Raw genomic sequence first — 57671 nt, 5'->3', positions numbered from 1 at the left:
GATATTCATTTGCTTTCTCGGCCCAAAGTTTTCTCCAATTTTCAAATGTCTTTTTTTCGTTCCAATCGGTTGTAGGAACTTTCACAAATGCCTTTTTTCCATTCTTATCTAATACATGATTTCCGTTTTCGTCAAACTTATATTGTCTCTTTGCTTTATGCCCCCATGTTCCATCTTCGTTAAAAGGTCTCATTGTTAGCATTACATGAAAGTGAGGATTGGATTCATCATCTCTATGAATTGCAATATCAGCGACCATTCCTTTTTCAACAAATGCAGTTTGGCAAAAATCCAATGTTAATTTTTCTTGTTCTTCTCGTGATAATTCAATTGGTAAAGCAACATTAAATTCTCTAGCAAATTGAGAATTTATGTTTTTTTCGATTCTATTTACTTCATTCCAAAGCTTTTCACGATCATAAACCCATGAAGGTGCATGATTAGGTGCTAAAATATGAGTTACAGGTTTTACTTTTCGCATGTAGTAAAAATCAATATCCTCTTTTTCATCATGCAATTTATCACCGGAACGATAAGCAGCACAAGCTAAAGGACTTTTATATTTACCTTGTTTTGATATTTTATTCATTATTTGTCCGCTAAAGTGATAAATAGCCATAACGAAAATCCTTTCTTAAAACATGAGCAAAGCGAATTTTCCAAACACGCTTGACGGAAACAAGATTTGAACGGAGTTCGAATCTGTTTTAGCACGACACTCGATAGAGTGTATAAGTGCGCCATTTGCACTTCGTATGGATAATTATAGCACTTACTTTAGTACTCTTCAATTATATTACTATCAGAATTCTTAATAGTTTCTTGAACAGTTATAAACCCAAGCATTGAACTCTAGTTATAAGTTTGCTAATATTGTAGGTAAATATAACCAAAAGAAAGGAAGTTTAATATGTCTGAGACAAGTACACAATCAAAGATTCTAACATTGGATGAACAAATCAAGGCATTAAAGGAAAAGAAGAAACGAGAAATTGCAAAGTTAGAAAGAAATGTTGGAAAGAAATTCATTGAAATGTTTGATTGTCAAAATATGCATATAGATGCTATTTACGAAATCATAGAAGAGGCAAATATATACTACAAAGAAAATAAACTAAAGAATGAATATCATTTCGAAAATAATGAAGTGAAATAAATGAAATCACCACTTGAAAGAATAGATAATAAAATATCTCAACTTGAAAGAGAGAAAAAAATATTAGAACGTTCTTTAAAAATGTCAGTGAGAAAAGAAAGGACAAGAAGGTTAATACAGATCGGGGCTTTATCAGAAAAGTACTTTGATTTGTATCACTTGGATCTTAAAGAGATTGAAGAAGTTTATTTTCAATTTGCGGATTTTGTTAAATCAAATAGACTAGAAAAACACAAAAAATAGCAAGTTAGTAAATACTAACTTGCTATTTTTATATTATAACTTATCATATAATATTTCACAGTAAAGAACAGGAAACCTTTTATTAGGATAATTTAAATCTTTTTTTCCAAATAGTTTAAGTATAATGCAAAAAATTTTAAGTAACGATAAAGTAAAATAAAAAATTCCCTTTTGTATTAAATTAGGTTTTTTTATTATGATTTTTCCACGCAAACTCTTTAATAATCTTTCTTCAGAAAAATGATTAGTGTAGAAAATGATGTTCCTTTTTATATTCTTGCTTAATCTGATTGATTTTCTTACTTCTTTGGTAAATGAACCCGTAATTCCAATATGTAATTCTATCACTTTTGATATAGGATTATAAAAAGGAAGTTTTGGATATCTATATTTGTAATAAAGACAAATAAATAATATCAAGGCAACTGTAATAATAAACCATGTCTTTAATATGAGAAATAGATTGATCGTTAATAAATTAAGTACGATCAATCCTATAAATAAAATACAAGGTATTAACAGCAAAATTAATATCATTTCTATGAATTGCAATTTAATAATAATCACTTCCCATCACATAGAATACCCATACTATTATTTTCTTGAAATCTTTATTATTATTTGAAGTTCATTGTTTGTTCGCCTGGTATTTTTATAAAAGTCTTTTCTCATGATTATTTTTACTAATTTCTCGATATTGTTGAATTAAGGTTTTATCTGGTTGTTTATTAACTATTGCTTTTTCAAATATACCTACAAAAGCATTCGAATCATTTACAGAATGAACGGATGCTTGTAGCAATTCTTCACGTTCAATTTTATTCCAATCAAGCTTAAAACCATTTTTAAAAGCTATCAATCTTAAAAATTCTCTTTGAGTTCTTCCGTTTCCCTCTCTAAACGGATGCAGCATGTTTATTTCAGACAAATAATATGACATTCTTTCAATAAATTTAGGGAATTCAATGCCACTTAAATATTTTTCATTTTTTAGTTGTTTAAAAAGTTCTTTTGAATAACTTTCTAAATGTAAAGGATGCGCAAATAGAGTAGTTCCTTTTCCAATCTGCTCTTCCCTTAATTCACCTGCAAAAGGATAAATATCTTGAAAGATATACTTATGAATGTTTTGTAAATGCTTAAGGCCAAAAGAACCATACAAAGGATTCTGATGAAGCATAGCTATTCTTTTAAAGGTTAATGTAGTTTCAAGTTTTTCTAATTTCTCATGATCTTTAATATCAAATTTATTTATTAATACATCTGTACCTGGATAAGTATATTTTGATTCGTAGTTATATTTACTCATTCGCTAATTCTAACGCCTTTTTTATAAATTCTTCATGAGAAATTTTACCTTCCAAACTTTCCTTCACCAGTTTTGATTGTTCTTTTGTGACATGCATATTTTCTAATTCAAGTGATTTTTTTGCATAATTCATAGCTTCCTCTATTTTTTTTTGGCTCATATTCTGCACTCCTTTAAAAGTCAAAATCCGGAATATCCTCTTCAATACCGCCAACAATCTTTTCAGACACTTCAATTTTACCTTGAGCAATTTTTTCAGGTTCATTATCATTAATAAGTGGCCTATGCTCAATTTCAATTTTTGATAGAGATAGTTGTTCTTGAACTTGATCCACTTTATGTTCAATTGTATCTATTTTTGATACAAGAATGGATAAACCCTCAATGAGTTTATCCATCATATTCTCTTTTTCAACTAGATTCACTATATATGGAGTGAGTTTTCTTTCTTTAGCTAATTGATCTAGCTTCGAATATGTTTCTTCAGGCATTTTATTACCTGTTAAGGTAATCCTCTTTTTCTCTTTCTTATCAGACATAATTCGTCCCCTACTTTAGTTAGACTTTTTTTCATTTAAACTAAGTATCTCAAGTGCTGCTAAGTTAATTGTTCTCGCTGCAGGTTTAAAGATTTCAGTCTTATCATCATCGAATATTTCTGAAAGGAAAAAATGATTGTTCTCCATTATCTCTTCGTTTGTTTTAGCCTTTACAGCTTCTTTAATATATGGAGCAAGGATAGGAGCCTCACCGCCAATATAAATATACTTTAAGACACCTTTTGCATCACTACTGAACGGTTCCATAACTTTATATACTAGTAATTCTGCATACTCTTTTAACATCTCAACTATAGGTTCTGTTAAGTCGAATTTGTTTCCGGTATTTGGGTTCTTTAAGATATATTTTTGATTCTTATAATTAGCTACAATAAACTTTTCTAGACTTCTCACATCTGGAAAATGCTCAATCAATTTTTCCTTAAGTAGTTTTTCTAGATTTCCTAAAAACGGAACGATTTGAATTACCTGAAAACTATCTTTAGATACAGGTGTATTTAATCCCTTTGCTAGTAAAACAGCATCTGTAGAACCACCACCTATATCTACTAGTACAGTTTCATTATCGTCAAATTTCTTGGATTCAATCCTTTTTTCAATGATAGTGGTATTATTCTCTTTATCATTGATCATTTTATACTTTAAAGCCCATCTTCCGACTTCGCTTTCTATATAGCATTTTGAATTCTTAACTGATATAGTCAAATCTGTTTCCATACCACTGGTCAATAATTTTACGGAGTGTTCTCCAATAAACCTATTTGCCATTTTATTTTGTCCTATAGAAAATTTATCTTCTTTTTTTAACAACCATATTGGCAACATCATTTTCATGTTGTCCACTTCTATTTCGGCAACATTTTCACCATCAGGATTTTTAACTTTATAGTAATAAGCCATTGCTGCTAAAAACACTGCATAAGGGATCGGGCTGTTTATTTTATCATGCATCTTTCCTACATGGCTATTTGAATAAGGGTTATCTTCAGCGAGCTTCCCAACCATAAAATATCTTTCTACATCATCAATAACAGTAGAAATCAACAAACGGTCCAGGAGATCTTCTACATCATCAACAGTATTTGTAAAATGACTTTCTGCTTTTTCTTTAGAAACTTCAGCAACACATGTTGGAATTTCAAAATAGTAACTGTCTACCAAAAAGTTGTTAGTTGAATTACCGAAATCTCCATTTAATCTTTCAATTTTCATTTTCCCCACTCCAAATCATTTATTAGTCTACATTGTTGTGTACTTGTAACTCTATTATCTCATAATTAGAAAATAAATCAATAGTTTTTTTAAAATAAGTACACAACGTTGTAGACAAATTTAAATTACTATTTTTCGGCTAAGTTTCCTATTTAACTAATTATTTCTCTAATTTTCTTCAGATACCTTTTATATTTTTAAAAGTAAAGTTATACTGTTGTATACAGATATACTTGTATTCTTATATACAAATAGATTTTTATACTGATATGCATGTAAATAGATATATTCGTATACATGTAATTATTAAGGGGAGTTTATATGACTGCTAAAAAAATAACTTTCGGTAACTTTAAAGGAGGGACCGGAAAAACAACTAATTGTACAATGATTGGATATACACTTGCTAAGAAGGGATATAAAGTCCTTGTATTAGATCAAGACCCACAAGCTAATGCAACGGCTTTATATATGAAAACACGATCTAGGATGGGTTCCGAAGCTGTTATAGAAAAGACCTTAATGACAGCTATGTCAGAGGGTGACTTATCCGGGATTATAATAGAGGTTATGGAAAATCTCTACTTATTACCAAGCTATGCTGATTACACTTCACTCCCATTATTTTTAGAGAAAAAGTTTCCTAATGACCTCTTAGCAAGATCTTCTTATCTATCTAAATTATTGGATCCATTAAAGGATAAATTTGATTTCATTTTAATTGATGTACCTCCAACATTATCTGTATATACAGATTCTGCATTATTGGCCAGTGATTATACTGTCATTGTTCTTCAAACACAAGAAAGGTCGTTAGTTGGTGCTGAAGCATATGTAAGTTATCTTCAAGAATTAATTGATAATTATCAAGCTGATTTCGATATTCTCGGAGTACTTCCAGTACTATTAAAAAACAATGCAGCTGTAGATTTAAATACGATAGAGAATGCTAAAGAAAAGTTTGGAGAAGAAAATTTATTTAGTACTATTGTAAAAAACATGGAAAGATTAAAACGATATGACATGATAGGAATCGTTGATCCTGAAACGGATCCCCAGGCAGATATGCATGATAAGAGAGTAATGGAACTATATCAAGAAGTTACAAATGAATTATTAGAACGTTTAAATAGAGAAGATGGAGAGAATGCTTATGAGTAATTTATTAAATAAAAATAAATCCAAGAATATTGAACGAGTAGAAACTACTCCCCCAGCTGGTACATATAATCCTTCAGATGTTTTTACAGTTAAACCCGAAGTACAAAAAACAAAAGAAGAAATAAAAGAAAAGTCTTCCACAGTTAGATGTTCACTTAAAAATAAGGATCGGTTAAACGCTTTAGTAATTCATCACGGAAAAGATTCAGTCGATGAGGTTCTAAATATGATATTAAATGAACATGAAGCTAATATGTCTTCTGATAAGAAAAAAGAATTTCAAACCCTGCTTAAGATATATTCTAAAAAAAGATAAAAAAATAAAAAAAAAATTTTCCATATACAAATATACAGGTATACAAATGTACTTGTATATTTGTATTTTTATATACAATAAAAAACCCTTGCGGTTAATGGGTTTGTGTAGTTTGTATATTTGTATACAAGTATATGTGTAAATTTGTATATGTTCTTAAAGCCTTGATAATACTAGATTTATAGAGCCTTACACCATTGATACTGTCTAATAGATATTGCTTTTTTAAATTTTAGTATGCTATACTTAGTTCAATAAATTGAGCGAAAACAAAAAGACTTCCAGCCATCTAAGTAGTGCGCCAACACTCTTAGACGGTTTACCCTAAACCAACTAGGGAAAACACTGACTAGAAATCTTATTTGCTTCTCATATTATATGTATATTTTACATGAATATGATAGAGAAGTCAAAGGAATTTCTTGTCATATTAAGTCGATTATTGCTATCTTTACAGCGTTTAAAAGACGGTGTTTTCCTGTATTAATATGGGGGAGCATTGTCTTTTTTGTTGCGCAAAAAAGGAGCATTTAAAATGAGTCATTTAAAACTAAACAGTACGGTCAAACAAAATTTCGTTATTAAAGGTGTTAAGTTTTTTAAAAAGAATCTAGACAAAATAAGATATGATTCCATGATAACTGATCACCCAATCACTACATCAGAAATTGTGGTTTATATGATTCTTCATTTACATACAGATGAAATGGGACAAATTCGTTCTTTAACTAAGGACAAAAACATAAGTGAAAGAAAGCAGTTATGTATATCTAATTTGGCTAAAGACCATGACCTTACATATGAAACAGTAAAAAAAGCCTTTGATAGTTTAATTGAAAGAAACTATATTGCTGAGGTATATGATGCCAAAGGTATGCACTATGAAATCGTTGACTACGCAAAATACAATCAACAAACTAATAATCCATTGGATCAAGAAAACCTAAACTATTTTAATATTCCTCTTCACTTATTCGAAGAAAAAATCTTTGGTCCTTTAATTAAACACCGTTTTCATAAAGGGGCATTATTAATCCTGGAACTCTGTCAATTTTTTGCTCGTCAAATAGGTACAAACAAAAAATCAATCGATGATGTTGCAAAAGTACAGGCAACTAGGCGCATGGAATATTTAAAAAAGGCTTTAAACACAACAGCTAAACGTGTTCGATTGTTTCTAAATATTATTCATAATGTCTTTTTATTTAAGCCTAATGACGAAATTGTTAAAAACCCTTCATCTTCTAGAATAAATAGAGTTAGAGAATTTGTACAAGTATGTGTAAAAACATATACATTGTCTTTACACCCAGCTTGCTATTTAGAAAATGATAAGACTGTTCAAAAGAGAGAATTAGCTGCGGCCAAAAAAGAAATGGCTGCAAGAATTAAACATGCAAAGATTCCAGTTAAATGGAGAGATACACTGGATATTAATAATTCAATCAGTCGTATCGTAAAGATTGCATCTAATCTGGACATAATTAAAAAGTCTAGAGATATGATTACATATGCTGTGTCAACAGTTGCAGACACATTAGAAGATATGCACTTAAAAGGTTCCATTAAAGAGATTAAATCGATCGGAGCCTTTGTAAACAAACTCTTTACAAAAGCCTGGGAGGAATATCAAGTTCAAAGAATAACATTCGAAGAACGTCATGAAATTATTACAGACTATATGATTAAATATGGAGAACCTCCTATTTTCTTAAAAAGATAATAAGAGTATGTTTACATAAAAAAATAAAATAGTTGTATTATGTTGAGCCTTTTCAAAAAATAATATATGAAAAGGCTATTTGTCATGAACTTCTTTAGTCTTTCAATAAAAACCTACGATAACTTATATATTAATACACTTATTCCCTCTACATCTATCCAATTTATCGAATAAAAAAACTGTATTTCTATTTATCTCATTCCAATGAATCGAAATCTTGCAATTTAGTCTTATTATAAAAATGTATTTCAGTAAATCTCAAAAATATTAAACTGTATTTCTATTTATCTGTAATTCTTAATATTGTATTTTGAAATATGTGAGTTATGAGTTATGTATTTTAATAAATGTGTAATTGTTTATAGTGTATTTAGGCATTTTAAAAAAAGTCGTAGATCCCTTTAGTATCAAGGAGTCTAACGACTTTTAAATTTATCCTTATATATATTTGTTTTCTTATTTATTCTTGTTTTTTTTATTTATATTGATGTTTTATATGTATTTGATGTTTTATACCGGTATTCTCTTTAAAAAAATATTATATTTCATTTCTATTTTGGAAAATAAGAAAAAAAAGGTTAAATTAAATTGCATTTATATATATGTATTTCTCAATAGATAAAAACCCTACAAAAAGATTACAATCATACAACTTTTGGTATAATTGTAGTACTATTTGTCGAATTTTTTCGTTTCTTCATCGAAAAAATCTTAAAACCGTCCCAAGAAAAAGAACTAGTAAGAGGTTGATAAGATGTTAACACTTACGGATTTAAAAAAGAAAATATATGATGAGAAAATACTTTTAAACCACACTTTAAAGGATATTGCGAAAGCAGTTGGGATCTCTAATTCAAGCCTAACAAATTTTATTAACTTCATTGATGACGGGACATATAAAGAAAGTAATTTTGATACTGTTTTGAAATTAACACTTCGATATTTTAGTAAAAAAGAAGACATCATTGAAATTATGAAAAGCTACTCGATACGTGTTAACAGACCAGCTAATCTCAAGATGTTACTAGAGTATTCAGATGAATTACAAGCATATAGTTTCATGTATGATTTAATAAGATATTGCGAAAACAATAAAAATCAAACTTTAAAAAGTATTGCAGCTGTTTATGAATTAATTTATAAAAGAAATACAAAATCAGTTAAAATTGAGGAATTACGTGATCAGGTCTCTATTTTAAAAAATAATGATAAAAACGAAGCGACATATCTTTTATTAATTTTAGAATCCTATATTTTTTATGATTTACGTGATTATCAACTTTTAAAACATAATTTAGAAATTTTGGATAAAGTTTTACCTCAAGACAATGATGATTATTTGAGTAAATCTTATAATCTAAGAAAAAACGAGCTGAAAATGAGATATTTATTAAGTAATAACAAGCTTAAGGAGTGCAGAGAAGTTGCTAATCACATAAAAAATACATCTGATAATATTCGGTTAATTGCACATTCATTATATACGATTGGGCTTTCTTATATTTTTGAGTCTTATATGCAATGTATGGACTATTTTAAAAGAGCTAGGGAACTATATTCAATGATAGGGCATGAATCGTCAGTAAAAGTAATTGATCTAAATAGTTCATTATGCAAATGTATTCATAATATAAAAATTGACGAAACAGTTGAAATTATTTCCGAATTAGATAAAATCTATTTATATATAAAACAAAATAAAGATGAAAAAGCACAAATTCTTTTATCAAAGTACGTTGAGTGTAATTCTATTACAGATAATGAACTTCCATTTTTATTATTTTTAAAAGGAACGTTAGAAAAAAATAAAGATGTATTATGGCAATCTTACGTTCATTATTTACAAAAAGGGGACTTATTTTTTATAAATTTTCCGATTCAAGAATTACAAAAAATGGGAGTGGATAATCTCAATTTAATAAGGGGGACTAAAAAGTGAAAAAACTCATTATGGTAGTATTTGCAGCTGTAACAATATTTACTGTTAGTACAAACTTTATCAACACTACTGATCAATCAAAGAGTACTTATACTACCTATGCATTAAGTGGCCATAACGGAGACGTTGGTATGGGAAATTAAAATACCGAATAAAAAATGGACAGTCTTTAATTAGACTGTCCATCTGTTATTTAACGAGAAGTTTCCTATTTTGTAAAAATCATATATGGTGAAAAAATTGTAAAAAATACCAATTATATGCAGCGTTTTAATCGCTAAAATTAATTCGCAATCGATTGTAATCTTAGATAGAGTGTATTCTATAAATTTTCCTTATATCGCTCTAGAAAGATTGCATATAATCTTAGATGCTTTAAATATTGTTCTCGTTGATTCTCATTCATTTTCATCGTATTTTGTTGAATTTGGACTATTAATTGTTCCAGTAAACTTATTTCCGTTCCCATATTATTAATATTTAATAATACATCTGATGTAACTTTAAAAAACTTACAGTAACTGATAATCACATCTATGCCTGGTTGAACTTGATCCATTTCATATGTACTTATTTGATTTCTTGTAAGATGCAATTTTTCAGCTAAATCGGTTTGTGTTAATTTTCGGCTTTTTCTTAAGTATTTTAAACGTTCACCTAGTGTCTCCATATGGATAGTATAATATTTTCTACTATTCGTTGAGGATAAGTGATTGTAATTTAGGAATTTTTTATATAGAATTCTTATAATATAGGAATTTTTTCAAAAAACAAGAACATGCATTCTTTGTTTTGTGTGATATAATACAAATGCACTAGGGAAAAATTTACTATTTCGTGAAAGTCCTTAATATATTCAGAACTAATTCTTTTTGTTCATCATTGAGTTTATCGTAGATTAATTTGATTTCTGATATCTCTTTATTAATTTGTGGGTCGCCAGAAAAACTATCACTTTTACCCATTAAATAATCTACCGAAACATTAAAGAAATCGGCTAATTTCCAAAGCATTTCGTATGAGGGACTAGCACCGCCTTTTTCATATTTGTTTATTGTTGCTTTTGTAACATCCATTATTGCAGCTAATTCGGTTTGTGTTAATTTCCTCTCTTTTCGAAGCAAAATTAGTCTTTCTTTAAATAAGTCTCTAGAATCCAAAGTTTTTTCACCTCATTTTCTTATTAATTTTATATGAATATTGAATTTAAGTAAACAAGTTCAAAGTAATGGAATATTTGTGTTTTCTGGAATTAATGATATAAATTACAAAAATAGTTGAATTTAATTTTATTATATAGTATTTTTAATGTAATAATAGAATTAAAAGATACTTTTTTAGTCGGGGAGGCTTTTAATTTGGAAAAATCTTCATTAAAAAAAGAACAAGAGTTTGTACATTTATTGAATATAATTCAACAAGATGAAAACAAAGATAATGTTTTTTCAAAACTAAACGATTTATTTTGCCAATTACATAAAGCCAATTAATATCTAAAAATTTAATAAGACTTCAACTTTGTGAAGTCTTAGAAAAAGTATTTATTGGTCAGACCTTCCTACTAGATAGTCTAGTGTAACGTTAAAATAATCTGCTAGAATAAGTAATTTTGATAGTGGCATGTCACTCTCATCCTTTTCGTACCTTTGAACTTGACGGAGGGTGACTGATATCAAATCAGCAATATCCGATTGCTTAAGATTATGTTGAGTTCTAAGAGTTTTAATTCTTTTTCCAAGAGAGCTCATAATGATCAAATCCCTAAAAATATTATTATAAAAAATCATTGACACGACATTTAACGTCATATACTATATGAACTAAAGATGACATCAAATGTCATGTGGTAAGAAAGAGGCGGTGATATTGTTACTAAAAGAAATAAGAAAGAAAAACAATTTAACACAGTATGAAGTCTCACAAATGCTCAATTTAACTTTAAGGCAATACCAACGAATAGAAAAAGGTGAAAGTTTTCTTGCACAAGACAAATTAAATACTCTGGAAGATATATTTAAAACACCTCAGCGAGTACTTTTGGCGAAGTCTTATGAGGAAGTTCCAGAGTTTCTAAAAAACTTTTTACCTTGAATATGAGATTGAATGGTGGTGTTTCGAATGCCGAAAACTAAATGTAAACTCCCTAAAATGTCCCGATTTCATTTTATTGATCTGATGAATCGTGCAAGTGTGAGGACATTTAATAAGCAGGTATATCAACTTAAACAAGGACTCCTTGTTCAAAATACTACTACATCCGAAGTTAAACGATTAACAGATATATATTATGAAATTCGAACAGTAAGAGATAAAAAAGGAAATGTTCTAGCTAAAAGAAAGAATCCTAATTCAGAATTATATAAGATTATTTAAGGATAAGTATACCTAATACGTTATGATGTGTACAATTAAATAATTTGTATTGATAAACTAAATTGTACAGTTTGTTCCTTGAAAACTAAATATGGGTGGTTACTTGAAGAAAGGTCACTATTCAAGTAGAACTATACCAATTTCTCTAGTTAGTGGACTAAAGCTTAAAATCCACTTGTGATCCCAGGACAACAGCGAATAAAAGTTTATTCGTAAGGTTGTTGGAACAAGCCAAAAACCAACAAAAATGATAAAAAGTATGCTTTTTAGTGTTCTGTGAGAGGAATATTAAACTAATAAAGCCCTTTTTATCGAATTAATTTGATGTTTAAGTTCAAAGGCTGTTCTTTTGTATTAAACATTTTAGAGCAGCCTTTTTATTATTTAATTGTAAACATGATAACGTAAAATACTACTTAATCTACTTATATTTCCTTTTTTTAATCTTAATTAATCCTGTATGACTTAGAATATGTTACAATTGATGTAAAATATTAGAAAGAAGGTGGTTGAATGAAGAAAAGAATCATCCTTCCAAGTATATTGGCGATAGTAATTGGTGGTGGAATTGGTGGTGGTTTTGCATACCAACATTATGTAGAAGCTGATACTCAAAAAAGTCATGAGTTCAAAGTAGCTGATAAGATAGAAGATGCAAAAGAAACAGTTCAAAAAGATGCTGCGAAAAATGAGGTCGAGGAACCAAAGCAGAATGCCAAAGCCAAATCTACTAATATTGTTACTAATAAGACGAGTGAAACTAAATCTACTGAATCAAAAACTAATGAACAAAGAACAAATAAAGCTGATATTACTACGTCTAAGACACAACAAGGAAATCCAGTTAAAAAAGTAACAAATTATAGCAGTAGTCAAAATAGTAATTCTACTACAAATCAAAATGATAACAAAAATAATAATAAAAATGTTTCTACTAGTAATAATGTAAAAAATGCAAAGCCGAAGGCTAATTTAAACTATTCGAAATCTACTAATAAAAAAATAACAAGTAATAATACAAAAAGATCTGTAGAACCTAGTTCAAAAAGTTCGAACACAAGCGAGAATACTAGTAAAAAACCTAAACAAGAAACAAGTAGTGATAAAGGAAACATGGATGCGGTAAATAAGATAGTCGACCAAATAAATAAGGGGAATATTAAAAAAACTGGTGAAGGTAGCATTGATGAAGGCGGAAACACCTGGATTGAGTTTGAAGTAGGTGGAAAATAAAAACACTAGCAAAAGTTAGTTATTGAAAGGCAGCTAAATATTTTAGCTGCCTTTTTTGTATGAACGGAGGAATTTAATTGTTGAACAATTATAAGAAAATAATTATGTTCCTAAGCATGCTGTCCTTTATGTCGATTTTACTAGTGATTTCACCATATGATAATACAAAGGCTAGTGCGCTTACGGCAAATGCAACAGGTCCCTATTCATGGACCGACCAAAGTGGTTTTACACATACAACTGCATATATAGAAATTAATGATCAAATAGTATTTTGTATTAATCCTGAAAAACCCGCACCATATGGCGGACACACTTATAACGAGAAACGATTATATGATGAAAGTATAAAAGCTATTTTATATTTTGGTTATGGTGGTGCAGGAAATGAAATTGGAAATACGAAGACTGATTATGTAAAAACATGGGTGGCAATAAATAATTGGCTAGAAGGAAAAACAGATAAAAAAACCTCTAGTAATAATGACCCTGAAGTTTGGAAACTAATCCAACATGCTAAAAACAAAGACGTTCCAGACACAACAAAAATATCTTTTAGTAAAACAAGTGTCTCTACATCAGTTAGTGGTAATGTACAAAAATCCGGAACTATTAAACTTAATGCCAGCAGTAAGAATAATGTTACTATCAATTTACCAAGTAAAGTTACAATCCACGTTGGAACCAAGACTAAAACTGGTGGAAGTTATACCGTAAATGGCGGTGAATCATTTTATTTTACTGCTCCCTTAGACTATGGAACTGTTTTTACTACCGGCCAATTAAAAGGTGAGGTTTATACGTATGCAGGATTATTATATTTACCTACATCCGACAACTATCAATCATTAAATGGTGGGAAATTTGTAATAGACCCTGCTAAGACAAGTGGATTTACTGTTAATTTTGAAAAAAAACAAAGAAAGATTACTATTCTTCACAAAGATAAATATAACGGAAAGACCTTACTAACGGAGACTGAAAACAAAACTATTGGGACAGATTATAGTTATTCGCCAAAATCTTCTATAACGTTTAATGGAGATACATACTCTCCAGTTTCTACAACTAAACAGTCCGGAACTGTAGGTAATACTAATATAACTATTACCTTTTATTATGATTTGCAACGTGAAATAACTGTACTTCATAAGGATAAATATGACGATACAATATTAAAAACTGAAAAAGCTACAAAGAAAAGAGGCGATACTTATAAATATTCCCCTAACTCTGAAATAAAAATAGGTGGAAATATTTATATTCCCATTTCTACTACGGAAAAAAGTGGGACTGTAGGAGCAAAGAATATAACTATTACCTTTTATTATAATTTACAACGTAATATCACTATCCTTCATAAAGATAATAGGGATGGTTCTTTATTAAAGGAAGTAAAAGAAACTTCTTTAAGAGGAAAAAAATATAGTTATAGTCCTTTAACGAATTTAAAAAAGGGTTCCTATACATATCGACCCATTTCAAACAAAATTCAATCTGGGACAGTTCAGGATAAAGATATAACAATTACTTTTTATTATGATGTTCCTTTAATTAAAGTAGGTTTAAAAAAAATACAGATTTACACAGCTCCTGCAAAAGAGAAGTTACCAGTTAAAATAAGTCTTACAAAAAGCTATGTATATCCGTCTACTAACCCAGACATGGAAACAGCACAGATAAAAATCAACTTATACAAAAATACTACAAAGGTAGCAAGTGCTTCTTATACAGCAAAAACGTTACCAAACAACATTGATTTAAGTATCCCAGCTAAATATCTTACAAAGGACACACATTACCCTTATACGGTAAAACTAGAAGGTTATAAAGTTACTGATGTTGATGTTTCAAAAAGCGACTCATCCTTAACTACAGATGGATATACCTCAAGTGAAAACACTATTGAAGTTAATTCTTCTTCCCAATCAAAAGTAGAGTACAAAGGAGTTGTTATGACTGAACATGAAATAAATAAAGATATGAAAGTATATTATGAAACATTTAATATCCCGGTTAAGCCGATTAATAAAATGCGTACGGGATATGGTTTTTCACAATTATTGAATATTACTTATATAAATGACATTGGTAATGATACCTTGGATACAGTAGTAAAAATGAATGTTCCAGAAAGCATTGTGGATAAAAGTTACTTATCTTATCCTGTGAAAAATAATATTGCAACAATAACTCTGGATAAAACGGAAGATAAAAATTCTTCATCAGATAACAAGGTTACGTTTGTTCAAACTTTTGAACTTCCTCATGTTAATGTGGAAGATCAAACCGGTTACCTGTTTACGGACAAACAAGTTAATAATAAGGATAAAAAAATTAAGCATAACTTACTTGATGGGAGTAGAAAATTTTACTTACCAATATGGGGTGATTTAGGGAACTACAAAATAAATGTATATTCTAATAAAACCATAGGAATTAACAAAGTTAACTTTCAAATTCAGCATAATTTAAATGTGTTTGCTTTTATGTATGCTTCTATGGACTCTAAAACAATTACCAAGGATGCTATTTTGATGGTTCCAGTTAATAAAGATGATCCTTTTCCAAACGGAAGACCTGATGACTGGACACAAAAAGATCTTAATTGGTTGAAAAATGATAATTGGTAAGGCGAAATCGATAAAAATAAAAAACAATTTACAAGAAGGTCCGAAAAGGACCTTCTTTACTTTTAAGGAGGAACAAAAATGGATCAATTATTAGTAAATTATTATTGGATTTTTCTAGTTATCTCAGTAGCTTTATTTGGTTTAACAATTTGGATTAGGATTAAAAAAGCAAAGGTGCTTCGGGATAAAGCTATTTATAGCATTTACAGTATAATACTAGGGTTATTTACTATAGCTCTTATCCTTTATAAAGTTGGGATTTAAAAATGCGTCATTTTCCAAAATGGATGCTCTTTTTAGTGTTAGGAATGGTTATGATTGCAACAGTTTCTACACAACTATTCCAAAGTTATCGTTATAACGACATAACAAAAACAATGAATGAAGCTACTAGGATAGCTATTACTAAAAGTTTAAATCCAAGTGTACGAGTGATGGAAGGAAAGGTATCCATCACTCAAAGTGCATTCGAAAGTAATTTTAAACAACAATTTCAAAAGACAAATATTAAATTAAAGGTAAAAAGTTATAAATTTGCTTATTTAAAAACCAGTGATAATTATATTAAGGCATTAAAAGTGAAAATTATTGATGATGAAGATACTGCTTATCAGACTACTTATATTGCTAATGTTGTTAAGTAGTATTTAAATACAAAAAGAAAGGAGCATATTATGAATATAGTTTTAAGTGATGAAACAATTGACACAATAAGAACAGACTTAAGAGAACATCATGCTGAACTTTATCGTAAAGCTTATTCTGATTCAGAATCTAGGGAAGTATTAAAAAGTGTACTTTTAGCAAAACATAAAAATATTATTGATTCTGAGGAAAAAGCAGAGAGCGTTCTGAGAGAAATTGTAGGATTTAGTTTTATAGAAGATTTAATAGAAGATAATCGAATAACCGATATTGGTTTTAATGGAACTGATTTAATTGTCGAAGGAAATGGGATATCTAAATATAAAATAGAATCTGTAACTGAAGCAGACATCCATAAATTAATTGCAAAGTTCGCCAACTCCACAAACCGTGAATTAACTGCTAAAGATCCTATTTTAAATACAAGTAAAGATCGTCTAAGACTTAATGCTGTTCATAAACAAAATGCTCCATACGGTACTACAATGGCCATTCGTGTTTCTAGACCGTATTTAGCTTTAAATGAAGAAAATTGGAATGATTTTGCTCCCAATTATATTCTTGATTTTTGTAAGGCAGCTGTAAAAACCAGGTCGAATATGATCATTGTAGGTGAAACCGGAACAGGAAAAACAGAGTTTCAAAAAACATTGATAAGCTGGATTCCTTTTGAAGAAAGAATTGCTCTTATTGAAGGAACACTTGAAATGTGTATCAAAGAATTATTTCCAGATAAAGATATTTTTAGTTGGGTAGCAAGTAACAATGTCACAATTGAACAACTAATCAGTTTGGCCGGATTAAGAAGTCATCCAGTTTGGATAATTGTTGGTGAAATTTTAGGTAGAGAAGTTTATCAAATGTTACAAGGGATTTTAACAGGCCATAGGTTTATTACTACTGGACACGCAGTTGATGCAAGAGCTATCCCAAAACGATTACTTGGTATGGCAAAAATGGGATACCAAGTAGATGATAAGATGTTCCTAGACGATATATACAATTATGTTGATTTTGGTTTTCATCTGAAAAAGAGAAACGGAAGACGTTTTCTTAGTGAAATTGTTGAATTTAATAGTGATCACACTGCTACTACTGTTTTCAAACAAGTTATCACTAAGGATGGTTTAAAACCTATAATAGGTAAACTTAGCAATCAATTTCACGAACGGTTAATAGAATTTGACTGTGACTATGAAGGATTGCCTGCTGCCCCCATTGAAGAGGGGATTCGACTATGAATTTACTAGGAAAAAAAATAGTAATGACAATCGATCAAATTAATGCTTATCGGACTGCATATGGAAATCCATTAATGAAAAAAGAGATTTTTACAGCTTTGGTCATTCCATTTATAGTCTGTTTTTTTTCTATTTTCATCCTAAATTATTATTGGTGGCTCGCATTAATAGGAGGAATATTAGGTGCTATTTATGGTTATTTAGTTTTAATGAAGATAAGTGCCGAAAGGATCTACCATCAGAACGCTATTATACAGAGAAATAGATTTGTTAATAACATGACCCAATTACTTATAAACCAAGGTGAAACGGTTGTTTCATCTCTGGAATGGTGCGCACAAGGGATCGTAGCAAAAGGTGAATTTAAGGAAGATTTAGATCGTTTACTGTTTGATTTAATGGATGCAGATACAGAACAAGTAAAGGAAGCGTTCAAAAAATTCTCTACTAAGTATAAAAATGATTTTGTATTTTGTTTATTTATTGATAACCTCGTTACTGCACATTTAGAGGGTAGGTCAGATATAGAAAAAATAAAAGAATTAAAGTCTTGGCACAATGAAGTACTTGAACAAAGAAACATTTTTATTAAAAACAAAGTTGGATATAAGGGGCAATATAAAATAACTCATATTTATCCTCTTATTGTTGTGGGGATTCTTACATTTGCTACAGGATATAAAGGTTTTTTGAAGTATTACGCACATAATCCTATAGGTTGGGTGTGCAGCGCAGTATTTTTAATTCTTGCTGCATACTTCTTTCATTCCTTTCAAAAGAAACTGGCAGATGATGAAGTAATGGAGATGAAGATATGGAAGAGAATTTGAATCCCAATGAAGATAATATTTCAACAAAAAAAGACAACTTTTGGCATTTAATTGCTGAAAATGATTTGTTCGAAATGGTCGAAAAGTCAGGGTTTGGAGATAAAGAGTTTGTTCTATTTCAAAAAAGAAGATTGAAAGGCTCACTCTTATCTACTATTGCAGCAATAGTACCAACCTTATTATTAAGTAAGTGGTTTGCGTTTTCCTCTATTCTCTTTTTTATATATACATGGAGAAATTATTATATAAAAGAGAAAAGAGAATATCAGGATAATTTAAGGGAAAAGTTAACTTCCTGGTATGTATTTGAACGGTTGGTTGTTGTTTATCTAAAGGGTGCGCATGAGTCAATATTTGAAGTTTTAAAAAAGGTTCTAGATAGATTAGAAGAAAGTGAGTTCAAAAGTCATTTAGAACGGCTCATTATTGATATTACGGAAGACTCGAAAAGTGTAAATCCTTACTTGAATTTTGCTGAAAGAGCAGCTGGTGGTAACGATGCAGCATTAACCTTTATGACATCTTTATATATTTATAAAAATAGTACTCATGACAGTAGTGTTATAGATGAATTAAGTGATAATGCAAGGAAAGAGATGATGCGAGGGATAGTTGATATTAGAAAAATAAAGGAAAAAGGATTTTATCATTTTCCTACTAAAATAACCATGCTAAATCCAATTCCAATGTTTGGATATATGGCCGGAGTAGCTGTGAATGTATTTATGAATAATATGAACTTCTAAAAGGAGGAATAAAAAATTGTATCAAGAAGATGCGGTAGGGGAATTTAATAATCAGATGCATCTTATGATCATCACTTTTTTTCTTATATCATTAACTATATTTATTATTCAGCATACACAAACAGTAGATATGAAAAATTATGTTGATGGTCAAATAGAAAAATACGGTGGATTGACTAGTCAATCTAGGAATAATATTAAAAATTACTCAGAAAAATATTACGATGGTAGATATGAAGTTACTAGTCTATCAGGATATGAAAAAAAATCATATGGTGAAACCATTGACTATGAAATAACAGGAAAAATTAAAATATTTTTCTTTAATTTGCCTGATCAATTAGTTAAAACAAGAGGTTCAACAGTAAGTCTAGTGAGGTGAGTTTAATGAATAATTGGGCTCGAAATATCATTATGATTTTTGGACTTATTGTTTTTTTCTCTGTTCTATATATCGCTTCAAATTATATAGATTCGATGAAAAATATAGTAATTCTAAGGTATCGAGAGTTAATAAGATTTTAAAAACTAAAGGTGGTGAAAATTGATGAGCTTTGAAGCCAATTCAGATCGTAGTATTAATGGAATCTATTCATTAATCATTGGTGTAGCAATTGGGACGTTGTTATATACAGCCCTACCACAAGTTTTTCAGCATCTAATTGACATTATGAATACAAAAATCAACACAATAAAATAAGCAAAATGATGCATCAATGACACTCATATAATGAGTGTTTTTATTTTGTTTTTTATATCAAATTTAATAAATCTAAGGTGTTTTTAAGGGGGTGAAAACAAATGAGCTTTGAAGCCAATTCAGATCGTAGTATTAATGGAATCTATTCATTAATCATTGGTGTAGCAATTGGGACGTTGTTATATACAGCCCTACCACAAGTTTTTCAGCATTTAATTGACATTATGAATACAAAAATCAACACAATAAAATAGGAAGTTACTCCCCCACTTTTTGTGGGGTATCAATTAAAAAATTTGTTTAAAAAAGGAGTTTATTATATGGTACTATCAAAAATTAAAAATATGGATCCGGTCAAAATGGTTCTTATGGCTGCATTACTAGGAGTGTTTATAACAGTTTTATCTGTTCCAGACGTATTACATGCTACTGCAACCACAGCACAAGTGAAATCAAAGTTAAAAACAGGAGTTACAGCAATACAGGGCGTAATAACAGGACTTGTTGTAGTCGTTGGGATAATAGCAACACAAAAAATAGTTGTTAAACACTTACCTTCAATTGATGATCCACACGTAAAAAATGAAATGTGGAAAGCAATTGGTGGAGTAGTGTTAGCTGTTATTGGTGGGGCAGCCTTAATCTGGATTGTTCCTTGGATTTACTCATTATTTGCATAATCATTTGGTTTAAGAAAGTTAGATTATAGCTTATATAATTTAACTTTCTTTTTTATATTTATTAAGAAAAGGAGGTTCTTATTATGCATGAAGAAATTAAGAATGCTTTGGCCGAAATAATTGGAGACAGGAGCATTAAAGGAAGAGAGTGGTTTTTTCCTAAAAATGTTGATAATAGATATAAAATATTCGCAAATATGACATTAAAAGAAATTTTAAAGTTTATTCTCCCAGCTGCTGTTTTATCTGTAATTGTAGCAATTATTCCACCATACTCTGTTCCTCCTTACTCCAATTTGATTTTTTGGTTTATTAAGTTAATTGTAATTGCAATTATTTTTAGTGTTCCGGTATTCTATGTCAATTACAGACCAGTAAAATATCGAGATAACATTCGTACACAGGACTTCATAAAAGAGTATCTAGAATACAAAAAAATGAAAAAGATGTATTTCATAAAACCTAGAAAAAAACCTTGGGAGAGTGAAATTATTGATTGAGAAAGAGAAATATATTAATGACTTAAGTCCAATTCAAGGAGTATATTCTGATTTTGTTTTTCTAAAGGAATATGCACTTGTTTCTATAATCAGAGTACAAGGTATTAATATGGATTTGCTTTCAATGTATCAGCAAGATTCATTATTTGACGAGTATGGGGCTTTTTTAACTCAAAATGTTCATTATTATCCTCAAACTGTATCTATGAGTGTCCCTATTAAGATAGGAGATTACTTAAGAAAATGGAAAAAACAATATCTAAGGTCAATGCATGATCCTAATTGCCCTGAAAAACTAAGACAACTTAGAGCGAGCTACTTATATGAGTTCCAATTAAAAGAAACAAATCTAGAAATGGCTAAAAAGGAGCACTTTATTATCCTTAAAGAAAAACTAAAAAAAGGGACAGTAGAGTTCCTTGAAGAAGCAGAAAAAAGACTCCGCCAAAAAACCGAAGAGGTTAAAAACTCTATTCATCAAGTGTTAGAACAATACGATGGGGAAGAAGAGGTATTGAGTGCAAGCGAAGCCTTAAAAGTATTACATCAACTATTGGATTATAAAATGTCAATCTATGAATAAGCAAGATGTAAACCATCAAATACTTATAAGGGAGGCTAAAAATATTGAAACCATTATTATCTTTTTTAACAAAAGAACAAAATAATACGGTAAAAGTGAAACAGATAGATGAAATTAAACACCTAGTGGATAGTGAATCAATAGAAAGTAGATACCCCTTTGTTTTTGAATTAAATAGAGAATATATTGCAGCTGGAGGAAATTATATTAAACCGTATGTGATTGTAAGTTATCCTAGTCAAGCAAGAGGAAATTGGTTATCACCGTTGAAGAAATTAAAAGGGAATATAACAATAAGTCAATTTATTGATCCAGCAAATGGGGAGCAATTAAATAACTATTACAACGAAACTATTAAAAATAAAGAAGCTGAATTATTAAGGACCTTGGATTATAAAAAACAGGAAATTATAAAGAGAGAAATAGAGACAGCAAAAAAGCAGCTTGCACAAGCTCTAGATGATCGAAGTAGCTATGTTTATTTATATACTTACATTTTAATTCAAGCTAATACATTAGCAGAATTGAAATCATTAGAGGAAAATTTAAATAGGGTCTTAATTAAAGTAAGTTTAAAAGGAATGACCCCTCACCGAAAAATAAATGATGCCTATTGGTCCTGTTTACCTATAGGACAAAATTTATTAAAAGAATACACTTATGCAATGACTAACTCAATAAGCGCAAGTTCTTTTTTTCCCTTTGATGATAATGAAATATGCGACTTAACACCAACGTCTACTATAGAGGGAATAAACAAGGAAACAAATTCATGGATTGCTATCGACTATAAAAATCCTAAGAAAACTTTAAATAGAAATAAAATAGGGCTAGGGACTTCCGGTGTAGGAAAGTCAACATATCAAAAAGTTTCCTTTTTCAAAGCTGCAGCTGAAGGAGAAGATGATATTTATATTATTGATCCTGAAGATGAATATAGTCCTTATGTTCGAGAATTAGGTGGTACAGTAATCGATGTTTCTAGTGCTAGTAATACTAGAATTAATCCTTTTCAAATTTTCTCTAATACCTTAGTCGATAATTCAGATGATGATGGTGAAGAAATAAAAATGGATGAAGTTTTTATTGAGGGTTTGATCAAACAACGTATTCAACGGATGAAGGGTTGGTTTAAATCAATTAAACCAGGAATGTCACAAGTTGAGATTTCTATAGTTTCCTCAGAAAGTATAAAGCTTTATACAAAATTTAGGGAAGTTAAAGATATAAATAAAATGAAGGTTGAAGATTGGCCAATCCTGGAAGATCTGCTTAATTCATTAGATCATATGAGAGTTAATGACCCTGATAAATTTGAAAAAATTGAGGATTTTTATTTTATACTTGAAGATTATGTATATGGCTCTAGTACATTATTTAATGGTTATACAAACATTAATTTAGACAGTAAAATTGTATCTTTTAACTTAAAACCTTTACAAACGGAAAAAGATGTTCAAAGTGCTGCATACTTTAATATTTTTAACTACCTATGGGATATTATTACAAATAGTCCTCAATCTGTACAATTATTTTGTGATGAATTCCATTTTTTATTGCTTAATGAAGAAAGTGCAGATTTCTTCTTTCAAGCTTATAAGCGATTTAGGAAATATAACGCTGGTGCAACAGTTACTACACAACAAGTAGAAGACTTGTTAAAAGCTCCTAATGGTATTGGTGAAGCCATCATTGGAAATAGTTATACAAAGGTTATATTTGGTTTAGAGGGCCGGGAAGTGGATGTACTAATAAATAAATTAAAAATCCCATTTAGTGAAAAGGAAGTAAATTTCTTAAGAGCTAAGAGACAAGGTGAAGCTCTTATTATTTATGGTTCTAAACGGGCATTTTTACAAGTAAAGCTAACAATGGAAGAAATGAGATTATTAAATCCTAAAAAATATAAAGAAACAACTAATCAGGATCCTTTTATACAACCCGATTGGAAACAGCAAGTCTTTTTATCTCCTAATGAAGTTAATCAATTCTTAGATGAGCTAAGAAAAGAAGGAGAAATTTATTATGAATAAAATCTCAATGATAGATAAATTAACTCTTTATCAAAATAAAACAGAATATAAAGTTGAAATAGATGAGAAGTTTTCAAGTATTGCTAGTTTAGACGAACTAGATGATTTAGAAAATTCTTCATCTGTTTTTTTTGATGTTTTATCAATAGGGAAACAGGGGAACAAAATTTTTATAGTTTATGATGTCCCCAAAGAATATGAATCATTTAATAAAGCAAAGAGATTCGAAAAATTGTTACGGCTACAATTAGTTCAAAAATTGTTGGAGATAAATCCATTATTTGAAAGTGAAAACAAAACTTATTTAGACTTAAACAATATTTTCTTTAAAGATTTTAAGACTATTAAATTACTTTATAGATCAAATGGAAAGATCCCCTATCATTCAGATGTTGATGCATTAGAACAATATAAATTATTTGTTTTAGGATTTATGAGTGAAAAATATCCTTATAAAAAGTTTGTTGTTAATAAAGATAGTGCATTGAAAAAGGAAAACAATAGCTTCCTTTTTGCAGTAAATGCTGCACAGTCATACATTGATTTGAAAGATGTAGTTGAGAAAGAATTAAATAAAACACAAAATGAATATTATAAAAAAATACAATTTAATGTTGATAGTAAGAAGAAAGGGAGAAAGAGAAAAATAATATTATCCCTGTTTTTCATTTTTATTGTTTCCTTATTATTTGTAGGTGGAATGAAACAAAAAGAAGTAGCTGTAGCGAAATCATACGAGAGTCAGATAGATGCTATGAAACTTGATCAAGAAATATATCAAGCTACTTCGGAGCATAATATAGAAAAAGCAATAAAATTAATGAAAAAACGTGGTGATAATAAATCAAAGATTGCAAAAATGCTGGTTGACGTTGGACAGTATGATGAAGCAATAAAAATGGATAAAGATGTGGAAGAATCAGTTATATCCAAACTATATGCTTTAGGCGAAAAAGATAAAATCCTTTCATTAAAATCTAATTCAAATTTTATAGAAACAGAGAAGGATATTGTAAGATATAATATTGATTCTTTAGATTCCAGTATTACACTAATAACTAATAAAAATACGTTAAAAAGATTAGGGCTTGCCTATATTGAACATAACAACATTGATATGGCTAAAGAGGTAGAAAATAGATTGAAGGATAAAGAGTTAGGAAATTATATAAAGAAAGCAGAATTAGAGGAAAAACTTGAGAAATATAATAGTGAACTGTATACATTAAAGGAAAGTAAAAAGGGAAATAATTCTGATAAAATAAAATCTATTAATGATGACATTATTAGTTTACAAAAAGAACTGATTCAATTAGAAGAACAAATGGGGATTGACAAATAATGGACGTTGCTTCAGTAAAAATAATGTTAACAATTGGCCAAACAGCCTATAAACATCGCAAAAAGATAGTAGTTGCTATACTATCTTTTTTTTTATTGATTATTGTTGCAGTAAGAGGAATTATAAGTGATCCAGGTAATACCGGTACTGCGAAAATTAATGATAATGTGAAGGTTTGGCAACCTGTGGTCGAAGAATATGCAGAAAAATATGGGATTGGTGATTATACAGAGACTATCTTAGCTATTATGATGGTGGAATCTGGAGGAAACGGTCCGGACATTATGCAAAGCTCTGAATCCATAGGTTTACCACCTAATTCAATATCAGACCCTGTTCAATCAATAAAGGTAGGAGTCCAACATTTAGCATCTGTTATCAAAGATGCAAAGAAAAAAGGATTAGATTTTTGGACGCCTATACAAAGCTATAACTTTGGTTCCGGTTTTAATAATTACGTTGAAAGTCATGGTAAACAATATTCTTTTGATTTAGCTTCTGGATTTGCAAAAAAACAAGCGAACGGTAAAAAAGTAAAATATGAAAATCCTATTGCTGATTTTAATGGGAATTGGAGATATGCATATGGAAACATGTACTATGTCATGTTAGTTCAAGAATATCTTAGTACTTCTTCCGATATAGGAAATGCAGATGCTTCATATCTTGGCCAAGATAAGTATAAAAAATTAATGAGTGAAGTGCAGAAGTATAATGGTTGGCCATATGTGTGGGGCGGATCCAATCCAAATGTCGGTTTCGATTGTTCAGGTCTGGTCCAATATAATTATAGATTAATTGGTTATAACCTACCTCGGACTGCAGCAGAACAATATAATGCTACCGTTCGTATATCCGAACCAAAGCCTGGAGATTTAATTTTCTTTAAGGGTACAAATTCAAGTCGTCCTTCCTCTGCTATTACTCACGTTGGTATATATATAGATAAGAATAGGATGTATGATGCGTCTGATTCTGGAGTTGGTTATAGTACTTGGAATAGAGGATATTGGAAGACTCACTTTGCAGGTTTTGGAAGAGTGGTTAAGTAGCAATAAATGAGCCATTACCCTTTGGAATGTAGGGAGTTAGGAGGTATGTCATGTTTAAAACTAAATTAATCTTCGGAATGTCTATCGCTTTGGCCATTTCGTTATTTGCAAATATTGCTCTTGGTTTCAATGTTTCTAATGCAGCTAATGTAGCTAATCAAAAAGAAAAGGAGATCGAAAAGTTAAAGCAAAATGGTAGGGAAAATAGTAATTTACAGATAGATGAAAAAACAACGCTGAGCACAGATGTTGACTTGAACAACACCAGAATACTTATCGAAAAATTCTTCAAAGCTCAATTTGAATATAACACAAACACATATAAGGATAGATTTACCAAAATAAAAGAATTTGTGAATAACGAAGTGTACGGTCAACTTACGGCTGCTGGTATACCAGAAACACCAGGAATAAAATTCGAAAACAAAATTAAAGACTTGCAAATATATTTCAATCCTGAACTTCAAGGTACTTCTGGATTAGTAGTATTAGAATCTAAGTATACTGTAGATAAGATTAGAAACCCACCAACCACTCAAATTTATAGAGTTTCCGTTGGGAAAGAAAATGGACAATATAAAATAACTTCACTTGAATTATTAGGTACTTTTACTGCAATAAAGGAGAGTTGATTCTAAATGAAATTTAAAGTGTTTTTATTTACCCTTCTATTTATTTTTCTATGGTATATGAGTATTTTTACTGCAGGATTTCTACCTTTTATAGCTAAGCATAAAAAGGATTTTTCATTAGAAGTATTAAATCAATATATATTAGATATATTATTACATCCTTTTAAAAATATTATAGAAATGATTAGTGTAGCTAACCCTTTAGTTTATATCTGTATGGGAGCTGCATTTTTTATTTTTATTTATATCCTCATTAAAACAAGAGGAAAAAACTATGAAACTGTCGGTGAAAAATATGGTGTTCAAGGTTCCTCAAGATGGGCTAAAAAAGCTGAAATTTTCAAAGTTCCTGAACAAATAACAATTGTTCCAAGTATAGATATGTATGCTGAGTTAAAGAAAACATTAAAAAATAATAGTAATTCGGAATATATAAATGAGGTGAAATAATGGGTGTAATTGAAGAATCAAATATCAGTGGTATCGTCATGGGGATTAAAGATGGAAAGGCCTTAATTCAACATGAAACAAGCAAGATAGCAAATCGAAATTACTATGTTGTCGGAGGACCAGGCTCTTTTAAAACTCAGTCGTTTGTTTTAACAAATATGATTAATATAACAGATTGCAGCATTGTTGTTACGGACCCAAAAGGTGAAGTATATGAAAAAACAGCAAAAATAAAAGAAGCACAAGGGTATGAAGTGAGAGTCGTGAATTTCAAAAATATGGCGTTATCTGATCGATATAATCCATTTGGATATGTAAGAAAGGATTTAGATGCCACAACGGTAGCTAATACCATTGTTAGTGCAAAAAATGATCCTAAACGAAAAGATATCTGGTTTAATGCACAGTTAGGATTACTAAAATCACTTATTCTGTATGCAAGAACTGAATTTGAACCCAAGAAGCGAAATATGGAAGGAATTCTAGACTTCCTACAGGAATTTGATCCTGAGGCTAATGCCGATGGAGAAAGTGAACTAGATGATATCTTTATGTCTTTAGATAAAAGACACCCTGCACGAAGAAGTTATGAATTAGGATTTAAAAAGTCACAAAAAGAAACGAGAGCTAGTATTATTATTAGTTTGCTTACGACAATTGGGGACTATGTAGATGATGAGGTTTCCAGTTTTACTAGCTGTAATGACTTTTTCTTTGAAGATATCGGAAAAAAGAAGGTAGCACTTTATGTTTTAATCCCTACAATGGACTCAACTTGGGAGGGTTTAATTAACTTATTTTTTACTCAAATGTTCCAAGAACTTTATTTATTAGGAGATAAACATGGGGCTAAGTTACCGGTACCATGTGTTTTTTTATTAGATGAATTTCCGAATCTAGGACGATTTAATAATTATGAAGAGTTTCTTGCAACGTGTAGGGGATACCGAATAGCATGTTGTACAATCTTACAAAATAACACTCAATTGATGGATAAGTACGGAAAAGATAAGGCTGAATCCATATTAGGGAACTGCGCAATTAAAATTTGCCTTGGTAACGTGAATGAAACTACAGCAGCATACTTTAGTAACCTAATGGGGAAAACCACTGTTAAAGTTGAAACAGGAGGAAGTTCCATATCAAGAGGTGGAAAAGGAAGTAGTTCTAGTAGCTCTAATTATTCGTATTCCCAACGTTCCTTAATGAATGCTGATGAAATATTAACGATGGATGAAAAAGAGAGCATTGTAATTATTGCTGGTAAATATCCGATTAAGTGTAAAAAAGCAATTCAATTTGAGATATATCCAGGACTCGTCGATGAATACGAAGTTTCGCAGATGGATTATAAAAGGTCATCAAGTGAGGACGTTAAGCGCTATATGGAAGAGCAAGAACGTCTATTTTTTTCAAAAAAGGATAATGAATTAGTGGCTAAACAAGAGGAACAAATTAATAACCAAGAAATTGCAGAAGAAGAGCAAAAACAAGCAATAGATTTAGCAAGGGAAAGAATAAAAGCTTATCAGGAGTCTTTCGGTGTAATTGACAATATTAGTAGCGATAAAAAAGAAGGTAGATTATTATGAGTTGGCTAACTGGAAAACTTAGTGATGTTATCACTGGAACACTGAATGATTGGGTAGAAGAGTTTATGAATTTCCTTCTATCCTGGATAAATAAGTTAGTTTTTTCTTTACCAAGTAATAAATTTGCTACTACTACTGTAAATTTTTTTATATGGTTCGCAAGTATATTTGCTATAGTAATAGTCTTATATAAGATTATTGAATATATCATAAATACTCAAAATGGTACACAACAATATCCTCTTGATGAAATACTGTTAAGGGTAGTCAAAAGTGCTGGCGGTATGTTGGTTTTACCTTGGATCTTAAAATTTGTGTTTGTCGATATTGCCTTGCCTATCGCAAACTATTTTGCAGCTGCAGGAACTGATTTTAACGGAAAAGGAGGATTTAAAGCAATTGAAAGTGCATTAATGGCGGCACAGTTAGGAATATCCGGTGGTGGAATAGTGTTGCTTGTTCTATTAATCTTCTTTTTATTTGCATTTCTTATGTTCTTGTATTCTGTTTGTGTGTTTTATGCTGATTTTATCATAATGCAAATACTAACGGCTCCGGTAGCGTTATCAATGATTGCAGATGATAATAATTATTTTCAGGTTTGGTGGAGGGAGTTATTATCTCAAGTAACATCGTTACTTATAAAACTATTTCTAGTTACGCTAGTAATAAATATCCTTTTTACAGGTGGAAATATTATGCTGGCTATTGGTGCCGGGGCATTAATAATTAAAACACCATCTGTATTAAAAAACATGTGGTATGGTGGAGGCGGTACAAGAGGGATATCAAGAGGTGCCGGTTCGGCAGTTTCCATGTCATCGAGAATGTTACTGACGAAGTTTTTAAAATAGATTTGGTAAATGGTAGGGGGTGATTCTTTTGTTTCTAATTCTATTCAAAAGAGTAATTGGGGCAGATGATTTCCAAATTGAATTAGAGAAACCATTGAAGTTTACAGTGGCTAATCAGTCATTAAATGAATTTGCTCAAAAATACAAAACGACTGGCAAGATAATAAAAATAAAATATCGAATTTTAGATGCGGTAAATGGTGATACATTATTTAATTCGAACATTACCATAAATCAAGAGTTTGATAATCTCTATTCTGAGATTAAAAATAATGCAAGTGCTCCTAAATCTGTGGTCGATTTTATATATAAAATTGAAAATGGAGAAATACTAGAAAAAGAGATCTTTAGTATTGAAGAAAAAGATAGAGAACAAAAAGGTGAATTAGAAAAGCTTGAAATTGAAAAACGTAGTATACTGCAGAACATTAAAGCTCAAGAGAAGGAGAGCCAATTAAGAGAAGAAGAATTTCAAAAAACAATGGATGCTTTACATCAAGAGATGATTGATATTGAGCAGAAATTAGCATTAAAGGAAAAAGAAGAAAAAGCTAAAGAAAAGGAACGTCTTGAAAGGCTAAGTGAATTAGAAAATAAAAAGAAAAAGGCAGAGGAAATTGCGGAACAAAAAAGGGAAGAAGATAAAAGGAAGAAAGAGCAGCATGAAGCCAGATTAAAAGAGTTAGAAGAAGCAGCCAATGAAGCTACATATCAACTTGAACTAATTCGTCGTGAGCTTAAAAAGAAAGAAGCTGAACGTCAAGCAGAACTTACTGAATTGGAGGAAAAAAGAAAGGAAGCTGAACGTCAAGCCCAATTACTTAAAGTAGAAGATAGTAAAAATGAGATTTTATATAAAACAAAAAAAATAGATTTACAAAAGAAAAGAGATGTTGAAGCAAACATAATTTCTGAGGTCAATGTGTCACCCGAATTACCAAATCTTGAAGGTTCTGCTACTTTAGATAAACGAAAGCTACATTTAGAAAATGTTACATCCGGCATGATACGGTTTGCAAAATTAATTCGAAACCATATTAATTCTAATTTAGAGGCTAAAAGAGAAAGGCAAAATATCAAATTACAAATAGAAAAAGCTAAGATTGACTTTATAGCTGAACTACAAAAAGATAAGTTGGAACAAGAAAAAATGTTAAATAAGGAGCGCATAAAAAGGGAGAAAGAAAAGGCTGCCTTGGCTCGGAAAGAAAAAAGATTTCGAAAGGAAATGCAACAATACAAATTCCATAATAAGAAGTTAAGTGTGTTTAAAAGGTTAATAATACTTTGTCTTATAATAATTGCAAGTAAATATATGTACGATTCTTACTCACCTTTTACTGAATTAGTAAATCATATTTGGTCCGTTATAGTAGATAGCAAAAGTAAATATTTTAATTAAAGAGATGCATAATTTTTATGTATCTCTTTTCCATTTTGAAAGGAGTTTGTAACAGATGTACGTAGATGAGGATAAAGTAAAAATTGCAAATAACGTATCTATTGTTGACTATCTTCAATCGATTGGAGAACCTTTAAAAAGTGAAGGGAACGGTTATTATCGACACAGAGACCACGATAGTCTAGTGGTAAATGATCGAAAGAACTTCTTTTCCTGGAATAGTCAAGGTGTATCCGGAAATGCTGTTACTTATCTAATGAATATGTACGATATGACTTTTCAAAATGCAGTTTTAAAAATTAATGAAGATATAGGTCAATATAAAATTAATAAACATGAAAGGAAGGAACCTGTATATCCCTTAACATTCGATTATAAGGTCAAAGAAGTTAAAACGACTGAAAATATACGACATTACTTAATTAAGGATAGAAAAATTGATGAAGAAATAGTGAATCAACTTATTCAAGCTGATTATATAGTTGAAGATATTTATAAAAATGTAGTGTTTAAATGGAAAGAAAAAGGTGAAATAATAGGTGCCAATTTACAAGGTACAGTTATTATTCCTGAAGAAAAAAGAATTAGACCAGACCGCCCTTATTTTAAACATGTACTACCTACAACAAAAGAAGCTACTTTTAACGGTTTCAATATCAGTAAGGGATATCCAGAAAATTTATATTTCTTCGAATCACCCATTGATCTATTGAGTTATTTATCTTTAAAGAGGCATGAGTTACGTAATTGCAAATTAATAAGTATGGATGGACTAAAACAACAAACTGTTCTTGCAACTATTAAAAGGGTAAGAGAAGAATTAAAGGAATATAACAGGGATATTTCTTCTATAAAACTATGTGTTGATAATGATGCTGCAGGATTGGATTTTATAAAGAAAATGGAATCATATCAATATAAGAGAATAGATAAGAACTTGGTGGATATTAAGACCGATATACCTTATCTTCCTAAAGGGGAAGTAAAATGGGATTGGAATAATGAATTAAAAAGTATTCGTTCTTTTAAAAAAAAACATGAATCAGAATTAAGTTGTAAGATGTTGGGTTAAATTCTCAGTGATAAATGAAGCGTATTGAGGGTCTATTTTTATATTTAAAAAGGATCCTTTTTTTATTAATAATAAAACTAAGAAATGAGGTATTTTTTATGGAATTGTTTGTTTGTGAAAAACCATATGTGGCAAGAGAGTTAGCAACAGCTATATCAAAAGGTTATGAGAGTAAAGAAGGATATTGTGAAGGAAAAGATGGGAAAATTTATACGTATGCTTTCGGGCATTTAGTAAGTTGCGTTATGCCGGAGGAAATTAACCGTGAGTGGGGATGGAAGGGTGATATTTCGAGCCTTCCGTTTTTTATTCAAGATATTCCTTTAAAAGTAATTGATGATCCAGGAATCAAAAAGCAGTATAACACGATAGTCAAACTCATGAAAGAAGCATCCATAATTTATATAGCTACGGATGCAGGAAGAGAAGGAGAACACATTTTTAGAAAGATATATGAGCTTAGTGGAGTAAAAAAGCCATTAAAACGATTGTGGATTCAAGATATGACTAATGAGGGTATAAACAAAGCGTTTAAGAATTCGAAAGATGGAAAGATGTATGAGGGTTTAGCCCTAGCCGGAAAGTTAAGAGAAGAATCCGATCTATTAGTAGGACTTAATGCAACGCAGCTGGTAACTAGATTAAGTGGAAGTTCTAATGTTCTAAGTTTCGGTCGTGTTCAAACTCCAACATTATCAATGGTTGTAAACAGGGACAAACAAATCGAAAACTTTTCGAAGACAGTTCATTATTCTATATGCGCCAAGGATAAGTATGGTTCAAAATTTGAACTAGTCTTAGATAAAGATAACTATCTTACAAAACAGCAAGCAGAATACATTAAGAATTTATTAGGGAATAGAACCAATCTCAATGTCTCAACTCAAAATAAAAAAGAAAAACCCGAAAAGTTATTTGATTTGACTGAATTACAAAAGTTTATGAATGAAAAATATAAATGGAGTGCAGATAAAACATTAAACATTACTCAAAAACTATATGAAAAAAAATATGTAACTTATCCTCGTACCTCATCGCAGTATATTGCGAATGATTCGGAATTACCACAGTTACTTCAGAAACATTCATCACATGAATGGGTCAAAACAATTATTGACAACGGTTATGATATAGAAAAATCCTTTGTGAATCCTGAGAAAGTTACTGATCATGAAGCAATTATTATTACATCAAAGGTTGCTGAAAATATAAGTGGAGATGAAAAAACTTTATATGAAGTTATTTTTACAAGATTTATTGCTGCTTTCTATCCACCGGCAATTAAGGAAGAAGTAACAGCGATATTTAATGATGGAGAATACAAATTTCAAGCAAAGGAAACAGCACTTATTGAATTAGGATGGAGATTATTGATTGGGGATGAACTTCAAGAGAGTACCCTAAAAAATATAGGATTAAGAGATGTGGGTGAGTATTTTATAGTCGAAAAAGAAACTAAACCACCAAAACGTTATACAGAAGCAACCTTACTACATGATATGAAACATGCTGGAAAATTCTTAGATGATGCTGAAGATAGGAAATTATTGAAGTCAGTAGAGGGAATTGGGACAGTTGCAACCAGGGCATCCATTATAGAAACATTAGTAAAAAGAGGATATATTGAGAAAAAAGGGAATAACTTAATTTCAACACCATTAGGTCGAGAAATTATTGGTATGATGCCAGATTCATTTTCCTTATATAGTGTTAAACTAACTGCATTCTTTGAAACCTTGCTTTCTGAAATTGAACGTGGGGAAATCAATAAACAGGTTTTCTATAATGAATTGGAAGGTTTAATTAAAACGATATCCAGTGAAATAAGAAGTCATACAAAAAAGGTATCTGTACCAACGAAGGAAGTTATTGCTTTATGTCCGAAATGCGGTAAAGAAATGTACGAAAATACTAAATCATACTATTGCTCTGGATATAGTGAAGGCTGTAAAGTAAGCCTTTGGAAAAATGGATTAGAGAAACTTGGAAAGAAAACAATTACTAAAAAGGAAGCCAATAAATTACTTTCTGGCAAAGTAATCAGTGTTAAGCTTAAGAGTAAAGCAGGGAATCCATATAGTAAAAATGTCATCTTCAATAAAGAAAAAGGATGGGTAGAATTTGCAAAATAAATTCTACTCATTTTTTTATTTTATAAAGAGGTATTACTTAATTAAAAGAAGGGAGCTTATTTATGAACAAACGACAAAAGAAAAAGAGGAACATTTTGATAGATCATAATGAATCTCTTGAAGCATTTGTAAAATCCATCTTAATTGAAAAAGAAGAATTTGACGTAGATATTTATGGTTATATTGTGAGATTTACTGAAGAGGAACCTGTTTGGAGTATATTTTTATGCAGTAAAATTAAGCAAAAAACTTATTATTATGGATACTACCCTTTGAAAATTACAAACATGATTGATTTTACAGACACATTGACTTTATTCGCTAAAAATAAAATAGAGCTTATTGTAAATACAGACAGTTATTTTTATGAACCTACTAAGTCTATGCAAGAAAATCAAAGCAATCTATTATTAGAAGAAATTAAAGTAGATACAGATAATACATTAATTAAAGATAAAAAAATGAAAAAATATAGATTAGGTTATGATTATTTGTTTTTACCTAGTAAATCATTTTCTTATAAAGAGGAACTTATTGGGGCTATGAGTATTAATGTATTATTTAAAGTTATTGATGATGATGGAAATGAAAAGTTATTTGAATCAGAAGAATTAAAAGATCAAGTAACTAATCTTATTACTGGCAAGCAATGTTATTTATATGAACTGTTTAGATGTTCTGTTGATAAAGAAAAAATAGTAAGGTTTGATCCTAATATCCCTTTGATAAAAGACTTCAAGTACTCATTACAATTTGAGATAAATTCTTATACAAAGGATTTAGATAAAGGTACATTAGAACCTGTATTTATTTCTGAAGCTGAATTTATGGAAATCATGAGAAATAATTTTGATTTATTTGATAATGTAGATAATAATTCTGCGCAAACTACTTCGTATTTTATACAAGAGATTAATCCCTAAAATGATATATTAGGGATTTTTTTGAAATTTGCAATCTCTTACGTGTGCAGAGATAATAAAGTTGTTTAATTTACAATAAGGTCATTTAAAAAATAATATAGTTGTTTAAAAATCCTTCTTCCACTAAAGGGGCAGGATAGTACAATAAGGATTTTTGGTAAAGATTGTAGCTCGGATTCTATATAAATAGCAAACAAATAATCTCAAAGAATAAGAAAACCGACACAATATAAATTGGTCGGTTTTTTCTTATATAGATTAAACTCTACGTTGATGCGTTGGGATAATACACTCAGGCATCATGTAAGAATTAATCCATCTACCTGCACGAAAATGCCCTTTTACAGGGTGTGCAGAACGGATGTGTTCTCTGACTGTTGTCATAGTCCGTTTCCTCCGGTTTTTCAGATTTAGGAGGCATACGGTATGTAGAACTTATGTCACATTTTCTTGATGTTCTATCTTAAAAAGCATTTTCCATTTGCTTTTTTCTATGTTCTTATGATATTCTTGTAACTGCGAGGAAACAAAAGTATCAAAGAGTGACAAAGTGGCTACATCTGTACACTCCCACTCCTAAGTATAGCAGATATTGTGTTTTTTTGTCAATTTTTTATTTATATTGACATGAAAACGCTTACATAATGTAGTAACCCGTGAAATAAAGACCTTGTTTTAATTTAGAAAAAAGGTCTTTATTTTGTAACTGTTGAGACTACAACTTTTTCGGAGAGAGTTCCGAAGAGTCATTAGTATTTCCTTTTATGCCTACTGTATCTATCTATTTTGATGATACAGATGGTCATTCGATAGAATTTATTGCAATTTTGTGAAAACACGTTCTTAAACCATCGGGTGCTTTAGTTGAAGAAGAATTAAACAACTTTATTATTCATTTTTTTAATGTAAACACATTTATATGAATAGAAATTAAACAACTTTAAGGAGCCTTTCTGCAATAAAATATTGCAAGGCTCCTATCTTTTAAAACAAAATTCAATAACTTTATTATCACTAAACATTACGAAATTAAAAATATCCATATATAACCTATATTATCAATTTTATAAATCGATATATTAAATGAATATAAGTTAAGGAGGATGTTGTTGTGATTTTTAATTACGCTAATAGTGGAGATATTCTATATGGAGTAGAGATTTATCGTTTTAGATATAACGGTCGTGCTGCCGCGGATATTAAGATATTAAATATGATAGATGATAGTGCTTTTATTTTTGAAGTAGAAATTGAGGATAATATAAAACTACAACGTGCCAACATAAGAAATTTCGGAATGGATAATCGTGAAATTAGAGAAATGTTGGGTGTAGAGATTAATGAACCCATAAAAGATAGAAAAGAAGCATTGCAAATGGCTATTGATTGGACTAGCTTTATATTGGAGGAATTTAGTGATATATCCACTAAAATTCAAGATAATAATTATAGATAATTACTAAAATTAAGTTAATTAAACCAAGGGATATTTTGCTCCCTTGGTTTTTTAATTATCGCATAAAATATTTTTGTTCAATCAGGGTACACCCTGTACAAACAGAAGAGAAACTAGTAAAATTAATATATAGAAATGTTCAAATAGGGTTGTTCAATGATTAATAAAAAATTAAGGTTATAAAATTAGTGCAATATCTAAAGTAAGGTTGAAATTTTTTTATATTTCAAAATGTAAAGTTACTTAAGAAAATTTTGTGCGGGAGGATTTCAATGAATGGCAAAAATTATGAAAAGTTTAAGGGTATTGTGACTAAAACTGATTCAGAAATTAGCCCTAAATTTGAAATTGATTTCAATAAACTTTCAGAATTAACAAATCATCATGGTGAGTTTTTAAAAAAAGTAAAAAAATATTATGAGTTAGAAAAAAATCGGTATCAAAATATTGAGGTTTATATAAGTGAAACTATGAAAGGATTTGGTCAAGGAGGGGATGATATCGAAATTGATATTAGGATATGTGTAGTTTTTTATGACGATACTCATATTTGTTTATTTGGTTGTCACGCCAATCACGAGAAATATCCAGATATTCTGAAGAGTAAACGTTTCATCACAAGGAGAAAACCTATATGACTATTTTTATTAGTGCGTTATTTGGAGGGTTACAGTATCCCGATACATTCACTCTAGTTATCGAAACGCCAATAATTTAATGAACATTCCGAACATTACATGGAGTTAATTCAGTTGAAAAATTCTAGACAAAGAAAGGAGAAATGAAAAATGAAGTGTGAATTTTGCGGTAATGAAACAAACGAGAATGATCCTTATCCTACGGTTTGTGAAAGTTGCTATGATGAAATAAACCTTGAAAATCCTTTTGGAGAATGGATAAATTACGAGTAATCTTATGTCATAATACGAAGAAACTACGCAGATGAACAATATATATGATTATCTTCTACATAAAGGGGGAACTGTTCGTGAGGTATCAGTTAGGAGCTAGAGAAAGAGAGCGTTTATTAGAGTCATTACCCCTTACCGACGAACAAAGAGATTTTCTAATTCATCATGTCAAAAGAGGTAAGAAAACTATTTTTGCTAATATTATGGCCAAAGATAAGGGGATTGTTTTACCTGGCCAGACTACCAATGAAGAGATAGAACAACTTTTAGATGAATGGATTCTAGATGATTATATTGATAATGGATTTGTGAATCCGGAAACACGTTGTGAGTGTGGCCGGCCGTTAAGGTATCAATATATTGTAAGACACAAGACTACAAATGAAAAAAGACGATTTGGAATTGATCATTTTGAAGAACATACCAATATATCTTCAACCATCATAAAAGATATTTTAAAAGGGTTCCACACTATTGATTATGAATTGGATGAACTGTTAGTTAAAATTAGTGAAAATTGGTCGTTAAGCGAGGTTGTTCCTTATTTACCTAATGAATTTAAATTATCTGAAGGTATAAAACAATATATTGATAATGATATTCCATTATTGGACAGACAGATTGAACTATTGAAAAAGGAAATACGATTGTTCGTCAACCAGCCTCAAAGATTAATAGATATAGTTCCTTCTAATGTTGAGAAAAGTCTAGAAAGACAAGAGAATGATCAAATTTCATTTGATTTTGGAATAGATGATTCGATTCATGAAGTTGCAACTACATTAGATAATAATAATGTGCAAATAAATTTAGGATTAACCCTAGAGGATCAAATATTTCAATTTGTCCAAGAAGGAATATCAAGTGCAAGGGTGATTTGTGAATTACTTATAAAACATGAACAAGTTTTCTCAGTTCGATACATTACTGGAAAGCCTAAAATCTTTGTACGAGTTTGTCAGTATTTAGACTCACTAGTAGATCAAGGAATAATAAAAAATAGAGAAATTTTAGGTACTGACGATAGGATATACAATATATGAATTGAAATATTTTATGTTTTGAAAGTGATATAAAAAAAAGAAAGGTGAGTATCATGAACTGTCCTATATGCGGAACTGGTATATTAGAAAGATTTTGTTTTTTTTCTCTGAAGGATAAAAAATGGCATATTACTAATGAAGAAAATAATAATGAGTTAGGGATTACAATGCTTGTGTGTAGCTTAGATGAATGTGGTTATACAAAAATGAAGGCAGTACCTGGAACATTATCCACGGCCAAGCGAATAATGAGAGAAGAATTGTATAAACAATATAATCTCTGTAGTTCAGGTACTGAAGCTAGTTTAACATAGAAAAAAGGCACATGTAAAAATAATTAAGAGACATGTAGAAGGATTGGTAAAAATGATATTTGGATATGCTAGAGTAAGTTCTGCTGATCAAAATCTAGAACGTCAGCTAAAAGAATTAGAGGAATATGGATGCGAGAGAATCTACACTGATAAACAATCTGGAAAAGATTTTTCACGTGATGGATACAAGGAAATGCGTTCTAAAATGCGATTTGGTGATGTACTAGTAATCCATGATCTCAGCAGATTTGGCAGGAATAAAAACGATATTATGGTTGAATGGAAGAGTTTAATTGACGATGAAATAGATATCGTTGTTTTAAATATGCCAATTCTTGATACACGTAAATATAAGGAGCTAGAAGGTATTGGACAGCTAGTATCAGACATCGTGCTTTCATTATTATCATGGATGGTGGAAGAAGAGAGAAAACGTATTCGTACAGCTCAACGTGAAGGAATCGAAATAGCAAAATCCAAAGGCATATATAAGGGTGGAAAAAAACAGTATCATGCCGGAGCCACAGGAAAAAATAAAATCATTTATGATGAAATTGTCCGCCTATTAAATGCTAATGAATCCATACAAAATATTCATAAACGAGTAGGTGTATCTAGGAATACAATATATAGTATTAAAAGAGAATTAGAATTACACAATGTAAAAAGAGATTGATATGATATAAATATTTGTAGTTAGGATTAGTTGGTATATTTCTAATGAGAGTGAAAACACATTAATTCAACGGTGACCGCCTCGCTCTTTTAAAATAGAATGAGGCGGTTTTTCATTGCTGTTGTATATGGAGAGAAGGGAGTTATTTTACAAGTAAAGAGTAAGATACTCCTTTTTTACTTTTTATGTTTATCAATAAATTGGGTTATTGCAGCAGCCATTGAAATAGTTCCGGTTTTAATTTCTTCATATATATATGAAATTATTTCAGACCATGAAAAATCGTCTTCATATGGATTGTTAGCGTTAATAAATTTTATAATCTTTTTTAATTCTTTAATTTTACCTGGGGGCATATTTTCCCTTAAATATTTTTTTAAATATTGATTAATTATGATGGGATTTTTTAAACCGTATTCTAATAATAGAGCAGTAGCTTTGGATGAAGTTACATCTAAGGAATAGGCAAGTCTTTTTATTAATTCATTTGTTTCTTGCTTGAATCGGATTGTTACTCTATCAGTAGATTCGCTAAATTTTTGTCTCTGTAAAGACGGTCTCTCTAAGTTTCCGAAATAAACCGTATTATTAAATTGGTATGTTCTCCTAAAATTCTCAGACAAGACATCGATTACCTGCTTAGAGTATATACCAGCTTCACAGATAAATTCGGCGACATCTTTAATAGGGGTATCGGTTATATAAGATATTCTACAGATTGTTTCTTTGAGATTTATTGTAATTGTGGGTTTAATAGTTACCTTTTTATCAGATCTAGTCTTTCTCACGCTCAACATTTTGTAGTTCCCTCCATGAAATCTATAAGTCAGTGTCCTTCTGTCCCAAGTCTTTTTTAATAGATTATGTTCTTAATAAACAAATATGTATAAAAAAATTAGAAATTGGCGATAAATAGAATAAATTCAGAACAGTTCGTGGAGGGGTAAATAGTGACAAAAGCAGAGGCAAAAAAAATAGCTAAAATTGGTATTAATGCAAGTAAAAAAAATGGACTTCCAGTCCGAAAAAAAGGAAAGGCTAAAAAATAATACTGTGAATATATATTAGGGTGCCTTAGTTCCAAGCGTTACTTTGAAAAATGAAACATAATCAAAAAACCGTCATTTTGGTCAATATTTTTCAAAATAACGGTTTTTAATTTGGTTGCAGTATAAGGAGAAAAGAGAGAGTTTTTGATTAAACCTTTTTTCTTTAAAATTTCATCATTCTTATTTGTTCTTGGTAAAATTGGTTTTTATATGTTGAAATAGGCCATATCCTCCAGATAAAGTAAGTATTGCAATTACTACCCACTTGTTTTTAATCATTAATTCTAAAAGCTGTCTTTCTTCTGAATTCGTTTGTTGTTTAAAAGATTCAAGGTCCTCGTTTTCCTTTAATAATTGGTCCACAAACACAACTTTTATTCCTAAAATAAATCCAATAGCAAGCCAAATTAATAGCAGGATGCCAACATAAAACAAATAATCCCCTCCTAACTGTTCAATTTTCCTAAGATTGATTATAAGTCTTAATCCACTAAAGATATCTCATTTAATCAAAATCAAACAATTTGATTCTTACAATATACCGTACAAAGGGAATTTTGAGATCGCTTTTTAAATGAAATCAAATATTCTTTTGTAGAACACTCTTTTCAATGATGCTGTTATTATGTCGATATTTATATTATTAGAAAAATGTTGAATTAAATTTTATTTTATAGTATTTTTAAATAGAAAAGTAGAATTAAATTATACAACGATTGTGAGGTGAAATTAATGCACAAGTATCAAAAGAAGACTGAAGTTGTTGAAATGGAAAAAACAAAGATGAGATATATAGCCTTCTACCAAATTGTGATACAGGAGATTACTTTTTTCACCAAGAGGATTTGTGCATACATACTCCAGATGGAATTAAGGCTGTAAATGTGGGTGATTACGTCATAAAAAATTTAAATGGAGAGTTTTATTCATGTGAACCGGATCTTTTTGAAAAAAGCTACAAAAGAATTTAGGTGAATCTGTAGTACTTTTTAATAGAAAGGATGAAATATAGGAAAATGAATGTAAAGAAATTAAAGAAAAAATTACTTGGTGCAGCTTTTTTGGGATTATTAGGGGGAGCTTTGTTGTTTGAGGGTAATGGTGGACATGCATTTGCTGCAACCACTGGAACAACAATTGTTTCTGGTTCTATTTCAGGAGGGGATTTAGATTTAGTCGCTCCTGCAAGTGCATCTTTTTCTGCAGTTAATTTAAACGGATCTGTTCAAACGGCTAATGCAAATCCAGGAACCTTGTCAATTACAGATGCAACAGGAACAGGTGAGGGCTATAGAGTTACTGTTCAAGCAACACAACTTACTGAAAAAGCACCTAGTGGTGGTTTTGCTACTGGAACCACAGCAAACGTTTTACCAAAAGGCCTTTTAACTTTAACAAGTGCTGGTGGTTCTATATCAGCAAATTCAGGAACGACTGCAACGGCGCCTAAATTCAATGGAACATCTTGGATTATTGATAATGGTTCCGCAACAACGATTGTAACAGCTAACAAAGGAGAAGGATTAGGAAAATTTGACGTTAGTTTTCCTACGAATGGTTTATCTCTTAATTTAAATCCAAATACTGTAATGGTCGATAAAACGAATTATCCAACAGGAGCAACTCCTTATCAAACTACTATAACGTATACGATTATTAGTGGACCTTAATAAGCTATAAACACAAAAAAGGAGGTAGATGCATAATTGTATCTACCTTTGAATTTTTAGGGTGGGATAAATGAAAAAAATATTGCTATTTCTTACAAGTATAATGTTGTTTATATTTTCAATTAATACCGCAAGTGCTAAAACAAACGATATTAAGACGAAGAATTTAGATTTCTCTGTATCACTAGAATTACCTAAAAATCAAGAAAAGGGAATAGAAAGTATCTTTAGTTTAAATGTTAAACCAAAGCAACATCAAACAGTATATATTAATTTAAAAAATAATACTTCAAAACCTATTACCGTAGAAATGTCTCAAGCAAACGCTCTTAACTCTCCTTCAGGTGGAATAAATTATACAAATAAAAGAAAAGATGATTACTCTCAACTGATTGATTCAATGTTTTATATGGATAACAAAATTAATATTCCAAAAGAAGTGAACTTAAAGGCTTATGAGAATAAGCGCATTCCCATTACAATACATGTTCCATCAATAGATCAAGGAACGTTATTAGGTGGTATAATATTTCATTCAAAAACCGTCCATTCAAACAGTAATGGCCAAGGCTACAGTGCCAAAGTAAGTATTGACAGAACAATTGCTATTAAACTAAATCTATCAAAGGAAATAAAAACTGTTCCTCTTAAAATTAGCAAAGTTGAAAGCGAGAACTTAGGCAACAGAGTTAATGTAGCATTTAACCTAGAAAATAAAAATGCATCCATTTTTCAAAATGTACAAATCAATTATGAAATCAGTAAAAAAGGAAAAATGATTTTTTCTGGAGAGATTCCTAGTTTTAATGTGGCTCCGAAAACTCAAGTAAAAATGCAGATTCCCTGGAATGCAGATGAGATCACACAAGGAAAATATCATTTAAAGATTAAACCTACTCCACAAAGTGAGGGAATTTCTCAAGATTTTAGTGTAACCAAACATAATTTAAGTACTTTATCAAAACAAAGTGGAGAAAAAGTAGTGACACCAATAAGTAGTATTCCATTTTATGCGTATTTTGTAGTTATCTTAATCATAGTTGGAATAGTCTATTGCGCATACCTATTTGGAACAAAAAGGAGAAAAGAAGAAGAAAATAATAAAAGAGCTGCTTAAATTAAAGGATGGTGTATCAATAAAAAATGAAAAAGGTTATAAAAACTATAGTTTGTTTAGTATTATTAGGCAACCTATTTTATTTGTATGGACACCCCACGTTTGCTAAAACACTATCAACACCATATACGTTCGCAGAAAGTACAAATCAAAATCAAACACAAAGAGTTACAATTTCTAATTTAAGTCAAGTTAATAGTGTTACGGTTGACAATGGAAACGTAACATACAGCGTCGATGGAAATGATATTACTTTAAACCTTTCCAAAGGCACAGGGTATCAAGTGCAGACAGGAGGTACTTATACACCAGCTGATAGTAAAACGGTAACTGATACAAGAAGTACAAGCCCTGGGGGTAGTTCAAGTTCGTTACCTTCATCAATTTCTTATAATAGTGGAGGTTATACAGGTACCTTAACTGGTGGAACGGCAACAGTTACATCAGGTACTTATACACCAGCTGATAGTAAAACGGTAACTGATACAAGAAGTACAAGCCCTGGGGGTAGTTCAAGTTCGTTACCTTCATCAATTTCTTATAATAGTGGAGGTTATACAGGTACCTTAACTGGTGGAACGGCAACAGTTACATCAGGTACTTATACACCAGCTGATAGTAAAACGGTAACTGATACAAGAAGTACAAGCCCTGGGGGTAGTTCAAGTTCGTTACCTTCATCAATTTCTTATAATAGTGGAGGTTATACAGGTACCTTAACTGGTGGAACGGCAACAGTTACATCAGGTACTTATACACCAGCTGATAGTAAAACGGTAACTGATACAAGAAGTACAAGCCCTGGGGGTAGTTCAAGTTCGTTACCTTCATCAATTTCTTATAATAGTGGAGGTTATACAGGTACCTTAACTGGTGGAACGGCAACAGTTACATCAGGTACTTATACACCAGCTGATAGTAAAACGGTGACTGATACAAGAAGTACAAGCCCTGGGGGTAGTTCAAGTTCGTTACCTTCATCAATTTCTTATAATAGTGGAGGTTATACAGGTACCTTAACTGGTGGAACAGCAACAGTTACATCAGGTACTTATACACCAGCTGATAGTAAGACTATTACAGACTATCCTCTTGAAAAACCTAAAGGTTCAGGTCCAAATGCATTTCCTTCGACAGTAAATTATAATAGTGGTGGATATTCAGGCACACTTACTAAATATTTTTTTTGTGGTACGTGTAACGTGGATGTAATGTACTATGAGGGTACAGTAACCAAGCCTGCATCGGATACTAGGGTTTGGACTAAAACTTATAGTGGTACAGTAACCAAGCCTGCAGTTGATACGAGAGTTTGGACTAAAACTTATAGTGGTACAGTGACAAAGCCCGCAGTTGATACTAGAACTTATGAAACAAGATATCAATATAAAGTTACCATAAATTATAATCAATATTCTGGTACCAACCCTTCCTTAACGACAAATGCAGGTATAAATTTAAATGGGGTTGATCAATATTTCAATATAAGTAACAGCTCTCAGTATAAAATTAGTAAAAATATATCGATAGGCATAATGTTCAAGCCAACTAGCACAAGTATTGACAGTAGGCAAAATCTTCTCTCTGATACGGAAGGTGGAGGTATCGCAATAACACTTCAGCCAAACTTTGCTAGAACTTATGTCTATATAAATGGGGCGTATCAAACAGTAGATATACCTATAAATCTTATTGGCTTAAACAAATGGAATTATATAATGATGACATATAATGGGTCAACCATCAATATGTATTTGAACGGAGATTTTGTTTCAAGTAAAAGTGTTACAGGAACTATTGCGTATCCTAATATGGATTGGAATGTGGGGGCAGAACCTGGAGCAACTTCACCTTCATACTTTTTTAAAGGTCAAATTGAAAACGTTAGAATATGGAATAGAGTTCTCTCAAGCACAGAAATTAGCAACGCTTCTAATCAAAGCTATAGTACAAGTGGACTTGTGGGAGCCTGGATATTCGATAGTAATACAACTGGAAAGTCCTATGATATATCAAACTATCAAAATGATGCTATTGGGAAAGGTTTTAGTCCGACAATAACAATGTCAGCATCAAATGTGGATGATCTTGGTGCCACATTAAATTGGTCAAGTGTTAGTGGGTCTACTTCATATTTATTACAGAGAGATGGTTCCCAAGTATATAAGGGGACAAATACAAGTTATATAGAAAATGCTCTTGCTTCAGAAACTAACTATAATTATTCCATTACCCCTATATTTACACATGGGGAAGGAGTTTCGGCAACAAAAACAATCACTACTTTAGTTGGTAGTTTATCTTTAGAATCAGTACCATCCAATATAAATATTTCTAATGTAGTTCTAAATGGTAAAACTCAAAAAATATACGGTTCATTTGGCCAAAAATTAATCGTTAAAGATACTAGGAAAACAAGGGATGGTTGGAAGATTAGAGTAAAAGCAACAAACTTTAAAAGTGCAGATGGATTAAGAACTTTCCCTTCAAATTCTATAGATATAAAGCCAGTCATAAGTATTAACCAAACAAAAGGATTGATGAAAGGTTCACCTACAATTACAAGTTCTAATCAGTTTATTGATAATACTAATGGAGCAATAATAATAAGTGCAGATTCTACAGATACTGGATATGGTATTTACGAAATTAGTTTCCCTTCTAATGTATTAGAAATAAATATTGATCCTAAGTATGGATTCAGTAATATTGATAAATCGGCATTAGAATATTCAACAAAGATAACGTGGACTGTAGAATCGGGCAATTAAATAATGGAATAAAAAAAGAAACAAGTTTCATGCTTGTTTCTTTTTTTAAAGTTTTGATGAACTATTATTTAACTATTTAACAACTTTTTTAATGGTTCCTTGGTAGTAAGAATAGAATTTTTGCTTTGCAGGGTCAGTCTCATTTTGAGTATCAGGTGTTAAATAGACTTGGGTAATGCTTAGAGTTCCTTGGTAGCCATCTTTATTATATTCGTAGTATCTAGGAAATTGGTTCTTATTTTTACCAACCTCACCTACTAATGCAACGTAACCTGTTTTCGTATCGCTATCTTGTTGCGACATAACATAAAATTTACTTTCTATTGTTAATTTAGTAAATGTATTACTAGACGGCTTAGAAACTACTTTTGGTGTAGATGGTGATTGAGTTATAATTTTAGGTTTTGCTGTATTGGATGTTGTTTGTACCTTAGTGTTATCTCTATTTGCAGTTTTCACAGTAGCAGCAACCGGTTTAGTAGAAACGGTTGCTGTTTTATGTACAGCTTTAACAGTAGTTACCGATTTTGCACTTTGCACAGTTTGTTTATTCTGTACAGGTTGGTTTGTTCCTTTGTTTTCAACTTTTAAGGATAAAGTAGTTTTAGGTGTAGATGTTGGTTTCTTTTCCGTTTTTAGTTGTGAAACTTCTTTTTTTGGTGAAGTACTAGCAGTTGTAATAGTCTTAACAGATGTTTGTTTTTGTTTATTAGTTGTTACAGTTTGTGTCTTTGCAGATTTAGAATTTGTACTTGCCTCTGCTTCTGCACTATTTCCGTTAAAGTAAAAAATTGACGATGAAAGTACCCCTAAAGATAGTACTGCACTAGTAATTAACTTGATTTTTTTCATATATTTTTCCACCCTTTTTCAATAATAGTTTAATATTGAGACTAAATATTGTAAGTTCTTAGGTACGTAAGTTTCATATTTTTTACATTTCCTATAATAAAGATACCCTTCAAAATACCTATTTGCAATAATTTTTATCAATTCATAGATTCATCTCCTTTAACTTTTACCTCCTTACCTTTATGATGTAATTATAACATATATACATCATAAAGGTAAAGAAATAATTTCCTGTTTTTTATGCAGGAAATTATTTCTTTACTATTATTTTGTTAGATACTTTTTTAATGATTCTTTTATGACTTCGGGTTCTTCTATTTCCTTATACTGTTCTAAAATATTTTGTAATTCCTGTTTCAAAATATTTTTTTTGGGGGAGTTTTGAACAAGATTTTTTTCGAATTCTTGAATAGCATCTCTAAAAACCTTTGCCCGTCCACCTTTTTTAAATCCATAACTCTTTGCAATTTCATCTAGTACTTCAAATACATACATGTCAGTCTTGAAAGTAAAATCTTCTTGCTCCTGGTTTCGCATCGATGAAAAGCTACCAGAAGGAATATACTGATCTACAATAAAATTAGATAGTTCAAATGTAAGGTTTCTATTACTAATTAAGTTACTAATTCTTTTTTTACTTCCTTTAGGAATATAAAATCTTTGTTTTTTTTGTTCGCTAACTTCAATAGGCTTATTACGGTATTGGTCAACTAGACAAGTCAAAATATCACGCATTAATGCCGATTTACTAATGCTATATCCTATTTTTTCAGCATTACGTAAAAGTAAGTCGATTTTATTTATTTCTTCTTTTGACATTCGGAATGGATGAACTTCAGGATCAACAATTTCTTTTTGAAAATCGTCTAATGAAGATGGTAAAGAATATTCATTTAATAAGTAGGATCTGAATATTTTTTTTCCTTTATATGGAGGAATAACTTTCTTAAAATCTTTAATTAACATTGAAGGGATATTATAAGAACAAAGCTCCATTTGTTAACACCTTTTCCTTTTATTCTTTATCTTAATCGCAATCTTAGTTTACGTAATATTGTTGTAAATTTAATTTTGTAAACATACCTTTGCTTTACTATTCATCTTTTGTATTCTGTAAATCGATTATATCTTTTTTAATCCCAATAATAACTCCATATAAATTATACTATGATTCAATTATAACATAAATACACCGTAAGGATATTCAGTCCATCATATATAAGCTTGAATAAAACCCATTCTTTGTAGACAAAAGGAATATGTGTAAATTATAATACAGTCGTGGGGGTTGAATTAAAAGATACAATATGTAGAATTAAATTTAATTTTTTGGAGGGGCTCTTATGAAAAGAAAAATTTTAAAATCCTTTGTGATTTTAGGTGTATCATCATTTATTTTGGTACCTAGTGCATTGGCTGCAACTAGTATTAAACCAGGTCAAGTTTATAAGCAAGTTAAAGACTTTAATGCAGAATATACAAGTCATTTGGATAAAACTACTTCAGCTAGTAAAACGAGTCTCAACAATACATTAACTAATTTAAATAAACGTGAAACGGATGAAAAAAATAATTATAATATTGAATTAAACCGTATCAATAAAGTTCAAGTAGCCGAAAAGAAACGTTTAGAAGATGCAAAGAGTAAAGCAAAAACAGATTTAGATAGAATTCACATTGGGGATCAAATTAAAATATCGGACCAACAATTTGAACTTCAAAAAAAGGATCTTGAAATGAAATCTAAACTTAAAATTCAAGAGTTGGAATTACAAAAAGCAAATATTAAAGACCAGACCACATTAGTTAATCAGAGTACAGAAGCTCAAAAGTCATTATTAAGTAGGGTGATTACTATAATCAAACCACTATTGAATATGTAAACATCCTATTGGTAAGTCTTTTTACTTTAAAGGTTTTAACCCCACTATATATAGAGAGAAAAGACAGGGGGATTCCCCTGTCTTTTAACTATTTTCTAATGTCGTTTATGCTAGAGATTAATCTTTACACATTAAAAACTTTTTTATATAATCAATTCAAGAAAACTCCTAAAAGGTTTTCTTAACCTCTAATAAAAGTCGGTGAAAACCGGCTTTTTTATTTTATTTAACTGTAGTGTAAGTCGAAAGAAAAAGCTTAATTTTTACGTTCAAACTTAGATAAAGCAACTTGTTCAAATAATGATTGAATTATATCAAAATCCTCATTCTCTAATTTCCCTATATAGAAAGCTAATGCATATTCAATAGCATCACCGACATTATTAGAAAAAGCTTTTATATATTCATCGTATTCCGGTGACAATTTTAAATTTTTTCGCCCTCTTGAACTTTTAGTTTTTAATTTTTTTTGTACAAAATGTTTAAGTAAATTTACTCTCGAATCATTCATCACAAAAGAAAATTCATTAGCTGAAGTTCCTTCGTCCTTTAATTGGTCCAGGATTAATTCTACAAATTCACTTGTACTATATTCTGGATATTTATTTAATGACTCTAAGGTGACCTTCCCGTCCAAAGCTTTTAACAAATCGATACGTTTTCTCTGATCACCATGTAATTCTAAAAGGACCTCAAGTAAAACCTGAAATGTAATGTCGAATCGATAGGTTTTAAATTTTAAATCACTTTTATTCATTTGTTCTTCCTTCTCTTTAGTTACCAACCTCTTAAAGACAGTTTCAATTAATGCATATTCATAGTCAGATGTCTCATTTATAAACAAAGCAATCGCAAGTTCTAACACTTCGCCAATATTATTATTACCAGCATAATCATTAATGAAATCCTGATAACTAGGTAGTATTCTTAGCGACTTTAACATGCTTAAATGTTTTACTTCGGATTCTTCATTTACATACTTAAGTAACGCTTTTACTTTTGGTTCATTTTTTAGATAAGTAGCGTCCCGAAAAGGAAGATTTAAACTCTTTAGTCCATCAATCATTGTTTCAGTTAAATTATGTTGGGTCAATATAGGTAGTTCTTTAATTTTCCTTGAATCTAAATCATTTTGGTTGTCTAAGAAAGTATTAAACAGCTCTCTTTTTTCGTTACCATAAATATCAATACAAGCTTCAAATGCAACATAAAAGGGAAAACTTAGCCTGTATGTTTTGGGATTTAAGAGATATCTTTTTTGAGTTTGTTTATTCAATTCTTGTTCCATATAAAACCCTCATTCCTAATGAATTAAGATAAAATCATTAATAATTTACACATAATATTCCCAGTATTAAGCATATTTTCTTTCATTTTCATCGTTTAAATCCTGGAATAACAAATAATATTTCTCTATTAATTGATTTGTAACTGCTTTCGGTATAGTTCCAATTCTAGACTTTATCAAACTTTCTGCGATTCGCACTTTTTTAGTCCAATAATCATATTGACGGTAAGCTTCCTTATAACTTTCTGCATTTTCTTTATTTTCGAACCTAAAACGGCCAACAAAAGACATTAAATTATACGTACTTCTTCTTTCTTGTCTACAAAAACGCAGCAACAATAACAAATCAAATGTATGGTATTCCATTAAATCTTTTGTAGATTTGTTTGCGTCAACCCAATCAACAGATCCCCTTAAAAAATAAGAACTTTTTCTATTCTTTATCTCAACATTCATATTACAAAAGGAGCAATAAAAGTTTTGATTATTTTGTTTTATGTTAGAATAACAGTATGGACATTTTGGCATTACCATTACCCCCTAAATTGTAACTTAACCTCTAAATATATTATATCGTAAACCTGTACACAAGTCAATTTAATTAATTGTCTTTTATTAAAGGGGCAAATGCCCCTTTTTATGTGGTCACAAGTCGATTTCTAAGATTGAATTGTGTAATAGCACTTTTAATTTGCTTCGCAAGTGCTGTTCCCATTTTTATAGGAACACCGTTCGCAATCGCTTCTTGCATCGCTGAAAGCCTACCTTTAAAGACAAAATGATCTGGTAAACTAAACAATCGGCAACACTCTCGAATGGACAATATGCGATTTTCTTCTGGATGTAAAAGCATTGCTTTTCGAGGGTTTACAATGGTTACGGATGGCTTATCCCATTCTAAACGCTTATACATGTCACTATGCTGTCCTTTTGGCCGAATGGACTCTGGAATATCGAAAACATTCCCTCCTGGCTTAACATGCATTATTCTTTCTAATGTTATCGACTTTGGTTTAGACACATCATTTTGATTTGGAACAGAACTATTAAGCCCCTTAAAAGCATTTCTCACCGTTTGAAACAGATTCTTAGGCAAGATTGCATTAGGTAAAGATATAGGAGCTCCTAATCGACTTCCTATGATAAATGCCCTCTTCCTATCTTGCGGATCTCCATAATCTGCGGAAGAGACAACCCCCTTTGTAATTTGATAATTTGAAAGTTCTTGTTCAATTTCTTTAATAAACTGACCTTCACCAGCTGTTAAAATCTGCGGTACATTCTCTAATACAAATACATAGGGTTTTATTTGTTTAACCGATTTAATATACTCTTTCACTAGTAAATTGTTAGGATTGTCTAAAAAGTTAGTGTAACGATTGGAATTAGAAAATCCCTTACAAGGGCTTCCACCTATTACAATCGGTGCATAGGGAAGCTTACTTTTATCAAAAGTTTTAATGTCAGCTACTTCAATATCCCCTATATTATGTCTATATGTTTTTGCTATCTCTGCATCTTTTTCAAGTGCAAATATCACATCAAAACCACTCTGCATGAAAGCAAAATCCAGGAGTCCGGCTCCGGAAAATAAAGATACGACTTTTAACGGAATGCTAATTTCCGATAATGCATTATGTAAATCATATACATGGGCTGTTTTAGTTTCTTGATTTGGAAGAAAATCAAAGATATTTAATTGCTGAAAAGAAGTAGTTTGCCCAACAACGTTTTCCAATTCCGTCTTTGAGAATTGAAAAGTTACTTTTGGTTTGGTCTTTCTAAAATCCTGTATTTTGAAGATTTGGCCAATCTTTTTCTTTATAGTTCCTTGTAATTTCTGAACGTGTTCACATGCTGTATTATTATCGTTTTCAAAAACTCCTACAACAATGTGCTCCCCATATATACTTACCTGAAGATAAGAAGAGTTTTTAAGTAAAGATAATATATCTTTACTTCGAATATCGATAACTGGCTTAATACTGTCTTTTATTTTACGTTTGGATACTGTATTACCTTTGCTATCGGAAGGCAATATGATAATTTTTCTATTCTGTATATCAACAACATATTTAAAATTTGTTCCTGGTTTAAAGACAGTATTTCTTAACTCTTTATCTTGAAGATATAAACCTCTATTTGATTTTTTGGCAATTCTCGATTTGATCAATTTCATCCTAAAACCTCCAAAAAGATATTTCTTAACCTCTATAATAATTATATCGTAAACATGTACACAAGTCAAGATGTTTAGTTAAATATTATCTTTAAAACTAGGCTGACCACTATTAAAGGGAAGGATTAACTTGTTCGGCATTTGTCAACGGTAATCGCAGGGAGGCGTTTTTTCCGACCGAGAATTAAGGAGTTGACAAATTCTCTGTCCCAAACCCTCTTGGCATTGAACAAACAACCGTTTGTTCCTGCCACCCGGCGAGGGATCCCCTCAAGGATTGAGGGGTAGGGGAGTTCGATTCCGAAAAGTTTTTGGGGTTGCCTTTTTTCAAAAAGGCAAGGTCTTAATATGCTTTTAATGTCTTTGTACTTCGCAAGCGAAAAAAGCTGGTATGCCCCCTTAAAATGGTTTTTAAGGGGGCTTGCGGAATCGTCAAGGGATGCACCGCAGAATTTGCCCTACGGATCCTGGCTTTAGTGGAGTTGGTTTTGCTTTGATGGAAGACCATTAGGAACCGTTTATGTGCCTCCTACCTCTATTGCACATTACGGTTCCTTTTGGTCGACTGAAGAAGCAAAAACAAACGACACTTAGCCTAGTAGCCGTTGGCCATAATTCGAGAACACCCTTGACGATTCCGCCCGGCTCTTTTTCGTGGAGATACCGTCCCTTGTATTTATTCTTTTACCCCTTTTAATAGAGGGAATATTATGATATTTTTGAGTTAATAACCAATTATTTATAAAAATGGAAGGGAAGTGTATCTAATTGAGAGCAACCGGAGTTACTAGAAAAGTAGATCCTTTGGGGAGGATTGTTTTACCAAGTGAGCTTAGAAAGGTATATGAAATTAATGAGAATGATAAACTGGAAATCTTCACAAATGAGGATACAATTATTCTTCGTAAATTCCGCAAGGAACAAGCATGTATTTTCACAGGGGACATACTTCCTAATAATTTTCACTTTAGCAGAGGTAAAATAGTCATTAATCAAGAGATTGCTAAAGAGTTATTATTAGAATTAAAGAGCCATTTTAATAAAGAAAACTAAAAAACTAGCATTGCTAGTTTTTTAGTTTAATTCTATATACTTTACCAATCATTTAGAAAGGTTCTAACACTATTTTTTAAACTTCTTTCAAGTCATTTTCCAAATTTTTAAGGTTTAAAAAAGTACTAACCGAAAGTGAAATATTGAAATTTGTAAGACTTCTTAGTTCTAAGGATACACGATTTTCCGATTCCTCTATGTCAATACTGCAATAAGATAATGAATTTAAAAAACGCTCGTTTTTCTCTTCTTCCCCTTCTCTCATATATCTGATTTCTACTAAATGCTTAATTAATACTGTTTCTGAAGCGTCTATTACAGCGTGACGGATTCCCCATTCAATCTCTTCTTGTTCCTCTTGGGTTAAACTGTTTAACAGGTGAAAATTCTTCAAAGCTTGTACAAATGAGGATGTTAATGGGTTTCGGGATAAGTACCCAAACCCATTATCTTTTAACCGTTCAACAAATAAAGCAGATACTTCTTCATGATAAAACTGTGCATAATTAACCATTTATCCAAAAGCCCCTTTCTATTTACTAAAACAATACTGTTAATAATGGTTGCCAATGTGATAATACTTTCAGCTATGCAGCAAAATATCGCTTGATTTCATTTCCAATCCATTGCCCCATATGTCGGGGTACAGCATTACCAATTTGTCTATATGCATCATTATCAGTTCCAGCAAATTTAAACCAATCGGGAAAACCTTGTAACCTTGCATATTCTCTGACTGAATAAGGTCTAATGGATACACCATCATCTATTAATCTTGTAGATCTGTCTTTTGCATAATGAGCTACACAAGTCGGGGCAATACCGTCTAGATTAGTTATGATTGGTTTATCTCTATACGCTCCATTCAATCGCCTTTGGACGTAATCAGGAGTATATACTTCAGTACCAACTTCAATAATATCTCTCATGCTTATTGGCTTACTTTCTGGATATCTCAAGTTAGTAAACGGTTTTTTCGTTCCAATAACTATGAGTCTTTTTCTTTCTTGCGGAAGCCACATATTAGCATTTACAGGACATTCAACCCTCACATAGTAATTAGGTAATTTAGTAAGGCACTCCATAACAACTTGAAATTTTCTCATTCCAGGAACATTTTCCACGATATACATTTCTGGTTGAGCCAGTGCAACGTGTCGGAAAAAATGAAGGAATAAATCATCACCGGTCCTTGTTCCATGTATATCAGCTATACGACTGTATTTTGTACAAGGAAATGTTCCTATATATACATCAGCGTCTTGTTGGTCTAAAACTGTGATTTTAGTAATATCTGACTCATTTACTTGGTGATTAAAATTCATCCTCAATGTTTCACATGCTGTTTTATCAATCTCAAAAGATTCAAGTATATCAATTCCGGCTTCTAACATTCCTAAATCCATTCCACCAGCACCACTAAAATAACTTTTTGCTGTAATCATAGGTTATCCTCCATTGTTGCTCTAAATAGGGGTACAGCCAACGTACTAACATAAAACCCACGCTAAGGAAAAAAGCTTGATGTAAAAGGGTTTACTAGCGTAACAAAAAGGATTATTTGAAATAATGTTACGGATTATTTTTGATACAGTATTTTGTTACAGCTAAATTGACTAAATTAAGGCTAACGCTTCTTGGAACCAATGTTGCAACAAAAACGTTCATTTTAGTTACAATCCTTAGCGTACAAAAATCAAGGTTTTCACTTCCAAGAAATGTCTTAACGTGGGTTTTATGTCATTTGGTTGGCGGAACCCCAAATAGGTCTTATCACTAACGTTCTGAAATATATAGCAAACATTATGAGAAGCTATCAGCTTGTAACTTCTCATAATATCCTTCACTTTTTGTTATTCAGCCATTCAGCTGTATATTTACCACAATAATGACATCTTCCATTGCTCCACAACCCAAGATGCAAAATATAAGGTTTACCATCTTTCCCCTCAATAATTGCGCCCTCATTTCCTTTTCCACAATAGTTACAGTCATTATCCTTTTTCATTGCTTCATATTTTTGTTGTTGCTTAATTAAATTTTGAGTAGCTTCTTCTCCATATTTTTGCAAAGTATCTTTTTCCCATTTATATGCCATTTCCAATTCCTCCATATTGAAAAGAAAACACGTTTACTAGTCATCTATAGTTAGATTAAGGTTTCTTTTTTAATGAGAATAGGGGAAATTTTATCCCCTATCCAATTTACCCCCATATAGCTTTTTCATATTCTGGTAAACTTTCAATTATTGCATTTTTAACCACTTGAATCGTTTTTTCTATAAAGGTATAATCGAATTCTTTTGGACCTAATTCAATGTTATATCGGATACATTCTAAAGATTTGAGAAGCTGACAAAGATTATCGAAACGAGAATAATCATTATCCTTTATAACAAGTGGTTCATATTGAAAGTGAGGTATTTTATACAAACGAGCATAACTTTCATAATTTGCTGTATGTAGCTTTTGAATATCTTCTTTCAATTTTTTAGATCCTAAAGCCTCTTTTATCTGATTAATAATGTAGTTTTGATTCATAAATAGCGTATTAAATACTTTAACGTAGGTTTCATTGTTAATAGTTGTTGTTTTAAAATAAAGTTTGATCGTTTATAAAAAAGTTGCACCGTTTTGAAAAAAGATTGATCGAAATAAGGGATTAATTTCTTGTGAAACGTTGATTAAACAATGTTTATAGTATTTTTTGATCAATCTTTTTTATAAAAACTAACTTGTTTCAGTAAGGATTGAAGAGTGTTTTGATCGATCTTTTTTATAAAATGCAATGTGTCTTTAATCTTCCTAATTCTTCAAACCAACTTTTATCATTAGTTTCTAATGCTAAAAGTTGAAGATTATGAATTGCATCATTGTCTAACTGAAATTTAATTGGAGATATGTCGTTTTTTGTATAAACCTTACTGTTTCTGTAACCAAATTTAACCTTTATAGATGTTTCAGTATGGTTTTTATAAACGATAAAACCGACTTGATTTTCAGCTAAAACCCATTCGCCAATGTTCATGATTATCCCTCCTACGCAACTATAAAAAATGTTCAATCTTTTTTATAAAGCTACAATAGTAATTACTGACATTTAAATTCCTCCTATCAATTTCTTAACCTCTATAATTATTGACTTGTATACATGTATACAAGTCAATAATTAATTGCCATTTTAGAAGTATTTTTTTAAAGAAAAAACCAATCAATAGTTTTGATTGGTTTAGTTCTATATATTCATTTAGAACATTCCTATATCTATTTAATGTTATCCTTGTCTATATCTTACTCAATGGTCTTAGTGTTTTCTACCATATCTACATAGTTCATAGCTTCTTTAGATGTTGGAAAAACTAATTGATTTTCACCTTCTTCTAAAGGAACATACTCTCCTATAAAACTATAAAAAACACCAATAACCCAACCTTCACCATCAGCATTTTTCAATACATGGTATTTAGGTTCTAGATCACCAAAATAACTAACTATGATATGATAACTAAAATAACTCTCATGTTCGGTTTGCTTCCAATTAGTATTTTCCTTTTTTAACTTATTTTCACAATCTAACTTATTCATTTTAGAACCCCCGTAGATATTTTTTAGAAAAAGCCAATCAAAATAATTTGATTGGCTTAACATTTTACCCTCAACACTTATATAAACTTTTATTTATTCCATGTTCGCCTTAACTAAATGAAATATTTTGTTTATAGTAAATCCTTATAAAATGTCCATCTATTATTTCATAGCCCATTATTGATATTGAACGATGATAGTCCTCCAAATTCTTTAAGTAATCCAATTCGCCTTTCACTTCAAACCAAGTATCAACCGTATTAAATTGGATCAATTTATCATTTTCAATTCTTTTTTTATTAACTGGTCGAATTTGTAAAATAGATTCTATTTCTTTTAAAGAAAGAGAATAGTAATCAATAACTTTATTAGGATAATTTTCATCTACTTCAAATCTTAATGTTTCATCTAAATACCTTTTCATAATTACCTCCTAGATTATCTTAACCTCTACCTTAATTATATCGTAAACATGTATACAAGTCAATAAGTTTGGTTAAATATTATCTTTAAAACTAGGCTGACCCCTATTAAAGGGAAGGATTAACTTGTTCGGCA

Annotated in this window: 68 protein-coding genes (1 of these 68 running past the window's edge); 45 read left to right on the top strand and 23 right to left on the bottom strand. The window is 30.5% G+C overall.

Annotation, left to right across the window (positions count from 1 at the left end):
- Positions 1–619, bottom strand: partial view of a MobQ family relaxase gene (gene mobQ / locus CWO92_RS21305; protein ID WP_101356220.1) — the beginning only. It extends 1445 nt beyond the left edge of the window; the window shows 619 of its 2064 coding nt (coding positions 1–619); it begins with the start codon at positions 617–619; the stop codon falls past the left edge of the window.
- Between the two features lie 291 nt (positions 620–910).
- Between mobQ and CWO92_RS21300 the strand changes: the two genes are divergently transcribed.
- Entirely contained in the window at positions 911–1156 is a 246-nt protein-coding gene (locus CWO92_RS21300) for a hypothetical protein (protein WP_101356219.1), read from the top strand.
- Positions 1157–1399 (top strand): hypothetical protein, encoded by a 243-nt coding sequence (locus tag CWO92_RS21295; RefSeq protein ID WP_101356218.1) that lies wholly within the window; start codon positions 1157–1159, stop codon positions 1397–1399.
- A 652-nt stretch (positions 1400–2051) separates the two neighbouring features.
- Here the strand turns inward: CWO92_RS21295 and CWO92_RS21285 are convergent.
- The 4 genes from CWO92_RS21285 to CWO92_RS21275 are packed head-to-tail and all read right to left on the bottom strand — an operon-like array spanning position 2052 to position 4480.
- Positions 2052–2708, bottom strand: coding sequence for a Fic/DOC family protein (locus CWO92_RS21285; RefSeq protein ID WP_101356216.1), 657 nt, complete (start codon positions 2706–2708; stop codon positions 2052–2054).
- On the bottom strand, positions 2701–2868 hold the full coding sequence (locus CWO92_RS25620) for an antitoxin VbhA family protein (protein WP_165786739.1): 168 nt from the start codon (positions 2866–2868) through the stop codon (positions 2701–2703). The genes CWO92_RS21285 and CWO92_RS25620 overlap by 8 nt, the downstream gene beginning before the upstream one ends.
- A 13-nt stretch (positions 2869–2881) precedes the next feature.
- A complete protein-coding gene (locus CWO92_RS21280; RefSeq protein WP_101356215.1) occupies positions 2882–3247 on the bottom strand; it encodes a hypothetical protein in 366 nt (121 codons plus the stop codon).
- Between the two features lie 15 nt (positions 3248–3262).
- Positions 3263–4480, bottom strand: coding sequence for an Alp7A family actin-like protein (locus tag CWO92_RS21275; RefSeq protein WP_101356214.1), 1218 nt, complete (start codon positions 4478–4480; stop codon positions 3263–3265).
- Between the two features lie 321 nt (positions 4481–4801).
- On the opposite strand from CWO92_RS21275, the gene CWO92_RS21270 reads away from it, so the two are divergent.
- From CWO92_RS21270 to CWO92_RS25615, 5 genes are all read left to right on the top strand, one after another.
- Complete coding sequence (locus CWO92_RS21270) at positions 4802–5641, top strand: ParA family protein (RefSeq protein ID WP_101356213.1); 840 nt, start codon at positions 4802–4804, stop codon at positions 5639–5641.
- Complete coding sequence (locus tag CWO92_RS21265; protein ID WP_101356212.1) at positions 5634–5957, top strand: DUF5388 domain-containing protein; 324 nt, start codon at positions 5634–5636, stop codon at positions 5955–5957. Before CWO92_RS21270 ends, CWO92_RS21265 begins: the two co-directional genes overlap by 8 nt.
- Before the next feature lie 535 nt (positions 5958–6492).
- The gene (locus CWO92_RS21260; RefSeq protein WP_101356211.1) at positions 6493–7680 is read left to right on the top strand and encodes a hypothetical protein; all 1188 of its coding nucleotides are present in this window, start codon (positions 6493–6495) and stop codon (positions 7678–7680) included.
- A gap of 754 nt (positions 7681–8434) precedes the next feature.
- A complete protein-coding gene (locus CWO92_RS21255; protein WP_101356210.1) occupies positions 8435–9619 on the top strand; it encodes an AimR family lysis-lysogeny pheromone receptor in 1185 nt (394 codons plus the stop codon).
- Positions 9616–9762 (top strand): hypothetical protein, encoded by a 147-nt coding sequence (locus CWO92_RS25615; protein WP_158175699.1) that lies wholly within the window; start codon positions 9616–9618, stop codon positions 9760–9762. The genes CWO92_RS21255 and CWO92_RS25615 overlap by 4 nt, the downstream gene beginning before the upstream one ends.
- A gap of 179 nt (positions 9763–9941) precedes the next feature.
- Here the strand turns inward: CWO92_RS25615 and CWO92_RS21250 are convergent, their stop codons facing one another.
- A complete protein-coding gene (locus CWO92_RS21250; protein WP_101356209.1) occupies positions 9942–10289 on the bottom strand; it encodes a helix-turn-helix domain-containing protein in 348 nt (115 codons plus the stop codon).
- Between the two features lie 160 nt (positions 10290–10449).
- Positions 10450–10779, bottom strand: a complete 330-nt coding sequence (locus CWO92_RS21245) for a helix-turn-helix domain-containing protein (protein ID WP_101356208.1) — start codon at positions 10777–10779, stop codon at positions 10450–10452.
- A 198-nt stretch (positions 10780–10977) separates the two neighbouring features.
- Here CWO92_RS21245 and CWO92_RS26380 point away from each other — a divergent pair, with 198 nt between their 5' ends.
- Positions 10978–11109: a hypothetical protein gene (locus CWO92_RS26380; RefSeq protein ID WP_268877612.1), complete on the top strand. Its 132-nt coding sequence runs from the start codon at positions 10978–10980 to the stop codon at positions 11107–11109.
- A gap of 51 nt (positions 11110–11160) precedes the next feature.
- On the opposite strand, the gene CWO92_RS21240 is transcribed toward CWO92_RS26380, so the two are convergent.
- Positions 11161–11367 (bottom strand): helix-turn-helix domain-containing protein, encoded by a 207-nt coding sequence (locus CWO92_RS21240; RefSeq protein WP_101356207.1) that lies wholly within the window; start codon positions 11365–11367, stop codon positions 11161–11163.
- Positions 11368–11485: 118 nt separating this feature from the next.
- Between CWO92_RS21240 and CWO92_RS21235 the strand changes: the two genes are divergently transcribed.
- The 26 genes from CWO92_RS21235 to CWO92_RS26160 all read left to right on the top strand — a co-directional run bounded on the left by CWO92_RS21235 (position 11486) and on the right by CWO92_RS26160 (position 35267).
- Positions 11486–11710 (top strand): helix-turn-helix domain-containing protein, encoded by a 225-nt coding sequence (locus tag CWO92_RS21235; protein WP_437177568.1) that lies wholly within the window; start codon positions 11486–11488, stop codon positions 11708–11710.
- 27 nt (positions 11711–11737) lie between these two features.
- The gene (locus CWO92_RS21230) at positions 11738–11992 is read left to right on the top strand and encodes a hypothetical protein (protein WP_101356205.1); all 255 of its coding nucleotides are present in this window, start codon (positions 11738–11740) and stop codon (positions 11990–11992) included.
- A 513-nt stretch (positions 11993–12505) separates the two neighbouring features.
- Positions 12506–13225, top strand: coding sequence for a hypothetical protein (locus tag CWO92_RS21225; protein WP_101356204.1), 720 nt, complete (start codon positions 12506–12508; stop codon positions 13223–13225).
- A 77-nt stretch (positions 13226–13302) separates the two neighbouring features.
- Positions 13303–15858 carry a thioester domain-containing protein gene (locus tag CWO92_RS21220; protein WP_101356203.1) on the top strand — a complete coding sequence of 852 codons (2556 nt, stop codon included), beginning with the start codon at positions 13303–13305 and terminating at the stop codon, positions 15856–15858.
- Positions 15859–15936: 78 nt separating this feature from the next.
- The gene (locus CWO92_RS21215) at positions 15937–16122 is read left to right on the top strand and encodes a hypothetical protein (RefSeq protein WP_101356202.1); all 186 of its coding nucleotides are present in this window, start codon (positions 15937–15939) and stop codon (positions 16120–16122) included.
- A 2-nt stretch (positions 16123–16124) separates the two neighbouring features.
- On the top strand, positions 16125–16502 hold the full coding sequence (locus tag CWO92_RS21210) for a hypothetical protein (RefSeq protein ID WP_101356201.1): 378 nt from the start codon (positions 16125–16127) through the stop codon (positions 16500–16502).
- Positions 16503–16532: 30 nt separating this feature from the next.
- Complete coding sequence (locus CWO92_RS21205) at positions 16533–17744, top strand: CpaF/VirB11 family protein (RefSeq protein WP_101356200.1); 1212 nt, start codon at positions 16533–16535, stop codon at positions 17742–17744.
- The gene (locus CWO92_RS21200; RefSeq protein WP_101356199.1) at positions 17741–18574 is read left to right on the top strand and encodes a hypothetical protein; all 834 of its coding nucleotides are present in this window, start codon (positions 17741–17743) and stop codon (positions 18572–18574) included. The genes CWO92_RS21205 and CWO92_RS21200 overlap by 4 nt, the downstream gene beginning before the upstream one ends.
- Entirely contained in the window at positions 18559–19320 is a 762-nt protein-coding gene (locus tag CWO92_RS21195) for a hypothetical protein (protein WP_101356198.1), read from the top strand. The genes CWO92_RS21200 and CWO92_RS21195 overlap by 16 nt, the downstream gene beginning before the upstream one ends.
- 16 nt (positions 19321–19336) lie before the next feature.
- Positions 19337–19702 carry a hypothetical protein gene (locus CWO92_RS21190; protein ID WP_101356197.1) on the top strand — a complete coding sequence of 122 codons (366 nt, stop codon included), beginning with the start codon at positions 19337–19339 and terminating at the stop codon, positions 19700–19702.
- 165 nt (positions 19703–19867) lie between these two features.
- The gene (locus tag CWO92_RS25610; protein ID WP_165786737.1) at positions 19868–20020 is read left to right on the top strand and encodes a hypothetical protein; all 153 of its coding nucleotides are present in this window, start codon (positions 19868–19870) and stop codon (positions 20018–20020) included.
- 101 nt (positions 20021–20121) lie between these two features.
- A complete protein-coding gene (locus CWO92_RS25605) occupies positions 20122–20274 on the top strand; it encodes a hypothetical protein (RefSeq protein WP_165786737.1) in 153 nt (50 codons plus the stop codon).
- Positions 20275–20340: 66 nt separating this feature from the next.
- Complete coding sequence (locus CWO92_RS21185) at positions 20341–20700, top strand: CagC family type IV secretion system protein (RefSeq protein ID WP_101356196.1); 360 nt, start codon at positions 20341–20343, stop codon at positions 20698–20700.
- Positions 20701–20783: 83 nt separating this feature from the next.
- A complete protein-coding gene (locus tag CWO92_RS21180; RefSeq protein WP_101356195.1) occupies positions 20784–21200 on the top strand; it encodes a hypothetical protein in 417 nt (138 codons plus the stop codon).
- A complete protein-coding gene (locus tag CWO92_RS21175; protein WP_133120597.1) occupies positions 21184–21783 on the top strand; it encodes a TraC-like domain-containing protein in 600 nt (199 codons plus the stop codon). The genes CWO92_RS21180 and CWO92_RS21175 overlap by 17 nt, the downstream gene beginning before the upstream one ends.
- 44 nt (positions 21784–21827) lie before the next feature.
- On the top strand, positions 21828–23816 hold the full coding sequence (locus CWO92_RS21170) for a VirB4 family type IV secretion system protein (RefSeq protein ID WP_101356193.1): 1989 nt from the start codon (positions 21828–21830) through the stop codon (positions 23814–23816).
- Positions 23809–25158, top strand: coding sequence for a type VII secretion protein EssB/YukC (locus CWO92_RS21165; RefSeq protein ID WP_101356192.1), 1350 nt, complete (start codon positions 23809–23811; stop codon positions 25156–25158). The genes CWO92_RS21170 and CWO92_RS21165 overlap by 8 nt, the downstream gene beginning before the upstream one ends.
- Complete coding sequence (locus CWO92_RS21160; protein ID WP_199256858.1) at positions 25158–26210, top strand: bifunctional lytic transglycosylase/C40 family peptidase; 1053 nt, start codon at positions 25158–25160, stop codon at positions 26208–26210. Before CWO92_RS21165 ends, CWO92_RS21160 begins: the two co-directional genes overlap by 1 nt.
- Before the next feature lie 50 nt (positions 26211–26260).
- A complete protein-coding gene (locus tag CWO92_RS21155) occupies positions 26261–26842 on the top strand; it encodes a hypothetical protein (protein ID WP_101356191.1) in 582 nt (193 codons plus the stop codon).
- 6 nt (positions 26843–26848) lie between these two features.
- Positions 26849–27292 carry a hypothetical protein gene (locus tag CWO92_RS21150; RefSeq protein WP_101356190.1) on the top strand — a complete coding sequence of 148 codons (444 nt, stop codon included), beginning with the start codon at positions 26849–26851 and terminating at the stop codon, positions 27290–27292.
- A complete protein-coding gene (locus CWO92_RS21145; RefSeq protein WP_101356189.1) occupies positions 27292–28884 on the top strand; it encodes a VirD4-like conjugal transfer protein, CD1115 family in 1593 nt (530 codons plus the stop codon). The genes CWO92_RS21150 and CWO92_RS21145 overlap by 1 nt, the downstream gene beginning before the upstream one ends.
- On the top strand, positions 28881–29738 hold the full coding sequence (locus tag CWO92_RS21140) for a conjugal transfer protein TrbL family protein (RefSeq protein ID WP_101356188.1): 858 nt from the start codon (positions 28881–28883) through the stop codon (positions 29736–29738). The genes CWO92_RS21145 and CWO92_RS21140 overlap by 4 nt, the downstream gene beginning before the upstream one ends.
- Before the next feature lie 28 nt (positions 29739–29766).
- Positions 29767–31140, top strand: a complete 1374-nt coding sequence (locus tag CWO92_RS21135) for a coiled-coil domain-containing protein (protein WP_101356187.1) — start codon at positions 29767–29769, stop codon at positions 31138–31140.
- A 55-nt stretch (positions 31141–31195) separates the two neighbouring features.
- Positions 31196–32212, top strand: coding sequence for a DUF3991 domain-containing protein (locus tag CWO92_RS21130; protein WP_101356186.1), 1017 nt, complete (start codon positions 31196–31198; stop codon positions 32210–32212).
- A gap of 98 nt (positions 32213–32310) precedes the next feature.
- Complete coding sequence (locus CWO92_RS21125; protein WP_101356185.1) at positions 32311–34344, top strand: DNA topoisomerase; 2034 nt, start codon at positions 32311–32313, stop codon at positions 34342–34344.
- A gap of 62 nt (positions 34345–34406) precedes the next feature.
- Positions 34407–35267: a hypothetical protein gene (locus CWO92_RS26160; RefSeq protein ID WP_233269733.1), complete on the top strand. Its 861-nt coding sequence runs from the start codon at positions 34407–34409 to the stop codon at positions 35265–35267.
- 258 nt (positions 35268–35525) lie between these two features.
- On the opposite strand, the gene CWO92_RS26375 is transcribed toward CWO92_RS26160, so the two are convergent.
- Positions 35526–35651: a hypothetical protein gene (locus CWO92_RS26375; protein ID WP_268877611.1), complete on the bottom strand. Its 126-nt coding sequence runs from the start codon at positions 35649–35651 to the stop codon at positions 35526–35528.
- Between the two features lie 727 nt (positions 35652–36378).
- Between CWO92_RS26375 and CWO92_RS21110 the strand changes: the two genes are divergently transcribed.
- From CWO92_RS21110 to CWO92_RS21090, 6 genes are all read left to right on the top strand, one after another.
- Positions 36379–36723, top strand: a complete 345-nt coding sequence (locus CWO92_RS21110; protein ID WP_101356184.1) for a hypothetical protein — start codon at positions 36379–36381, stop codon at positions 36721–36723.
- A gap of 272 nt (positions 36724–36995) precedes the next feature.
- Positions 36996–37361, top strand: a complete 366-nt coding sequence (locus tag CWO92_RS21105; RefSeq protein ID WP_101356183.1) for a hypothetical protein — start codon at positions 36996–36998, stop codon at positions 37359–37361.
- Positions 37362–37511: 150 nt separating this feature from the next.
- Positions 37512–37634 carry a hypothetical protein gene (locus CWO92_RS26370; protein WP_268877610.1) on the top strand — a complete coding sequence of 41 codons (123 nt, stop codon included), beginning with the start codon at positions 37512–37514 and terminating at the stop codon, positions 37632–37634.
- Positions 37635–37711: 77 nt separating this feature from the next.
- Positions 37712–38677 carry a DUF3895 domain-containing protein gene (locus CWO92_RS21100; protein WP_235851649.1) on the top strand — a complete coding sequence of 322 codons (966 nt, stop codon included), beginning with the start codon at positions 37712–37714 and terminating at the stop codon, positions 38675–38677.
- Between the two features lie 53 nt (positions 38678–38730).
- The gene (locus CWO92_RS21095) at positions 38731–38991 is read left to right on the top strand and encodes a hypothetical protein (RefSeq protein WP_101356181.1); all 261 of its coding nucleotides are present in this window, start codon (positions 38731–38733) and stop codon (positions 38989–38991) included.
- 52 nt (positions 38992–39043) lie between these two features.
- The gene (locus CWO92_RS21090) at positions 39044–39667 is read left to right on the top strand and encodes a recombinase family protein (RefSeq protein ID WP_101356180.1); all 624 of its coding nucleotides are present in this window, start codon (positions 39044–39046) and stop codon (positions 39665–39667) included.
- A gap of 176 nt (positions 39668–39843) precedes the next feature.
- On the opposite strand, the gene CWO92_RS21085 is transcribed toward CWO92_RS21090, so the two are convergent.
- Together CWO92_RS21085 and CWO92_RS21080 are read right to left on the bottom strand one after the other, a co-directional pair.
- Positions 39844–40464 (bottom strand): hypothetical protein, encoded by a 621-nt coding sequence (locus tag CWO92_RS21085; RefSeq protein ID WP_101356179.1) that lies wholly within the window; start codon positions 40462–40464, stop codon positions 39844–39846.
- Between the two features lie 432 nt (positions 40465–40896).
- Positions 40897–41151, bottom strand: a complete 255-nt coding sequence (locus tag CWO92_RS21080) for a hypothetical protein (RefSeq protein ID WP_101356178.1) — start codon at positions 41149–41151, stop codon at positions 40897–40899.
- Between the two features lie 581 nt (positions 41152–41732).
- On the opposite strand from CWO92_RS21080, the gene CWO92_RS21075 reads away from it, so the two are divergent.
- The 3 genes from CWO92_RS21075 to CWO92_RS21065 all read left to right on the top strand — a co-directional run bounded on the left by CWO92_RS21075 (position 41733) and on the right by CWO92_RS21065 (position 46274).
- A complete protein-coding gene (locus tag CWO92_RS21075; protein ID WP_158176897.1) occupies positions 41733–42386 on the top strand; it encodes a WxL domain-containing protein in 654 nt (217 codons plus the stop codon).
- A gap of 70 nt (positions 42387–42456) precedes the next feature.
- Entirely contained in the window at positions 42457–43503 is a 1047-nt protein-coding gene (locus CWO92_RS21070; protein WP_101356176.1) for a WxL protein peptidoglycan domain-containing protein, read from the top strand.
- Between the two features lie 83 nt (positions 43504–43586).
- Positions 43587–46274, top strand: a complete 2688-nt coding sequence (locus tag CWO92_RS21065; protein ID WP_165786736.1) for a LamG-like jellyroll fold domain-containing protein — start codon at positions 43587–43589, stop codon at positions 46272–46274.
- Between the two features lie 72 nt (positions 46275–46346).
- Here CWO92_RS21065 and CWO92_RS21060 read toward each other — a convergent pair whose 3' ends face one another.
- Positions 46347–47126, bottom strand: coding sequence for a hypothetical protein (locus tag CWO92_RS21060; RefSeq protein WP_101356174.1), 780 nt, complete (start codon positions 47124–47126; stop codon positions 46347–46349).
- Positions 47127–47390: 264 nt separating this feature from the next.
- Positions 47391–48122 carry a hypothetical protein gene (locus CWO92_RS21055; RefSeq protein ID WP_101356173.1) on the bottom strand — a complete coding sequence of 244 codons (732 nt, stop codon included), beginning with the start codon at positions 48120–48122 and terminating at the stop codon, positions 47391–47393.
- Between the two features lie 347 nt (positions 48123–48469).
- Between CWO92_RS21055 and CWO92_RS21050 the strand changes: the two genes are divergently transcribed.
- Positions 48470–49009, top strand: coding sequence for a hypothetical protein (locus CWO92_RS21050; protein WP_101356172.1), 540 nt, complete (start codon positions 48470–48472; stop codon positions 49007–49009).
- Between the two features lie 256 nt (positions 49010–49265).
- Here CWO92_RS21050 and CWO92_RS21045 read toward each other — a convergent pair whose 3' ends face one another.
- From CWO92_RS21045 to CWO92_RS21035, 3 genes are all read right to left on the bottom strand, one after another.
- On the bottom strand, positions 49266–50297 hold the full coding sequence (locus CWO92_RS21045) for a hypothetical protein (protein ID WP_101356171.1): 1032 nt from the start codon (positions 50295–50297) through the stop codon (positions 49266–49268).
- A gap of 66 nt (positions 50298–50363) precedes the next feature.
- The gene (locus tag CWO92_RS21040) at positions 50364–50825 is read right to left on the bottom strand and encodes a hypothetical protein (RefSeq protein WP_101356170.1); all 462 of its coding nucleotides are present in this window, start codon (positions 50823–50825) and stop codon (positions 50364–50366) included.
- A 109-nt stretch (positions 50826–50934) separates the two neighbouring features.
- Positions 50935–52476, bottom strand: a complete 1542-nt coding sequence (locus CWO92_RS21035) for a DNA cytosine methyltransferase (protein WP_235851648.1) — start codon at positions 52474–52476, stop codon at positions 50935–50937.
- Between the two features lie 768 nt (positions 52477–53244).
- Between CWO92_RS21035 and CWO92_RS21030 the strand changes: the two genes are divergently transcribed.
- On the top strand, positions 53245–53529 hold the full coding sequence (locus CWO92_RS21030; protein WP_101356169.1) for an AbrB/MazE/SpoVT family DNA-binding domain-containing protein: 285 nt from the start codon (positions 53245–53247) through the stop codon (positions 53527–53529).
- Between the two features lie 76 nt (positions 53530–53605).
- Here CWO92_RS21030 and CWO92_RS21025 read toward each other — a convergent pair whose 3' ends face one another.
- From CWO92_RS21025 to CWO92_RS20995, 7 genes are all read right to left on the bottom strand, one after another.
- On the bottom strand, positions 53606–54043 hold the full coding sequence (locus CWO92_RS21025) for a hypothetical protein (RefSeq protein WP_101356168.1): 438 nt from the start codon (positions 54041–54043) through the stop codon (positions 53606–53608).
- A 73-nt stretch (positions 54044–54116) separates the two neighbouring features.
- Positions 54117–54974 (bottom strand): DNA cytosine methyltransferase, encoded by an 858-nt coding sequence (locus CWO92_RS21020; RefSeq protein ID WP_101356167.1) that lies wholly within the window; start codon positions 54972–54974, stop codon positions 54117–54119.
- Positions 54975–55372: 398 nt separating this feature from the next.
- The gene (locus tag CWO92_RS21015) at positions 55373–55627 is read right to left on the bottom strand and encodes a hypothetical protein (RefSeq protein WP_101356166.1); all 255 of its coding nucleotides are present in this window, start codon (positions 55625–55627) and stop codon (positions 55373–55375) included.
- A gap of 106 nt (positions 55628–55733) precedes the next feature.
- Positions 55734–56015 carry a hypothetical protein gene (locus tag CWO92_RS21010; RefSeq protein ID WP_101356165.1) on the bottom strand — a complete coding sequence of 94 codons (282 nt, stop codon included), beginning with the start codon at positions 56013–56015 and terminating at the stop codon, positions 55734–55736.
- 289 nt (positions 56016–56304) lie between these two features.
- Entirely contained in the window at positions 56305–56556 is a 252-nt protein-coding gene (locus tag CWO92_RS21005; protein ID WP_101356164.1) for a hypothetical protein, read from the bottom strand.
- Positions 56557–56819: 263 nt separating this feature from the next.
- Positions 56820–57113: a hypothetical protein gene (locus tag CWO92_RS21000; protein WP_101356163.1), complete on the bottom strand. Its 294-nt coding sequence runs from the start codon at positions 57111–57113 to the stop codon at positions 56820–56822.
- A 109-nt stretch (positions 57114–57222) separates the two neighbouring features.
- Positions 57223–57537 carry a hypothetical protein gene (locus tag CWO92_RS20995; RefSeq protein ID WP_101356162.1) on the bottom strand — a complete coding sequence of 105 codons (315 nt, stop codon included), beginning with the start codon at positions 57535–57537 and terminating at the stop codon, positions 57223–57225.
- Positions 57538–57671 lie beyond the last annotated feature (134 nt).

The organism is Heyndrickxia camelliae (assembly GCF_002844575.1).
In the GTDB taxonomy this organism is placed as follows: domain Bacteria; phylum Bacillota; class Bacilli; order Bacillales; family Bacillaceae_C; genus Margalitia; species Margalitia camelliae.
The sequence above is the reverse complement of the archived record's forward strand: the minus strand, read 5'-3'. Positions and strand labels throughout refer to the sequence as shown.

Excerpts from the sequence above, each read along its gene's own strand:
- CWO92_RS21300 (WP_101356219.1), top strand. The coding sequence starts at position 911 with ATGTCTGAGACAAGTACACAATCAAAGATTCTAACATTGGATGAACAA.
- CWO92_RS21295 (WP_101356218.1), top strand. The coding sequence starts at position 1,157 with ATGAAATCACCACTTGAAAGAATAGATAATAAAATATCTCAACTTGAA.
- CWO92_RS21285 (WP_101356216.1), bottom strand. The coding sequence starts at position 2,708 with ATGAGTAAATATAACTACGAATCAAAATATACTTATCCAGGTACAGAT.
- CWO92_RS25620 (WP_165786739.1), bottom strand. The coding sequence starts at position 2,868 with ATGAGCCAAAAAAAAATAGAGGAAGCTATGAATTATGCAAAAAAATCA.
- CWO92_RS21280 (WP_101356215.1), bottom strand. The coding sequence starts at position 3,247 with ATGTCTGATAAGAAAGAGAAAAAGAGGATTACCTTAACAGGTAATAAA.
- CWO92_RS21275 (WP_101356214.1), bottom strand. The coding sequence starts at position 4,480 with ATGAAAATTGAAAGATTAAATGGAGATTTCGGTAATTCAACTAACAAC.
- CWO92_RS21270 (WP_101356213.1), top strand. The coding sequence starts at position 4,802 with ATGACTGCTAAAAAAATAACTTTCGGTAACTTTAAAGGAGGGACCGGA.
- CWO92_RS21265 (WP_101356212.1), top strand. The coding sequence starts at position 5,634 with ATGAGTAATTTATTAAATAAAAATAAATCCAAGAATATTGAACGAGTA.
- CWO92_RS21260 (WP_101356211.1), top strand. The coding sequence starts at position 6,493 with ATGAGTCATTTAAAACTAAACAGTACGGTCAAACAAAATTTCGTTATT.
- CWO92_RS21255 (WP_101356210.1), top strand. The coding sequence starts at position 8,435 with ATGTTAACACTTACGGATTTAAAAAAGAAAATATATGATGAGAAAATA.
- CWO92_RS21250 (WP_101356209.1), bottom strand. The coding sequence starts at position 10,289 with ATGGAGACACTAGGTGAACGTTTAAAATACTTAAGAAAAAGCCGAAAA.
- CWO92_RS21240 (WP_101356207.1), bottom strand. The coding sequence starts at position 11,367 with ATGAGCTCTCTTGGAAAAAGAATTAAAACTCTTAGAACTCAACATAAT.
- CWO92_RS21230 (WP_101356205.1), top strand. The coding sequence starts at position 11,738 with ATGCCGAAAACTAAATGTAAACTCCCTAAAATGTCCCGATTTCATTTT.
- CWO92_RS21225 (WP_101356204.1), top strand. The coding sequence starts at position 12,506 with ATGAAGAAAAGAATCATCCTTCCAAGTATATTGGCGATAGTAATTGGT.
- CWO92_RS21215 (WP_101356202.1), top strand. The coding sequence starts at position 15,937 with ATGGATCAATTATTAGTAAATTATTATTGGATTTTTCTAGTTATCTCA.
- CWO92_RS21210 (WP_101356201.1), top strand. The coding sequence starts at position 16,125 with ATGCGTCATTTTCCAAAATGGATGCTCTTTTTAGTGTTAGGAATGGTT.
- CWO92_RS21205 (WP_101356200.1), top strand. The coding sequence starts at position 16,533 with ATGAATATAGTTTTAAGTGATGAAACAATTGACACAATAAGAACAGAC.
- CWO92_RS21200 (WP_101356199.1), top strand. The coding sequence starts at position 17,741 with ATGAATTTACTAGGAAAAAAAATAGTAATGACAATCGATCAAATTAAT.
- CWO92_RS21195 (WP_101356198.1), top strand. The coding sequence starts at position 18,559 with ATGGAAGAGAATTTGAATCCCAATGAAGATAATATTTCAACAAAAAAA.
- CWO92_RS25610 (WP_165786737.1), top strand. The coding sequence starts at position 19,868 with ATGAGCTTTGAAGCCAATTCAGATCGTAGTATTAATGGAATCTATTCA.
- CWO92_RS25605 (WP_165786737.1), top strand. The coding sequence starts at position 20,122 with ATGAGCTTTGAAGCCAATTCAGATCGTAGTATTAATGGAATCTATTCA.
- CWO92_RS21185 (WP_101356196.1), top strand. The coding sequence starts at position 20,341 with ATGGTACTATCAAAAATTAAAAATATGGATCCGGTCAAAATGGTTCTT.
- CWO92_RS21180 (WP_101356195.1), top strand. The coding sequence starts at position 20,784 with ATGCATGAAGAAATTAAGAATGCTTTGGCCGAAATAATTGGAGACAGG.
- CWO92_RS21165 (WP_101356192.1), top strand. The coding sequence starts at position 23,809 with ATGAATAAAATCTCAATGATAGATAAATTAACTCTTTATCAAAATAAA.
- CWO92_RS21160 (WP_199256858.1), top strand. The coding sequence starts at position 25,158 with ATGGACGTTGCTTCAGTAAAAATAATGTTAACAATTGGCCAAACAGCC.
- CWO92_RS21155 (WP_101356191.1), top strand. The coding sequence starts at position 26,261 with ATGTTTAAAACTAAATTAATCTTCGGAATGTCTATCGCTTTGGCCATT.
- CWO92_RS21150 (WP_101356190.1), top strand. The coding sequence starts at position 26,849 with ATGAAATTTAAAGTGTTTTTATTTACCCTTCTATTTATTTTTCTATGG.
- CWO92_RS21145 (WP_101356189.1), top strand. The coding sequence starts at position 27,292 with ATGGGTGTAATTGAAGAATCAAATATCAGTGGTATCGTCATGGGGATT.
- CWO92_RS21140 (WP_101356188.1), top strand. The coding sequence starts at position 28,881 with ATGAGTTGGCTAACTGGAAAACTTAGTGATGTTATCACTGGAACACTG.
- CWO92_RS21130 (WP_101356186.1), top strand. The coding sequence starts at position 31,196 with ATGTACGTAGATGAGGATAAAGTAAAAATTGCAAATAACGTATCTATT.
- CWO92_RS21125 (WP_101356185.1), top strand. The coding sequence starts at position 32,311 with ATGGAATTGTTTGTTTGTGAAAAACCATATGTGGCAAGAGAGTTAGCA.
- CWO92_RS26160 (WP_233269733.1), top strand. The coding sequence starts at position 34,407 with ATGAACAAACGACAAAAGAAAAAGAGGAACATTTTGATAGATCATAAT.
- CWO92_RS26375 (WP_268877611.1), bottom strand. The coding sequence starts at position 35,651 with ATGACAACAGTCAGAGAACACATCCGTTCTGCACACCCTGTAAAAGGG.
- CWO92_RS21105 (WP_101356183.1), top strand. The coding sequence starts at position 36,996 with ATGAATGGCAAAAATTATGAAAAGTTTAAGGGTATTGTGACTAAAACT.
- CWO92_RS26370 (WP_268877610.1), top strand. The coding sequence starts at position 37,512 with ATGAAGTGTGAATTTTGCGGTAATGAAACAAACGAGAATGATCCTTAT.
- CWO92_RS21095 (WP_101356181.1), top strand. The coding sequence starts at position 38,731 with ATGAACTGTCCTATATGCGGAACTGGTATATTAGAAAGATTTTGTTTT.
- CWO92_RS21090 (WP_101356180.1), top strand. The coding sequence starts at position 39,044 with ATGATATTTGGATATGCTAGAGTAAGTTCTGCTGATCAAAATCTAGAA.
- CWO92_RS21085 (WP_101356179.1), bottom strand. The coding sequence starts at position 40,464 with ATGTTGAGCGTGAGAAAGACTAGATCTGATAAAAAGGTAACTATTAAA.
- CWO92_RS21075 (WP_158176897.1), top strand. The coding sequence starts at position 41,733 with ATGAATGTAAAGAAATTAAAGAAAAAATTACTTGGTGCAGCTTTTTTG.
- CWO92_RS21070 (WP_101356176.1), top strand. The coding sequence starts at position 42,457 with ATGAAAAAAATATTGCTATTTCTTACAAGTATAATGTTGTTTATATTT.
- CWO92_RS21060 (WP_101356174.1), bottom strand. The coding sequence starts at position 47,126 with ATGAAAAAAATCAAGTTAATTACTAGTGCAGTACTATCTTTAGGGGTA.
- CWO92_RS21055 (WP_101356173.1), bottom strand. The coding sequence starts at position 48,122 with ATGGAGCTTTGTTCTTATAATATCCCTTCAATGTTAATTAAAGATTTT.
- CWO92_RS21050 (WP_101356172.1), top strand. The coding sequence starts at position 48,470 with ATGAAAAGAAAAATTTTAAAATCCTTTGTGATTTTAGGTGTATCATCA.
- CWO92_RS21045 (WP_101356171.1), bottom strand. The coding sequence starts at position 50,297 with ATGGAACAAGAATTGAATAAACAAACTCAAAAAAGATATCTCTTAAAT.
- CWO92_RS21040 (WP_101356170.1), bottom strand. The coding sequence starts at position 50,825 with ATGCCAAAATGTCCATACTGTTATTCTAACATAAAACAAAATAATCAA.
- CWO92_RS21035 (WP_235851648.1), bottom strand. The coding sequence starts at position 52,476 with ATGAAATTGATCAAATCGAGAATTGCCAAAAAATCAAATAGAGGTTTA.
- CWO92_RS21025 (WP_101356168.1), bottom strand. The coding sequence starts at position 54,043 with ATGGTTAATTATGCACAGTTTTATCATGAAGAAGTATCTGCTTTATTT.
- CWO92_RS21020 (WP_101356167.1), bottom strand. The coding sequence starts at position 54,974 with ATGATTACAGCAAAAAGTTATTTTAGTGGTGCTGGTGGAATGGATTTA.
- CWO92_RS21015 (WP_101356166.1), bottom strand. The coding sequence starts at position 55,627 with ATGGCATATAAATGGGAAAAAGATACTTTGCAAAAATATGGAGAAGAA.
- CWO92_RS21005 (WP_101356164.1), bottom strand. The coding sequence starts at position 56,556 with ATGAACATTGGCGAATGGGTTTTAGCTGAAAATCAAGTCGGTTTTATC.
- CWO92_RS21000 (WP_101356163.1), bottom strand. The coding sequence starts at position 57,113 with ATGAATAAGTTAGATTGTGAAAATAAGTTAAAAAAGGAAAATACTAAT.
- CWO92_RS20995 (WP_101356162.1), bottom strand. The coding sequence starts at position 57,537 with ATGAAAAGGTATTTAGATGAAACATTAAGATTTGAAGTAGATGAAAAT.